Source organism: Mesorhizobium sp. M7A.F.Ca.MR.176.00.0.0 (genome assembly GCF_004023165.1).
Taxonomy (GTDB): Bacteria; Pseudomonadota; Alphaproteobacteria; order Rhizobiales; family Rhizobiaceae; genus Mesorhizobium.
In genome coordinates, this window is the sequence record NZ_RZTC01000048.1 from 1 (window position 1) to 48,216 (window position 48,216).

Consider the following 48,216-nt stretch of genomic DNA (forward strand, 5'->3'; position numbering starts at 1 on the left):
GCGACTTTGGCGGTGAAGCTTTCATATATCGAGGCTTCGACCAGCAGCCGCGACGACGAGGTGCAGCGTTCGCCATTCAGCGAATAGATCATGAATACGGCGGCGTCGGCGGCGCGCTCGAGATCAGCGTCGGCAAAGACGATCACCGGGTTCTTGCCGCCAAGCTCGAAATGCACGCGCTTCAGCGTGTCGGCGCCTTGTTTCACGATCATCGAGCCGGTGCGGCTCTCGCCGACAAAGCCGATCGCCTTGATGTCGGGATGCTCGGTCAACGCCTTGCCGGCATCTTCACCCAGGCCGTTGACCAGGTTCCAGACACCCTTCGGCAGGCCGGCCTCCTCGGCGATCTCGACCAGCAGGCGGGCGGTCAGCGGCGAGAATTCAGCCGGCTTATGAACCACGGTGCAGCCGGCCGCCAGCGCCGGTGCGATCTTCCAGGTCGACAGCATGAACGGCGTGTTCCACGGCGTGATGATGCCGACCGGGCCGATCGGAACGCGCGTCGTGATGTTGACCTGGCCGGACGTCCGCAGCGTCTCGCCGTCTCGGGCTTCGGGTGCACGGTCGGCGAAGAAGCGGAAATTCTCGGCACCCCGCAACGCCGCCTTGGCCATGAACTTCAGCGCCTGGCCGGTATCCATGCATTCGACGAAGGCTATCTCCTCGGCACGCGCCTCGATCGCGTCGGCGATTCTGTGCAGCAGCTTCTTGCGCGCTTCGCCCGGCATGGCGGCCCAGGCCGGAAACGCAGCCTTGGCTGCCCTGGCGGCGCGGTCGATGTCGGCGGCTCCGCCGCGCGCGACGCTTGCCAGCGGCTTCAGGTCGACCGGCGACAGCGTTTCGAACGTCGCGCCGTCGAGCGCCGGTACCGCCTCGCCGCCGATCTGGTTCAACACGCCGTCGCGCTTGAAGCGGGCCAGATAGGCCTCGGCCTTGTTCAGATTGCCTTGCAGGTCGGACATATCGGGTTCCGTCACTTGCCGCGCAGTCGCGGGTGGATTGCGTTTCTCTTCCAACTCAGCTCCGGGTCGATTTCCCGGATTTCGAGCGACAGGGCGAAATGCGGGGTCTCGAACAGGGTGGCAAGGTATTCGCTCACCGCCGCGAAGACGGCCTCGCCGGTCCGCTTCTTCTCATCAGGGCTGCGGCCGGTGCCGATGCGGAACGACATGTCGAGAAAGGCGTTTTCCGGCAGACTGTCGGCCATCGCGTAAGCCTCGGCGCGAAAGGCCCGCACTCGCACGGCGCCGGTCTCGAACAGCCCGGTGTCCAGCACGGTGCGCAACACCAGCGCGCACAATTCGCCCATGTCGACCCTGGCATCGAGATTGGCTGAATACTCGATGGAAAAGTGTGGCACGGCGTTTCCCTGGTCTATTGCTTTTGTTGTAGTTAACGCGTTAATTACATGCAGCGCCGACGAAGTCAAGTCTTGCATCGGCCTTGGCGCAACGATACGGGATGGCAGCAACGGGCCCTGGCAGGCGGATTCGGCTGAGGGAAGGCCTGTTTTCGATCGCAAGCGTGGGAGGCTCTTTTCTTGCTGCCTGAAAACACCCGTCGTTCCCTGCCGATGGCGCTGCTTCATGCCCGCGAAGCGGTGATGGCGCGGTTTCGGCCGATGCTTGCGGCGCATGACGTGACCGAACAGCAATGGCGCGTGCTGCGCGTGCTGAGCGAAGCCGGCCCGGTCGAGGCGACGGAACTCGCCGACCGCGCCTCGGTTTTGCCGCCCAGCCTGACGCGCATCATCAAGGCGCTCGAGGGCCGCAAATTCATCACCCGCAACAAGGCCGAAGGCGACGGCCGACGCGTCGTTCTAACCATTGCGCCCGCCGGTTCCGCCCTGATCGACGCCCTGTCGCCGGAGCGTCGCGTCATTTATGACGACATCGAACAGCGCTTCGGCCACGAAAAGCTCGAGCAGTTGCTCGATCTGCTGGAGACGCTGATCGACGGCGAGAGCTGATCGTTCCGGCTACCGCGGAAGTTTCGACGGTCGCTTGGGTTGACGGCCCGCATACCTTGGGAATGGCCGAAACACCCGATGGGGGTCAGCTAACCTCGCAACCTCGCCCCTTCCGGATCGAAGAAGGGTATCGGCGCCGCCACCGCACGCGTCGGCTTACCACCGATATCAATGCTCAATTCGGTGCCGACAGCCGTGAACGGCAGCCGCAGATGCGCGGTGGCCAGCACCTTGCCGAGGGAATAGCCGTGGTCGCTGTAGGTGACGATGCCGGCGTCCTCGCCATCGGCCAGAATCCTGGCATCGGCCGCGGCCGGCTTGTCGCCGTCGAGGATCAGTCCGACCCATTGCTCGTCGAGGCCCTTGTCGCGAACCTTGAGCAAAGCTTCGCGGCCGATGAAATCGCCCTTGTCGAACTTGATCCAGCGGTCGAGGCCGACATGGAACGGGGTGCGGGTCTCGTCCATGTCGATGCCGTGCGCCGGATAGGCCTTTTCCAGGCCCAGCGTGAACATCGCCAGCACGCCATAGGGTTTCAGGCCAAAGTCACGGCCGGTGCGCATCAGCGCGTCCCAGAGAGAGGCCGCCTCGTCGGCCGGCACGAACAGTTCGAAGCCGAGTTCGCCGGTGACGCCGGTGCGCGAGATCAGTACTCTCGTGCCGTTGATATGGCCCGACGTGAACGACCAGCGCTTCAGTCCATCCAGATCGGCATCCGCGATCAACGCTTTCAGCAGTTCGCGCGAGCGCGGACCCTGGATGGTCGGGAAGGCGATGGCCGCCGTGATGTCGGTGACATAGGCCTTGCGGCCCTGAGCGTGATGCTGCAGCCAGGGCAGCATCTTCAGGCGGTTGACCGAGCCGGTCACCAGCATGAAGTGCTCCGGGCCCAACCGAAACACGGTGAGGTCGTCCATGATGCCGCCATCCTCGCGGCAGACCGTGGAATAGCGGACCTGGCCCGGTTTCATGGCAGCGGCATTATTGACGATGACATGGTTGACCAGCGCCTCGGCCTCCGGCCCCTTGATATCCATCTTGCCCATCGTGCTGAGATCCTGCACGCCGACATTCCTGCGGGTGTTCAGGTGCTCGTCGGCAATGCCGGAATAAGTTTTGGCCGAGATGAAATCGCCCCCGACACGACCCATGGTCGCGCCCAGCCCGACGATGCTGCTGTAGAAAGGGGAACGCCGCTCAGCCAAGGAAATCTCCATCGTTCATGAAAAACGGCAGCGCCAGGCAGCGCTGCCGGAAGGCATTTGTTGTCGTTCTCAGCTGCCGTAGACGTCGAAGGAAAAGTATTTGTCGTTGATTTCCTTGTACTTGCCATTGGCGCGCAGCGCGTCGATGGCCGCATTGAGCTTGTCGGCCAACTCCTTGTTGCCCTTCTGCAGGGCGATGCCGACGCCGGGGCCGTGTATGGCCGGATCGGCCGTCAGCGTGCCGAGCAGCTTGCAGCAGGCGCCGTCTGGCTTCTTCAACCACTCGGTCAGGATGATCGAGCCGTCCATCATCGCGTCGAGGCGGCCATTGGCCATGTCGGTGCGGGCATCGTCGCCCGTCGGATAGGCCTTGACCGTCGAGCCTGCATATTTCTGGTCGGCGAATTTCTGGTGTATGGTCGCGGCCTGCACGCCGAGCGCCTTGCCTTTCAGATCGTCCGGCGAGGTGCCTGATATGGTCGAATCCTTCGGTACGGCGATGGCCGGCGGCGTCTGGTAGTATTTGTGGGTGAACTCGATCTTCTCGGCCCGCTCGGGCGTGATGGTGATGTTGATGATGGCGTCGAACTTGCCGGCCTGCAGCGCCGGTATGGAACCATCGAAATCCTGCACGCTGAACTCGCACTCGGCCTTCATCTCGGCGCACAGCGCCTTCCCCAAGTCGATGTCGAAGCCGCCCAGCGTGCCGTCGGCACTGGCGTAATTGAAGGGCGGATAGGCGCCCTCGGTGCCGATCCTGAGTTTTTTGTCCTGGGCGGAGGCGGCGCCCGTGGCAAGGGTGAGAGCGACGGAAGCGGCAAGCACGGAACGACCGAAAAGACGCATGTTCGAGTTCCCCGTTGAAAGCGGGAAGTCTACGGGCTTTCATGATCCCGGCGGAGACGGAAACGACATGCGCTGCGGCGATCGCGGCGCGGCGAGCGGACCAAGCCCTCACGATTGGTCGTGCGTTAGCCGGCGCGCTGCTTGTTCGTCGCTGTCCGGTCGATGCCGAGTTCGCCTGCCGAGAGGACAACGCCAAATTTTTCGTTGGCTTCCTCGACCGTATAGTAACCCAACGCCACGTCGCGCAGCACCAGATCCGGATCGCGCTGCAGCGGATCGCCGTAGCCGCCACCGCCCGGCGTGCCGACACGCACGCGGTCGCCGGCCTTGAGCGCGATGTCCTGCTCCTTGGACAAATGCGGCGGTACATGTTCCTCGCCGTTGCGGAAGACGGTCACCATGTTGACCGCGCCATCCCTGCCGCCGAGTGCGCCTTGGGGGCCGAAACGGCCGTGATCCATGACGAAAGAAGCACGGGCGTCGCCGCGCAGGATTTCGACCTCATAGGCGAGGCCGAAACCGCCGCGATGCTTGCCGGCGCCGCCTGAACCTTCGCGCAAGGCATAGTGGCGGTAGAGCACCGGGAATGCCTGTTCCATGATCTCGACCGGCGGCGATTTGGAAATGCCGATGGTCGAGCAGCCATTGGTCAGTCCGTCATGGCCTGAATTTCCGCCGTAACCGCCGCCGGAGATCTGGTACATGACGTAATCGCGGCCGCGCGCCGGGTCGTTGCCGCCGAGCGCGAAATTGCCGCTGGAGCCGGCGGGCGCCGCCGTCACCTTGTCCGGCAACGCCTGCACCATCGCCGCGAACACCGCTTCGGCGATGCGCTGCGACACTTCAGCCGCGCAGCCCGAGACCGGGCGTGGATATCTGGCGTCGAGGAAAGTGCCTTCCGGCCGCTTGACTTCAAGCGGTTCGAAGGCACCGGCGCTGATCGGCACATCAGGGAAAATGTGGCGCATGGCGAGATAGACCGACGACAAGGTCGTCGCCAGCACACTGTTCATCGGCCCGGCGCAGGGCTTTGACGAGCCGGTGAAATCGAAGGTCAGCGTATTGCCCTGTTTCTCCACCGCGAGCGCGATGGTCAGCGGCTCGTTGACCACCCCATCGGAATCGACAAACGCCTTGGAATGGTAGGTGCCGTCGGGAATGGCTGAGATGTTGGCGCGCATCTGCTCGGCCGCGCGGCGGCGCAGTTCGGCGATCGCCTCGACAACCGTTTCATCACCGTAACGATCCAGGATCCCATTGAGCCTGTCCTGACCGATCAGCAGTGCCGCAGCCTGGGCGCGGATGTCGCCGATGCGCTGGTCGGCGACACGGATGTTGGAGCAGATGATGGCGTAGATCTCCGGATCGAGCACGCCCTTCTTGAACAGTTTTACGGGCGGCAGTCGCAGGCCTTCCTGCTCCACGGCAGTCGCCGAGGCTGAAAATCCCCCCGGCACCGAGCCGCCAATGTCAGGCCAATGGCCGGTATTGGACAGCCAGCAGAAAATCTTGCCGTCCCGGTAGACCGGCATGGCAAAGCGCACATCCATCAGATGCGTGCCGCCGAGATAGGGATCGTTGACGATGTAGATGTCGCCCGGCTCCGGGGCCAAGCAGCGGCCATCGGCGATCATCTCGATCACCGTCCTGGTCGAATATTGCATGACGCCGACGAACACCGGCAGGCCCTGGCTGCCTTGCGCGATCAGCGAACCATCGACGGCCGAATAGATGCCGTCGGAGCGGTCATTGGCCTCGGCGATGACAGGCGAGAAGGCGGCGCGCGAGAAGGTCAGGTCCATCTCGTCGCAGACCTGCTGCAGTGCCGCCTGCAGGACCGAAAGGGTGATGGCGTCGAGCTTTGCCCTATCAAGATTTGGCATCTCAGGCCTCGCCAATGTCGATGATGATGTTGCCGTCGGCGTCGCTGCGTGCGCGGTCGCCGGGCTCGAGCACGGTGGTGGCGTCCATCTGTTCGAGGATCGCCGGCCCTTCGATTTCAGCGTCGAGCGGCAGTTTTTCGCGCGCGTATACCGGCGTGTCGTGCCAGCGTCCGCTGTACCAGACCGGCCGGATCTCGCGCCGCGCCTCGTCGAGCGTTGTTGCGCGCCCAGCCGGGTCGATCAGGCGCGACAGGTCTATCGACGGGCGGACGCCCGTCACCGAGGTGTTGAGATTGACGAGGTTGGCGCGGATTTCCGGCAGTTCGACCTTGAAGCGGGCAAAATAGGCCTTTTCGAAAAGCTGCTGCAGCGTTGCCCGCGTCACCGATGAGGACGGCAGCGGCACGTTGATGATGTGGGTCTGGCCGACAAACTGCATGTCGGCGGAGTGCGTGACGCGGATCGTCTCCGGCTTCACCGCTTCCTTGCCGATCAGCTCTTCGCCTTCGTTCCGGTGGCGTTCCAATACAGTATGAAGCTGAGTTTCGTCGAGCACCGCCACCGGCTGGTTGATGGTGTTGACGAAGTCATGGCGCAGGTCGGCGACAACGCAGCCAAGTGCGTTGGTGATGCCCGGACGCGCCGGTACCAGCACCCGGGGCAGGCCGAGTTCGCGCGCCAGGGCCGTTGCGTGCAGCGGGCCGGCCCCGCCAAAGGCGAACAGCGCGAAATCACGAGGGTCATGGCCGCGCGACACCGAGACCATGCGGATGGCGCCCGCCATCTTCATGTTGCCGAGCCGCAGCACCGCGCCCGCCGCCTCGACGCCGGACAGGCCGGTCGCCTTGCCTATCTTGTCTTCGAAAATGCCGGTGACGCGCTCTGATGTGACGGGATTTTGGACCGCCAGCAGCTTCTTCGGCGCCAGCCGGCCGAGCACCAGATTGGCGTCGGTGATGGTCGGCTCGAGACCGCCGCGTCCGTAGCAGATCGGGCCGGGATTGGCGCCGGCACTTTCCGGACCGATCTGGATCAGGCCGGCCGCATCGACGCGGGCGATCGAGCCGCCGCCGGCGCCGACCGTGTGCACCGCCACCATCGGCACATGGATCGGCATCGCATATTCGATCTCGATCTCGTTCGAGACTGCCGGCTCGGCATTGCGGATCAGCGCCACGTCGGTCGAGGTGCCGCCCATGTCATAGGTGACGAGGTTTTCGAAGCCGGCGCGTTTTCCCGTGTAGGCGGCGGCGATGACGCCGGAGGCCGGGCCGGACATGACCGTCTTGGCCGATTCACGTGTGACGAAGCGGGCCGAGATCATGCCGCCATTGCCGTTCATGATCAGGAAGTCGCGGGCATAGCCTTTCGCGCCCAATTCCTTGCGCAGCCGCTCGACGTAGCGCTCGAGGATCGGCTGCACGGAGGCGTTGACCGAAGCGGTCACGCCGCGTTCGAATTCGCGCGCTTCCGACAGCAGCGCATGGCCTGCCGTGATGTAGCCGTTCGGCCAGAGTTCGGTGGCGATTTCGACGGCGCGCCGCTCATGTGCCGGGTTGGCGTAGGAATGCAGGAAATGGATGACCAGGGATTCGCAACCGGCCGCTATCAGCGTCTGCACTGCGTCGCGCATCTCGGTCTCGTCGAGCGGCGTGCGCACCGCGCCCGATGCTTCGACGCGCTCCGAGACTTCGAGCCTGAGATTGCGCGGAATGATCGGCACGAAGCTGCCGGTCATGCCATAGGCCTGCGGCCGCGTGCGCCGGCCCAGTTCGATCACGTCGCGAAAACCGCGCGTGGTGATCATGCCGGTTTTCGCCAGCCGGCGTTCGAGCACCGCATTGGTGGTGGTGGTCGTGCCATGCACGATGAGGTCGATGCTATCGATGGCAAATCCGGTGGCGCCGAGTGCCGAAACCACACCGAAAGCCTGGTTGTCCACCGTGGTCGGCGTCTTGGCCAGATACACCCGGCCGCCGTCGCTTCCGTCGATCAGGAGCAGGTCGGTGAAGGTGCCGCCGACATCGATACCGGCGACGACATTTCCCCGGGAATTGCGCGCTTGCGCCGAAATATTCTCTTCCATCGTCGAAACCCGAAATGCGCGGACTACGGATATGCGCCAGTTTGGAAAGCTGTTTTAAGGGAGCATCTTGACGCAAATATCGTTTGTATACTAATAAATTCCGGACACAAGAGCTTGCCGCTTTGCAGTGTGCGAACAGCCCGCCGGGATCTGAATGGTCCGGGCGTGCAGGTGAAAGTTTGGCGCCCGCGTCCACGGTTGGGCCAGAAGGTTGGTTTTGATGAACACCACATCCGCTCTCAACACCGTCGGCGCCCGACCGCTGCAGTTCCCGATTCCGGCCAACGTCTATGCCGAAACCGTCGTCTCGGTGAAGCACTATACCGATCGGCTGTTCTCGTTCCGCATCACCCGTCCGCAGTCGCTGCGCTTCCGCTCCGGCGAGTTCGTCATGATCGGCCTGCCCAATGCCGAGAAGCCGGTGTACCGCGCCTATTCGGTGGCGAGCCCGGCCTGGGACGAGGAGCTGGAATTCTTCTCGATCAAGGTGCCGGACGGTCCGCTGACCTCCGAACTGCAGAAGATCCAGGTCGGCGATACGGTTATCATGCGCCAGAAGTCGACCGGCACGCTGGTGGTCGACGCGCTGACGCCGGCCAAGCGGCTGTTCATGATCTCGACCGGCACCGGCATCGCGCCTTTCGCCAGCCTGCTGCGCGACCCCGACACCTACGACAAGTTCGATCAGCTGATCCTGACCCATACCTGCCGCGACAATGCGGAACTCACCTACGGCCAGGAGCTGGTCGCGGCGTTGGAAAGCGACCCGCTGATCGGCGAACTGACCACTGGACGCGTCACGCTCTACAATTCGACGACCCGCGAGGACTCAGCGCGCATGGGCCGCATCACCGCGCTGATCGGCTCCGGCAAGTTCTACAGCGATCTCGGCATCGACAAGCTCAGCCCGGAAACCGACCGCATCATGATCTGCGGCTCGATGCATATGCTGAAGGACGTCAAGGAACTGGCCGAAAGCCTTGGCTTCGAGGAAGGGTCGCTGAGCCATCCAGCGACTTTTGTCGTCGAGCGCGCCTTCGTCGGCTGAGACGCACCAACATCTCGAAGTCTATGTTTTTGACCGCACGGTCAAAAATTGCTGCTTTCGCCGCCTTTTTCGGTTATGACCGCCCGCAGGACTCGTGAAGTACGGCTTCACGGGCTATCTTCGGCACACGTCGCTGAATGAAAGGGCAGGAGATGAGCAGCACAATCCGCGAAGCCGATGTCGGCTCGTCCAAGGTGACGCCGCTGCCCGCGCGTGCCGCCGCCAACACAGCCGTTCCCCCGGACCATCGCATTGCGCGCAATCCAGGCATGAAGCTCGACCTCGGCTTCATGGAATCGGTGCGCAGCGTCAATCGCTCGGCGCTGGAACGGCGCGTCGCCAGCCTGACCAAGCGGCGCTCGATAAAGGCCGACAACCAGGCGGCCTGGCTGCTGCGCGCCGTCGCCTGCATGGATTTGACGACGCTGAATTCCAACGATACCGAGGAGCGTGTGCGTCGGCTCTGCGCCAAGGCGATCAATCCGTTCCGCCGCGACATCGTCGAGGGCCTCGGCATATCAGGTGAAACCATCCGCCCGGCCGCCGTCTGCGTCTACCATCCCTTCGTTGCCACCGCCGTCGATGCGGTGCGCGGCACCGGCATCCATGTCGCCGCCGTTTCCACCGCCTTCCCGCATGGCCTTACGCCGCTGTCGACCCGCCTGCAGGAGATCGAGGCCTCGGTCCGCGACGGCGCCGACGAGATCGACGTCGTCATCCCGCGCGGCCTGGTGTTCGGGGCCAAGTGGCGGGAGCTTTACAACGAGATCGTCTCGATGCGCGCCGCTTGCGGTGACGCGCATCTGAAGGTCATCCTCGGCACCGGCGACCTCGCCACGCTGCGCAATGTCATGCTGGCCTCGATGGTGGCGATGATGGCAGGCGCCGACTTCATCAAGACCTCGACCGGCAAGGAAAGCGTCAATGCGACGCTGCCCGTCGGCCTCGCCATGGTGCGCGCCATCAGGGCCTATTTCGAGGAAACCGGCTATCTCATCGGCTTCAAGCCGGCCGGCGGCATTTCTACCGCCAAGGCCTCGCTCGACTGGCTGGTGCTGATGAAGGAAGAGCTCGGCCGGCCATGGCTGGAGCCAGACCTGTTCCGCTTCGGTGCGTCGAGCCTCTTGACCGACATCGAGCGCCAGCTCGAGCACCATCTGACCGGACACTATTCGGCCAATCATCGCCACGCGATGGCTTGAGAGATTTACCCCCACCCGATCGGCAAGCCGATCGACCCTCCCACAAGTGGGAGGGGTGAAGGAGGCGCCCAATGAACATTCTCGACCGCTACCACGCCATGGAATACGGCCCGGCGCCGGAAGCCCGCAACGAGGCCGACGCCTGGCTTGCCGCGCGCGATTTCGGCAGGGCGCTGTTCATCGGCGGCGACTGGAAAGCCGCGTCCGGCGGCAAGACATTCGAAACCAGCGAGCCGTCTTCCGGCAAGCTGCTGGCCAAGATATCCGACGCCAACGCCGTCGACATCGACGCGGCGGTTGCGGCGGCCACCAAGGCGCTGCCGAAGTGGTCGGCAGCCTCGGGTTATCAGCGCGCCAAGGTGCTTTATGCCATCGGCCGCGCCATGCAGCGTCACCAGCGCCTGTTCGCGGTGCTGGAGACCATCGACAATGGCAAGCCGATCCGCGAAAGCCGCGACATCGACGTGCCGCTGGCGATCCGCCACTTCATACACCATGCCGGTTGGGCGCAGGCGCTGGACAAGGATTTCCCCGGCCACAGGGGTGTCGGCGTGGTCGGCCAGATCATCCCGTGGAACTTTCCGCTGCTGATGCTGGCCTGGAAGATCGCGCCGGCGCTCGCCGCCGGCTGCACCGTGGTGCTGAAGCCGGCCGAGTTCACGCCGCTGACATCAATCCTGTTTGCCGAGATCTGCGAGCGCGCCGGCGTGCCGAAAGGCGTCGTCAACATCGTCCAGGGCGGCCCTGAGGCCGGCGTCGCCATCGTCAACCATCCCGGCGTCCAGAAGATCGCCTTCACCGGCTCTTCCGAGGTCGGCAAGATCATCCGCAAGGCGACCGCCGGCTCGGGCAAGAAACTGTCTCTCGAGCTCGGCGGCAAGTCGGCCTTCATCGTCTTCGAGGACGCCGATCTCGACAGCGCCGTCGAAGGCCTGGTCGATGGTATCTGGTTCAACCAGGGCCAGGTCTGCTGCGCCGGCTCGCGCCTGCTGGTGCAGGAAGGCATAGCCGACGCCCTGATCGCCAAGGTCAAGACGCGGATGAGCCGGCTGCGCGTCGGCAGCCCGCTCGACAAGAACACCGATATCGGCCCGCTGGTCGACTTGACCCAGCTTGACCGCGTCAAGGGCCTGGTTGCCGAAGGTGCCAGGCAGGGCGCCGTCTGCTGGCAGCCGGATGCGGCGCTGCCGTCTTCCGGCTACTACCATCTGCCGACGCTCGCCACAGGTGTTTCGCCGGCTAACATATTGGCACAAGAAGAGGTGTTCGGCCCTGTTCTGGCGACCATGACCTTCCGCAACACCGAGGAAGCGATCGAGCTAGCCAACAACACGCGCTACGGGCTCGCCGCCTCGGTGTGGAGCGAGAACGTCAACCTTGCTTTGCACGTCGCGCCGCAATTGAAGGCCGGCGTGGTCTGGGTCAACGGCACCAACATGTTCGACGCCGCCTGCGGCTTCGGCGGCTACCGCGAGAGCGGTTTCGGCCGCGAGGGCGGGCGCGAGGGCATGTTCGAATATCTCACGGCAAAGCTGCCGCTCGGCCCGGTCATCAAGCCGGCGACGACCTCCGCACAGCCAGTCGAGCAGCCGGACGGCGACACGATCGACCGCACCGCAAAGCTGTTCATCGGCGGCAAGCAGGTACGGCCGGATGGCAATTATTCGCTCGCCATCGCCACCGCCAAGGGCAAGCTTGCCGGCGAGGTTGGGCTCGGCAGCCGCAAGGATATCCGCGATGCCGTCTCTGCCGCCCGCGGTGCCAAGGCCTGGCCGGAGGCGACCGCCTATAACAGGTCCCAGGTGCTCTATTATCTGGGCGAGAATCTTTCCGGCCGTGCCGGCGAGTTCGCCGCCCGTCTCACCGAATTGACCGGCGCTACGCCCAAGGCCGCGCGGGAAGAGGTGGAACAATCCATCGAACGGCTGTTCCTCTATGCCGGTCTGGCCGACAAGTTCGAGGGCCGCGTGCACCAGCCGCCGGCGCGTGCCGTGACGCTGGCGCTTCATGAACCGGTCGGCGTCGTCGGCATCGTCGCCCCCGATAGCTCGCCGCTGCTCGGCCTGATATCGCTGGTCGCACCGGCTCTGGCCATGGGCAACACCGTGGTCGCGGTGCCGTCGGAGCGCTACCCGCTGCTGGCGACCGATCTCTACCAGGTCATCGAATATTCCGACATTCCCTCAGGCGCCATCAACATCGTCACCGGTCGCAGCGCCGAACTCGCCGGCGTGCTGGCCAAGCATGACGATGTCGACGGGCTCTGGGTGTTCGCCGACGCAGAGACCTGCGCCAAGGCGGAGGCAGAGTCCATCGGCAACCTCAAGCGCGTCTGGAGCGGCAATGGCCGCAGCCTCGACTGGGCATCCGACGAAGCCGCCGGCGACGCCTTCCTGCGCCGCGCCGTCGAGGTCAAGAATGTCTGGGTGCCTTACGGCGATTGATGTCCCGCCGCGCCGTTGAGACGGTTCGGGGTTGACGCACGGACAGATGTTCTTTAACGAGAAAAAACATCTTTATCAGTGAACGGTCAGCGGCGCAGGCTGCACGATCACGCGTGACTGGCACATGACGCCTTGGCCAGCCGCAGGTAGACCCGGACTATCCCAGCGGACGAGGAGAACAGCATGGCGGATCTGGCAGGCAAGGTCGTTGTCGTCACGGCAGCGGCGCAAGGCATCGGCAAGGCGAGCGCACTGGCGTTCGCAAAAGCTGGCGCCATCGTCCACGCCACCGACATCAACGAGGCACTGCTGGCGGAACTCGCCAGGACGCCGGGGATCAAGACCCGCAAGCTGGACGTACTCAACGACGAAGCCGTCAACGCCGCCTTTGCCGAGATCGATGTCGTCGACGTGCTGTTCAATTGCGCCGGTTTCGTCCATGCGGGCTCGATCCTGGAGATGAAGGACGGCGACCTCGATTTCGCGCTGAACCTCAATGTGCGCGCCATGATCCGCACCAGCCGGGCCGTGCTGCCCGGCATGCTGGAACGCGGCGACGGATCGATCATCAACATGGCCTCGCTGGCCAGTTCGACCAAGGGCGTGCCCAACCGCTTCGTCTATGGCCTGACCAAGGCCGCCGTCATCGGCCTGACCAAGGCGATCGCCGCCGACTATGTCGGCAAGGGTATACGCTGCAACGCCATCTGCCCCGGCACGGTCGAGAGCCCGTCGCTGCAGGACCGCATGCACGCGCAAGGCGACTACGATGCCGCCCGCGCAGCCTTCATCGCCCGCCAGCCGATGGGCCGGCTCGGCACGCCGGAGGAGATCGCGGATCTCGCCGTCTATCTGGCCGGCGCCACCTATACGTCAGGGCAGGCCTACAATATCGATGGCGGCTGGTCGATCTGACTGCGGAAATCTTGCCGAGCCGGACGATCTGGCCCTTTCCCGGCGTTTGACAGGGGATCGAAGAGTCTGAAAATCCCGCGCGCCGGCTATCTTGTATGGCGATCGCGCTTGTCCGTAGTCAGGTCGATGGGTACGGTCCGCCCGTTCTTTGAAGGCGCAATCGCCTTGGCGGAAAGTTTGCAAAAGGCCACGAGGCCGCAATCAGGAGAAGGATTTAGATGAAACTGCTGCGCTATGGCGAGGTGGGAAGCGAACGTCCCGGCCTGCTCGATGCGGATGGAACGATCCGTGATCTCTCCGCTCACGTCACCGATATCGGCGGCAAGACGCTCGACCCGGCATCGCTGGCGGCACTGGCCAAGCTCGATCCGAAGTCGCTGCCGGCGGTTTCCGGCAGCCCGCGCCTCGGCGCCTGCGTTGCCGGCACCGGCAAGTTCATCTGCATCGGCCTCAACTATTCCGACCATGCCGCCGAAACCGGCGCCACCGTGCCGCCGGAGCCGATCATTTTCATGAAGGCAAGCTCGGCCATTGTCGGGCCGGATGACGACGTGCTGATCCCCCGCGGCTCGGAGAAGACCGACTGGGAAGTCGAACTGGCCGTAATCATCGGCAAAACCGCCAAATATGTCAGCGAGGCCGATGCGCTCGACTATGTCGCCGGCTACAGCGTTGCCCACGACGTCTCCGAGCGCGCCTTCCAGGCCGAGCGGCAGGGCCAGTGGACCAAGGGCAAGAGCTGCGACACGTTCGGCCCGACCGGCCCATGGCTGGTAACCAAGGACGAAGTGGCCGATCCGCAGAACCTCAAAATGTGGCTGACCGTCAACGGCAAGACGATGCAGAACGGCTCGACCAAGACCATGGTCTATGGCGTCAAGTATCTGGTTTCCTATCTCAGCCAGTTCATGTCGCTGCACCCCGGCGACATCATCTCCACCGGCACGCCGCCCGGCGTCGGGCTGGGCATGAAGCCGCCGGTGTTTTTGAAGGCCGGCGATGTGGTGGAACTGGGCATCGAGGGCCTGGGCCAGCAGAAGCAGACGTTCAAGGCGGACGTTTAGGCAGGAGCTCTTACCTTCTGCTCTTGTGGGCTCCTGAAGGAGCGAAGACGGCTTGGCGCCCTTCCTCTACCCCGTCGATCGGGGGAGAGGTGTCGAGCGAAGCGGCGACGGAGTGGGGGTCGACTGCTCGGCGAGAGACTAGGCGCTCACTGGGTCGTGCCTAATTTTCGGCGACTGTGCTCGGGGGAAGCGGCTTCCCCCACTCCGTCGCCGCTTCGCGGCGCCACCTCTCCCCCCTCCGGAGGGAGAGGAAAGGAGCGCCGGTGTGTCTACTTCAGCACCTTGCCATCCGCCCCAAACCTGTACGTCTTCGCCGGATCCGGCGTCGCATAGAGCGTGGCTCCCGGTTCTGCATCGTACACCCCAAAAATCCTGACCGTAATCAGCCCGGCCTTCTCGCAATCGAGATACAGATTAGTGTCGGCGCCGAGGTGCTCGGCATGCACCACCGTTCCCTTCCAGGCGCCGGATTTCGGATCGACGGTCAAATGTTCCGGCCGCACGCCGATGGTCTTGGCGGTTTCGCCGAGCCTGGCGCCGTCGACGAAATTCATCTTTGGTGAGCCGATGAAGCCGGCGACGAACTCATTTGCCGGCGAATTGTAGAGCTCCATCGGGCCACCGATCTGCTCGATTTTCCCTGCGTTGAGCACCACGATCTTGTCGGCCAGCGTCATCGCCTCGACCTGGTCGTGGGTGACGTAGATCATCGTCGCCTTCAGCCGGCGATGCAGCTGCGCGATCTCCAGCCGCGTGTTGACGCGCAGTGCTGCATCGAGGTTCGAAAGCGGCTCGTCGAAGAGAAAGAGCTTGGGTTCGCGCACCACGGCGCGGCCGATGGCGACACGCTGGCGCTGGCCGCCGGAGAGTTCGGCCGGCCGCCTTTCGAGATAGGGCTCCAGCGACAGCATCGACGAGGCGATGCCGATGCGGCGGTCGATCTCCGGGGCGGGCGTGCCGGCCTGCTTGAGGCCGAGGCCCATATTGTTCTTCACCGTCAGATGCGGATAGAGCGCATAGGTCTGGAACACCATGGCGATGCCGCGCTTGGCCGGCGGCGTGGCCGAGACGTCCGCGCCATCGATGACGACGCGGCCCGAGGTCGAGTCCTCCAGCCCGGCAATGACCCTGAGCAAGGTCGACTTGCCGCAGCCGGACGGCCCGACGAAGACAACGAACTCGCCGTCGTTCACTTCGAGGTTGATGCCCTTCAGCACCTCGACCGGCCCAAAGGCCTTCTTCACGTTCTCGATGTTCAGCGAGCCCACGGCTTCGTCCCTGTTCTAGAGTTTGACGGCGGTGCCACTGCGCACGCTCTCGTCGGCTGCAAGGCAGACGGCGAGCGATTTGACCGCGTCGTCCATATGTTTGGTGAGATCGAGATCCTCGCGGATCGCCTTCAGCACGAAGGCCTGTTCGAGGTCGCAGAGATCCTGATGGCCGGGTTCGCCCTCCATCGACAGCATCTCGTCGGCGTTGAGAAACTTGCCGTCCGCGCCGGTCGCCGCACTGTGCAGGCGGATGGTCGAGGTCTTGGTGTGGGTGTCGATGTCATCGGACTTCACACCTTCCTTCATGACGATCGACACGCAGCCATTGGGCGAGATGACGTCCTTCACGAAGAACGCCGTTTCCGAAATCATCGGACCCCAGCCGGCTTCGTACCAGCCGACCGAGCCGTCGTCGAACAGCACCTGCAAATGGCCGTAATTGTACATCGACTGCGCCACCTCGTCGGACAGCCGCACGCCCATGCCACGCACCTCGATCGGCTTCGCATCGGTGATCTGCAGCATGACGTCGAGATAGTGCACGCCGCAGTCGACGATCGGCGACGTCGTCTGCATCAACTGCTTGTGCGTCTCCCAGGTGTGGCCCGAGGATTGCTGGTTGAGGTTCATGCGGAACACGTAGGGCCCGCCGAGCTTGCGGGCTTCGGCGATCAGCCTGATCCAGGAGGGGTGATGGCGCAGGATGTAGCCGATCACCAGTTTCCTGCCGTTAGCCTTCGCCGCCGCGACGACGCGCCTGGCGTCGGCCATCGTCGTTGCCAACGGCTTCTCGACGAAGACGTGGCAGCCGGCCTCGAACGCCCTCACCGCATAGTCGGCATGGCTGTCGGAATAGGTGGCGATGCAGGCGACATCGGGCTTTTCCTCGCGCAATGCCTCATCGAAGGAGCGCCTGATGCCGTAACCCGACAGCCCGTCCGGCAGCGGCACGTCGGAGCGATTGATCAGCGCCGCGATCTGGAAACCTGGATTGGTATGATAAGCCAGCGCATGGCTGCGACCCATATTGCCGAGCCCGGCGACGACGACGCGAAGAGGTGTTTCAGAACTCACTTGACGGCTCCGGACGTGATGCCGCGGATCAGCTGCCGCGAGAAGATGACGTAGAGGATCAGCACCGGCATGATCGCCAGCGACAGGGCTGCCAGGATGGCGTTCCAGTTGGTGACGAATTGGCCGAGGAACAGCTGCGCGCCGAGCGTCACGGTCTTGGTTTCCTCCGACGGCGCCAGGATCAGCGGGAACCACAGGTCGTTCCAGATCGGGATCATGGTGAAGACGGCGACGGTCGCCATCGAGGGCCTGACCAGCGGCAGCACCAGGCGGAAGAAGATGGTGTATTCGGACAGGCCGTCGATGCGGCCGGCATTCTTCAGATCGTCGGACACCTGCTTCATGAATTCCGACAGGATGAACACGGCAAGCGGCAGGCCCTGCGCGGTGTAGACCAGGATCAGCGCCGTCAGCGTGTTGACCAGCCCGCTCGCCACCATCAATTGCAGGATGGCGACGGTGCCCAGCCGGATCGGGATCATGATGCCGAGCGCCAGATAGAGCCCCATCAGCGAGTTGCCGCGGAAGCGGTATTCCGACAGGGCGAACGCCGCCATGGCGCCGAACAGGAGCACGAAGAACAGCGAGGCGACGGTGACGACGAGGCTGTTCTGGAAATAGTGGATGAAGTCGCCCTGGCCGATGACGGTCGTGTAGCCGATCAAGTCGAAGGTCTTTGGCGTCGGCGGCGTCAGCGGCGCGCCGAAGATGCCGGCGCGGGACTTGAACGAATTCATGATGACGAGGATCACCGGAAACAGCGCGATTGCCGTGTAGGTCAAAAGGATCGCGTGGGCGCCGATGGTGCGGGGCACGGAACGGGTGGCGGTGCTCATCTCTCGGCCCCTCAGAACTGATAGCGACGCAGGCGCGTCTGGACGAGGAAGAGGTAGACGCAGACGCCGCCGAGGATGATCAGGAACATCATCGTGGCGATCGCCGCGCCCATATTGGGGTCGCCGGTCTGCAGCTGGAAGCCGAAGAAGGCGCGGTAGAGGAAGGTGCCGAGAATGTCGGTCGAATAGTTTGGCCCGGCGAGCGCGCCTTGCGCGGTGTAGATCAGGTCGAAAGCGTTAAAATTGCCGACGAAGGTGAGGATCGAGATGATGCCGATCGACGGCAGGATCAGCGGCAGCTTGATCTTCCAGAACTGTGAAAGGCCGGTAATCCCGTCGCATTCGGCGGCCTCGATCACCTCTTCGGGGATCGACAGCAGGGCGGCATAGATCAGCATCATCGGGATGCCGACGAACTGCCACACCGAGATCAGGCTGAGTGCGGTCAGTGCATATTGCTCCTTGCCGAGCCACGGCGTGAACAGGCTTTTCAGGCCGACGATATCCATCAGATGCGGCGCCACGCCCCACAGCGGCGACAGGATCAGCTTCCAGGCGAAGCCGACGATAACGAAGGACAGGATGGTCGGAACGAAGATCGCCGTGCGGTAGAAGGCCGCGAATCTCAGTTTCGGGCTGGACAGCAGCGCCGCCAGCATGACGCCGATCGGGTTCTGCACGATCATGTGGATGATGAAGAACCAGACATTGTTTCTCAGCGCGTTCCAGAAACCCACCGACCAGTTGGGATCGCCGAACAGGGTGCGGAAGTTTTGCAGCCCGACGAAGACCTGGTGCTGCTCGATGTTGCGGAACAGCGACAGCTGCAGCGTGCCGGCGAGCGGCAGGATCATAATCGCCGTGTAGACAAGCACGGCCGGCGCCAGGAAGATGCCGATGTGCCAGCGGAACGATCTTTTCGGTCTGATATCTGCGGCCATGAGTTCGGTCCCCGCCGTCTCTCGGTTCCAAAGGGTATCGATCTAGATGATGCCTCGATGCACGGCCCGAACATTCCTGCCCGATGCGGCAAGAACAAAGGCCTGCGACTGATCAGCTAGCCTTCCCCGATGAGAGGGTAAGGCCGGGAGGCGGTGCCGACAATCGCTATCTGAATAAGCGCACTCTGAACGAGGTAGTCCGGAACCGGCCAGGCCTGCGCCCGGCCGGTTCCGTTGCCTGAGCTCTTACTTCGCCGGCTTGTACCAGCTGTCGAGACCGGTCTGCAGCTTCTTGGCCGCGGCTTCCGGCGTATCGGTGCCGTTGATGACGTTGGCCGATTCAACCCAGGTCTCGTTCTCGAGGTTCGGCGTGCCGCGCGACAGGATCTGGTAGGTCGAGCGGATCGTCGACTTGCACTTGCCGCGCCAGGAGACGAATTCCTGCGCCAGCGGGTCTTCCATCTTCACCGGCGCGGAGTTCAGGCTGAAGAAGCCCGGCAGCGCGTTGGCGTAGATGGTGGCGAAATCCGGCGAGGCGACCCAGGACAGGAAGGTCTTGGCCGCATCGGCGTTCTTCGAAGCCGCATTCAGGCCCATGCCGATATCGGTATGGTCCGATATGTAGCAGGTGTCGCCGGCCTTCTCGACCGGCGGCGGGAAGGCGCCCATCTTGAACTGCGCCTGGGTGTTGAACAGGCCGATTTCCCACGAGCCGGCCGGATAGATGGCGGCGCGGCCGAGCGTGAACAGGTTCTGGCTGTCCGGATAGGTCTGCGCCTCGAAGCCGTCGCCGAGATAAGGCTTCCACTTGGCCAGTTCCTCATACGGCGCGACCCAGTCCTTGTCGGTTAGCTTCTGCTCGCCCTTGATCAGTGCTGCGCGGCCGTCCTCGCCCTTCCAGTAGTTCGGGCCGATGTTCTGGTAGCCCATGGTCGCGGCTTCCCAGAGATCCTTGGTGCCCATCGCCATCGGGATGTAGGTGCCGTCGGCCTTGATCTTGTCGAGCGCAGCGAAGAACTCGTCGCGGGTCTCCGGCACCTTGATGCCGAGCTTGTCGAAGGCATCCTTGTTGTAGATGAAGCCGTGGATGACCGATGCCATCGGCACGCAGAAGCTCGCCTTGCCGTCGTCGGTCTGCCAGGCGGACTTGGCCACCGGCGAGAAGTTCTCCATACCGGGCAGCGCCGAGAGATCAGCAAGGTTGCCCTTCTTGAACAGCTCGAGCGACTTGTCGAACGGGCGGCAGGTGATCAGGTCGCCCGCCGAGCCGGCGGCGAGCTTGGCGCCGAGCGCTGCGTCATATTCGGTCGGAGCCGATGGCGCGAACACCACCTTGATGCCTGGGTTCTTGGCTTCGAAAGCCGGGATCAGCTTGTCCTTCCAGATGGCAAGGTCGTCGCCGCGCCAGCTTTCGATGTTGAGCGTTACGTCTTCGGCATAGGCAACCCCGGCCGAGCCGAGAATGCTGGTGCCCAAAAGCAGTGCCGTCAGTAGTTTCGTTGTCATGCTCAGTCTCCCTGTTGACCTTTTTCAGGTTCGGTTTTGATGAGAACAGAGGCTTTTGAGCCCTTGCACCCCTCGCAAGCCTGTTTCACCCCGATGAAAATCGGGATGAACCAGGCTCTATTTCTCTGTTCGAGCATGATCTTTTCCGAAAAGCGGCTTCCACTTTTCGGGATCATGCCCCAGCGCGGAAAGGGCCGGCCGCAGCTTCTGGCCGGCCTCTTCCAGTATCTTCTGCGCCGCGTCAGTGCTGTCGGCGCCGGCGGCGAGCAGAATGGCGGTCTTGACCGCGCCGCCGCTCTTCTCGAGCAGGCGGGCCGCTTCGTCCGTGCCGCGCCCGCTGACGGCGGCGACGATGCGCGCCGCGCGGTCGCGCAGCTTGATGTTGTCGGCCATGAGATTGACCATGTAACCGTCATGCACATGGCCGAGATGGATGGCGGTCAGCGTCGACAGCATGTTGAGCGCGATCTTCTGGGCGGTGCCGGCGCCCATGCGCGTGGAGCCGGCGATCAGTTCCGGCGGCGTTTCGAGCAGGATGGCGGTTTGTGCCTGGCGCAGCAGCGCAGAGTCCCTGTTGTTGGCGATGCCGATGGTGGCAGCGCCGCGGCGGGCAGCCTCCTCGATGGCCCGCACGGCATAGGGCGTCGTGCCGCTGGCGGAAATGGCGATCAGGCAGTCGCCCTTGCCGAGGCCGGCCTCGGCGACCGCTGCCGCAGCCTCCTCGGTATCGTCCTCCGGCCCGCCGGCGAGTGTGCGGAAAGCGTCGTCGCCGCCGGCGATCAGGATAGCGATGCGGTCGCGGTGAATGCCGAAGGTGCCCGGCAGCTCCAGCGCATCGGCCAGCGCCATCAGGCCTGAGCTGCCGGCAGCGGCGTAGGCGAGCTTGCCGCCGCTGTTCAGCCTGCCGGCAATGATCTCGGCGGCCCTGGCGATGGATGGAATGGCGTGGCGCACGACCTTGGCGGCTTCGATCTGCGCATCGGCCAGATAGGAAAGGACGGTGTCCGGGGCCTGGATGTCCAGCCCCTCGGCATTTTTGTGAAGCGCTTCGGTGCGCGTTTCGGCCATCCCGGTTCCTCCAATACCATAACAATACCAAAAAAATACCACTTGTCCACACGCATTAACGAATTCGCTGGTAGGAAGGCGTCGAGTCGACGAAATATTCAGATTTTTCAATAAAATACGGCTTAATCTTTTTGAAACGGAAATTAACCCTTGGCTATTGGTATTTTATTGGTATTATCCGCCCGGAGGAGAAATCACGTGAATTTCGTGCTCGGAATCGATGGCGGCGGCACCAGCTGCAGGGCCGCCCTGGCAACGGCGGACGGCACGGTGATCGGCCGCGCCAAAAGCGGCGCCGCCAACATCCGCACCGACCTGACCGGCGCCCGCTCGAACATCGTCGAGGCCGCGCGGCAGGCGTTTCTCGCCGCCGGGCAGAATCCGGAACTGATCCCGCGGACGCCGGCCATTCTCGGGCTGGCCGGCGCCAATGTCGGCACCTACCGGCAGCAGCTCGAAGCGATCCTGCCGTTCAGCATCAGCCGCGTCGAGACCGACGCCGAGATCGCGCTGGAGGGCGCTGTCGGCTCGGGTGACGGCGCCATGGCGATCCTCGGCACCGGCACCGCCTATATGGCGCGCAGACAAGGCAAATCGCGGGCCATCGGCGGCTGGGGTTTCCAGGTCGGCGACCAGGGCAGCGGCGCCCGTATCGGCCGCGACCTGCTCGAACAGACACTGCTTGCCTATGACGGCGTTCGCGCCGGTTCGCCGCTGACGCACAGCATGCTGGCCGTCTTCCGCAACAACCCGGAAGACGTCGTCGAATTCACCACCAATGCCAAGCCGGGCGATTTCGGCGGCTTCGCACCCAAGGTGTTCGAGCATGCCGAGAAGGGCGACAGCGTCGCCAACTGGATCCTCGACAGGGTGGTCGCCGATGTCGAAGCCTCGCTCGGCGCGCTCGACCTTGCTGACGACGCGCCGCTGTGCCTGCTCGGCGGGCTGGCGCCGCTCTACGCGCCGCGCCTGTCTGCCCGCTACCAGGCACTGCTGAAGCCGCCGCTCGACGACGCGCTGGGCGGCGCGGTGCAGATGGCGGTCCGCCTTTTCGCCGGACACGCGGAGGCAACTCGATGAGCGAGGCCGCCGACCAGATCTTCGCCACGCTAAAACATCAGGCGCAAAGCGGCGCGCCGCTTTATCTGCAGCTTCGCAAGAGCATCGAGGACGCGGTCAATCGCGGCCTGATCGGGCCGGGCGACGCGCTGCCTTCCGAGCGCGACATCGCCACCAAGGCCGATATTTCGCGGGTCACCGTGCGCAAGGCGGTGCAGGATCTGGTCAAGGGCGGCATCCTGGTGCAGCGCCACGGCTCCGGCACTTTCGTGGCGCCGCGTATGGAGCGTGTCGAACAGTCGCTGTCGCGGCTGACCTCGTTCACCGAAGACATGGCGCGGCGCGGCATGGCTGTGCGTTCGGCATGGCTCGACCGCGGCCTTTACGCACCTTCGCCCGACGAGATGATGGTGCTCGGCCTGTCCTCGAGCGAACTGGTGGCGCGCGTGGCGCGCCTGCGCATCGCCAACGACACGCCGCTGGCGATCGAGCGCGCCTCGCTGTCGGCCAGCGTGTTGCCCGACCCGGCCGATATAGGCTCCTCGCTCTATGCGGCGCTGGAATTGACTGGCAACCGGCCGGTGCGCGCCGTGCAGCGCATTTCCGCCGCCAATCTCGGCGACAGCGACGCGCGCCTGCTCGAAGTGCCGCCAGGCATTGCAGGCCTGCACATCGAACGCATCTCCTATCTGGCGAGCGGCAAGGTGATCGAATTCACCCGCTCCATCTACCGGGGCGACGCCTATGATTTCGTCGCCGAACTGCGGCTGACCGGGCCGAGCGAAGAGGGCCGACCATGAGCACGACAGAGCCGACCATGTCGGCAGAAATGACCCATATGCGGCGCGAGATCGAGGAGGTCCCGCAAGCGGTCGCCCGCCTGCTCGACGGCTCCGGCGCGGTGCTGACCGAGGCCGGGCGCGGCATCAGGGAACGCGACCCGCAGTTCGTCGTCACCGTGGCGCGCGGCTCGTCCGACCATGCCGCCACCTTCATGAAATACGCCGTCGAGCTGACCGCGGGCCTGGCCGTGGCGTCTGTCGGACCGTCGATCGCCTCGATTTATGGCCGCAAGCTCAGGCTCGCCGGCTCGGCCTGCCTGGCGATCTCGCAGTCGGGCAAGAGCCCCGATATCGTCGCCATGGCCGAAACCGCGCGGGCGGGGGGCGCGCTGACCGTCGCCATCACCAACACCGCTGATTCGCCGCTGGCGCGTGCTTCGGACTATGCGATCGATATCCTGGCCGGCCCCGAGCGCAGCGTGGCGGCCACCAAGACCTTCATCAATTCGGCGGTCGCCGGCCTCGCTCTGATGGCGCACGCCACCGGCGACGATGCGCTGTTGGCCGCACTTGCCCGCCTGCCGGAACATTTCAGCAAGGCGATCGCCTGCGACTGGATGAGCGTGCTCTCTGAGACGATCGAGAAGCAGAAGTCGCTGTTCATCCTCGGCCGCGGACCGTCGGCAGCGATGGCCAATGAAGCGGCGCTGAAATTCAAGGAGACCTGCGGCATGCATGCGGAAGCCTATAGCGCGGCCGAAGTCATGCACGGCCCGCTGGCGCTGATCGGCCCCGATTTTCCGGTGCTGGCGCTGGCTGCGCGCGACGCCTCCGAACCGTCCATTGCCGAGGCCGCCGACAGCCTGGCGGCCAAGGGCGCGCCGGTGTTCGTCACCTCCGCGCTTGCCAAACGCGCCGTGCGCCTGCCGCATGTTGCCACCGGCCATCCGCTGACCGATCCGCTGACGCTGATCGTCTCCTTCTACATGTTCGTCGAGGCCTTTGCCCGCCATCGCGGTCTCGATCCGGACACGCCGCGCAATCTTCGCAAGGTGACGGAGACAGTATGAGCGATCGCTTTGCCCTGACTGGCGCCCGGATTTTCGACGGCGACGACTGGCATGAAGGCCACGCACTTGTCGTGCGCGACGGTCTCGTCGAGGCCATTCTGCCCACTGGTGCCATCCCCTCGGATATCCGCGTCGTCGACACCGGTGGCGGCCTTCTGGCGCCGGGGTTCGTCGACCTGCAGGTCAACGGCGGCGGCGGCGTCATGCTCAACGACCACCCCGATGTCGCTTCAATCGAGACCATCTGCCGCGCGCACGCGCCCTTCGGCACGACGGCGCTGCTGCCGACGCTGATCACCGACACGCCTGCAATCACGGCCGCCGCTGTCGCCGCCGGCGAGGCAGCGGCGCGCCAGAAGGTGCCTGGGTTTCTCGGACTGCATCTCGAAGGCCCGCATCTGTCGGTCGCCCGCAAGGGCGCGCATGATCCGGTGCTGATCCGGCCGATGACGGATGCCGATCAGGCGATGCTGATCGCCGCGCGGCAAAAACTACCGGTGCTGCTCACCACCATTGCCCCTGAATCCGTCGAGCCGGCGCGCGTCGCGGTGCTCGCCAAAGCGGGCATCATCGTCAGCCTTGGCCACTCCGATACCGGCTATGCCGCCGCCAGCGCCTTTGCCGAGGCCGGCGCCTCGATGATCACCCATCTGTTCAACGCGATGAGCCAGATCGGCAACCGAGAGCCTGGCCTGGCGGGCGCGGCCATCGACATCGGCACCTTGTCGGCCGGTCTCATCGCCGACGGCATCCATGTCGACCCGGCCACCATCAAGATCGCGCTGCGCGCCAAGCAGGGGCCGGCCAGGATCGTGCTGGTCACCGACGCCATGGCGACAATCGGCACCGAGATGACGTCGTTCACGCTCAACGGCCGCACCATCTATCGAAGGGACGGCAGCCTGAGGCTCGCCGACGGAACGCTGGCGGGCGCCGATCTCGACATGATCTCGGCCGTTCGTTTCATCCACCGCGTCGTCGGGGTCGAGCTTTCCGAAGCTTTGCGCATGGCCTCACTCTATCCGGCGCAAGCAATCGGTCAGTCGCACCGGCTTGGCCGATTCGCCAACGGCACGGCTGCGGATATTGTCGCTCTGTCGGACGATCTCGACACGAAGGGCGTCTGGATCGGCGGCGAAAAGGTTTTTGCGGCCGGCTCCGACACTGTGCGTTGATATCAGGTCAAGTCGGCTGACGTCATGAAACCTTTTGATTTTGAGGTCGTTGTCGGAGCGTATGTCCGAGGCGAAACCCAAATTGAAACAGGCCGACGGCATCAAACCGCGCGGTGCCTTGAAGCCGCCACAGAAAGCGCCGCGTGACCAAAGGCCACGCCACGAGGAGCTGCGCGAAAAAAAGCTGTCGAGTGCCGAAGCTGCCCCGGAGGTCGACGGCCAGCCGGGGCCACCACCGGATGCTGTCGAGCCCGATCCGCAACTGACGCCCGAAGGGGCCGAGCAGGAGCGCAAGAAATATCTGCTGCGGCGTTTCTGGATCAGCGCGCGCGGTTACTGGAGCCGGCGCGGCGACCGGCTTGCCTGGCCATTGACGATCGGGGTGCTGCTGCTGATCTGCATCAATATCGGCTTCCAGTATGGCATCAATGTCTGGAACCGTTCGATGTTCGATGCCCTCGAGCAGCGCAACGCCCGCAGCGTCTATTTCCTCAGCGCCGTCTTCGTGCCGCTGGTAATCTGCAGCGGCAGCCTTGTCGTCGCGCAGGTCTACCTGCGCATGACGATCCAGCGCCGCTGGCGTTCCTGGCTGACCACTGCGGTCATCGCGCGCTGGCTGGCAGGCGGCCGCTACTACCAACTGAATCTCGTCGGCGGCGACCACCAGAACCCCGAGGCCCGCATGACCGAGGATCTGCGCATTGCCACCGAGTCGCCGGTCGATTTCATCGCCGGCGTCCTCAACGCGTTCCTGTCTGCCTCGACCTTCATCGTCGTGCTGTGGACCATCGGCGGCGCGCTCACTTTGCCGATCGGCGGCGAGAGCATCACCATTCCCGGCTTCCTGGTCATCACCGCGATGATCTATGCCGCCATCACCTCGACCGCGATGGTGGTCATCGGCCGCAATTTCGTCCAGCTCTCCGAGCGGAAGAACCAGGCGGAGGCCGAACTGCGCTACACGCTGACGCGCGTGCGCGAAAACGGCGAGAGCATCGCCTTGCTGGGCGGCGAGGAAGAGGAGCGCAGCGGCATCGACAGGAATTTCGGCCATGTGCTGAGGCAATGGGCGCTGCTGACGGGCCAGCACATGCGCACGGCGGCGGTGTCGCAGGGATCGAGCCTGTTTGCGCCGGTCGTGCCGATCCTGCTGTGCGCGCCAAAATTCCTCGAAGGCTCAATGACGCTTGGCGAGGTGATGCAGGCAGCGTCCGCCTTTGGCATCGTGCAAGGCGCGTTCGGATGGCTGGTCGACAACTACCCGCGTCTTGCCGACTGGAACGCCTCCGCGCGGCGCGTAGCTTCGCTGATGATGTCGCTCGACGGGCTCGAGCGTGCGGAGCAGAGCGATGCGCTTGGACGCATCCAGCACGGCGAAACCGACGACGGTGCCATGCTCAGCCTCGACGATCTCTCCGTGACGCTCGACGACGGCACCGCCGTGGTCAAGGAGACCGAGGTTGCGATCGAACCCGGTGAGCGGGTGCTGGTGGCCGGCGAATCCGGCTCGGGCAAGTCGACGCTGGTGCGGGCCGTCGCGGGCCTGTGGCCGTGGGGCGGCGGCAGCGTCAATTTCCACGCCGACAGGCGACTGTTCATGCTGCCGCAACGCCCCTACATCCCCTCGGGCACGCTTCGCCGCGCGGTCGCCTATCCGGCGGCGGACAAGTGGACGATCAAACAGATCAAGGCCGCCCTCGACAAGGTCGGCCTCGCCTACCTTGCCGAAAGGATCAAGGAAGAAGCGCCATGGGACCAGACGCTGTCGGGCGGCGAAAAGCAGCGTCTCGCCTTCGCGCGCCTGCTGCTGCACCGCCCCGATATCGTCGTGCTGGATGAAGCAACCTCGGCGCTCGACGAGAAGAGCCAGGACACCATGATGGCGACGGTGATCCGCGAATTGCCTGATGTCACCATCATCAGCGTGGCGCACCGGGCCGAGCTGGAAGCCTTCCACAGCCGCAAGATCACCCTGGAACGGCGCGAGGGCGGCGCCAAGCTTGTCAGCGACATCAACCTCGCCCCACGCAAGCGCAACCTGCTGAAGCGTGCCTTGTGGGGTTCCGGCAGCCGGGCCGAAAGGCCGCGCAAGGAGTAAGGCGCCCTGCCCCAGGCACCGCCCAACTATGGTGCGTATATGTCCTTGTAGGTATCGCGCAGCACGTTTTTCTGTACTTTGCCCATGGTGTTTCGCGGCAGTTCATCGACGAAGATCACCCGCTTCGGGTGCTTGTATTTCGCCACCCGCCCGGCGATGGCGCCGAGAATTTCGGCACCGGTGATCCGTGATGACGGCGCACGCACGACGACAGCGGTGACACCTTCGCCGAAATCCGGATGGGCAACGCCGATGACGGCGCTTTCGCTAACCCCGTCGAGCGCGTCGATCTCGCTTTCGAGTTCCTTCGGATAGATGTTGTAGCCGCCCGATATGATAAGGTCCTTGCCGCGGCCGACGATGTGGACGTAGCCGTCGGCGTCGATCATACCGAGATCGCCCGTGATGAAAAAACCGTCGGCTCGGAATTCCGCCTTGGTCTTCTCCGGCATGCGCCAATAGCCGCCGAAGACGTTTGGGCCCTTCACCTCGATCATGCCGAACTCGCCCTGCGCAAGCGCTGCGCCGCTGTCTGGATCGGCGATGCGAAGCGTGACGCCGGGCAAAGGGAAACCGACGGTACCGGCGCGCCGCTCGCCCTCATAGGGGTTCGAGGTGTTCATGTTGGTCTCGGTCATGCCGTAGCGTTCGAGGATCGCGTGGCCGGTGCGCTCGCGCCAGGACTTGTGCGTCTCGGCCAGCAGCGGCGCCGACCCGGAAATGAACACACGGATGTTTTTTGCCGCCTCATGGTCCAGCCCATCCTGCTGCAGCAGGCGCACGTAGAAGGTCGGAACGCCCATCAGGGCCGTGGCACGCGGCAGCAGCGAGACGATGCGGGCCGGATCGAACTTCTGCTCGAACAGCATCGAGGCGCCGGCCATCAGGACGACATTGGTGGCGACGAACAGGCCGTGCGTGTGGAAGATCGGCAATGCGTGGATCAGCACGTCGTCTCCAGTGAAACGCCAGTGCTCGACCAGCACGCGCGCGTTCGAAGCAAGATTCTCGTGGCTGAGCATGGCGCCTTTCGAACGGCCCGTGGTTCCCGACGTGTAGAGGATCGCCGCGAGGTCATCCGGCCCACGCGCTACGTCATGAAAATCCATCGGCAGCCGCGAGGCCTGATCGGGCAGCGATCCCTGGCCGTCCCGGCCGAGCGTGACGGTGACGGCGCCCGACTTTTCCGCCAGCGCGCCGATGTCGGCCGCTCTTGCCGGATCGCAGACGACCAGGCGTGGTTCTGCGTCGCCGAAGAAATACTCCAGCTCGGCCAGCGTGTAGGCGGCGTTGAGCGGCAGGAAGACGGCGCCGGCTCGCAGGCAGGCGAGATAGAGCATGACCGCTTCCGGGCTCTTCTCGACCTGCACGGCAACGCGGTCACCGGGTTCGACATCGAGTTGCAGGAGCGCATGCGCAAGCTGCGCCGAGCGGGCCAGCATATCGCCATAGGTGAGCGAGCGGCCATCATCGGTTTCCATCAGCAAGCGCGCTGGCGCCGGCATCCGGGACCGGAACGCATCGAACAGATGATTGCTCATGAAGACTTCCCTGGGTGCGGCGGCGCCGAGCATGCGCCTGTCGCGGCATGCCTCGGCGGCGAGAGTTCGCGGTTCTTGGCCACGCCGTCAAGCCCGCCGACAGCGGTTCACGCCAGCCGCGCTCGGCGCGGATTGCGAGCAAGAAACGAGCGCAAGAGCCCGCCAGGACACGACTGCTATCGCCGAGCGCGTTTGCGGGCGAGTTCCTTCGTTTCGTCGTCCTGCTCGAAGCGCTTCATGCACATGGCGGCAGTCAACTGGTAGTGATTGAGCAGTGCCTCGACGGCACCGTCGGCATTGCCGTCCAGGGCACATTCGGCGATCAGGCGATGCTCGCCGAAATCGTCGCGCTTGACGCCTTCGCCATCAATGGCCATTTGCCGGTAGCGATACGCGTGATCGGAGAGCTGGTCGCAAAATCCCACCAGCCATTGCGACCGGCAGGCCGAAATCAGCACCCTGTGGAAGATGCGATGCAGCCTCTCCCAGTCGGGATTGAGCGAAAAGAGATCCTGCGGAGACAGACGTGACGCGCGTCCCAGGCGATGCAGCGCCAGCACGAGCTGTTCTTCCCATTCGGCGGTGCGGTGGGCGATGGATTCGCGAAGCGCCCGCTCCTCGAGCCAGCAGCGGGTGCGCGTCAGCTCATCGAGCTCCGACGCACTGACCGGCATGATGAAGAAGCCTCGCTGATCGTGCCGGCCGAGAAGTCCTTCCGAGGCGAGGCGATTGAGAGCTTCGCGGACAGGCGAGGCGCCGGCTCCATATTTGGAGACCACCCATTCGACCCGCAGCTTGCTCTCAGCCTCAAGAACACCCCCGAGAAGATCGTCCCGCAATTGCTGATAGACCGTACTGGCAAGCGTACTCTTCGGTCCCGCAGCGTCATCGTTCAGATTGGCAGCTCCGTATGTCATAGCGACTCCTTGTCCCCAAGACTTGTCCTGGGCGATTCGAGTCCGAAAGCATTCGCCTTCTCGTACTTGTACCATACAGTGCGAGCATTCGCCTGCTCAAGCAGAAGATCGCGTTATTGTACTTTAGCACGAAGGAATATGCGGCATCTAGAGCTCAATGCTGTAATTCCGCGCATTTTCACAACCTGCGGAAACTTAACATGTTTTGTATGCACGCAGGAGAATCTGTTCTTTCTGTTCTTTTGTATTCGCGCGGGATCAACTGTCTGCTGTGAGGACCCTTGAGGCCGAATCAGGCAGCTGCTCCAGATCCGATACCGTTGCGCATCAGACCATCACAAGCCTCGGCCAGTACCAGAACCTTAGCCGGCATGCCGGGCAGAACGCGGGAACAGCGCTGGTTAGCCGGCTGCGCGGTCGGCTGCCGTCCTGATCGCCTGGATGTTCTGACGGTAAGCCTCGACGCTGCCGCCTTTGAAGATGGCGGCGCCCGCCACCAGCACGTCGGCGCCGGCAGCGGTGACCAGCGGCGCGGTTTCGGCCGAAACACCGCCGTCGATCTCGATGCGGATCGGCCGGCCGCCGATCAGGGCCTTGACCCGCTTCACCTTGTCGACGATGGCCGGGATGAAGGCCTGGCCGCCGAAGCCCGGATTGACGGTCATGATCAGGATCAGGTCGAGCCGGTCGAGCACATATTCGACCACGCTTTCCGGCGTCGCCGGATTGAGCGACACACCGGCCTTCTTGCCGAGGTTCCTGATGGTCTGCAGCGAGCGGTCAAGATGCGGGCCGGCTTCGGCATGGACGGTCAAACCGTCGCAGCCGGCCTCGGCGAAAGCGGCCAGATAGGGGTCGGCCGGGGCAATCATCAGATGGCAGTCGAAGAAGGCCTCGGTGCGGTTGCGGATCGCCTTGATCACCGGCGGGCCAAAGGTGATGTTGGGCACGAAATGCCCGTCCATCACATCGAGATGGATCCAGTCGGCGCCGGCCGCCGCCACCGCTTCGACCTCATCGCCGAGTTTGGAAAAATCCGACGCCAGCACCGACGGTGCAATCAGGGTCTTTCTGCTCATGGATGCGGCCTTTCCGAGTGCCCTTCTCGTTCGGCCACTCTATCGACTGCCTAATGGGCTCCAGCCGACTTGTCGAGGGCACCGGCGCGTCGGCTGCACGCCGGAGGTGGCGTTGCGGCGTCCGCGATCCTGTTGCAGCCAATTTCCGCTTGCCTAGGAGCCATAAGAAAACCCGCCGGATTGCTCCGGCGGGTTTCTGGTCTGGCGTCGAGCAGATCGTTATTGCTGCTGGAGTTTCAGGATTCTGTCTGGAACCGGATCCTGCTGCTGTTCGACCTGCGGCCTGCGCCGTGGCAGTACCTGCTGCAGCAGCAGGCCGGGGTTGAGCTCCAGCGACGGTTGCCCGCGGAGCGGCCGGCAGTTCGGATAGCGTCCGATCGTACCTTCCGGGCAGCGCCGCCTGATGATCGGCTGGCACTGGCCGTTGATCATCTGCGAGCCCGGTGCGCATTCCACCTCTTGCCTGGGCTTGCGGCATGCGCCGTTGATCACCTGCGTCCCACGCGGACAGACACACTCGCCACGCTTGTTGTGGACCTGGCCGCGTATGTCGCATTGCTCCTGCGTCGGCTGCTTGCGCCGGCAGGCATTGCCCCGCACCTCGGTACCCCTCGGGCAGACACAATTGCCGTTGGCGTCGTGGACCTGACCACGGATGGTGCACTGGTCAGGCTTTGGCCGGATCGGACGACAGGCGCCATTGCGCACCTCGGTCCCTCTCGGGCAGACGCAGTCTCCATCCGCGTCGTGAACCTGACCACGGATCGTGCACTGCTCGGGCTTTGGCCGCATCGGACGGCAGGCGCCATTGCGCACCTCGGTCCCTCTCGGGCAGACACAATCGCCATCGGCATCGTGGACCTGGCCACGGATGGTGCACTGCTCGGGTCTGTCGGTCCTGACACATCTGCCGTTCTCAAGCCCGGTTCCGCGTGGGCAGACGCAACGTCCGTCCTCGGTGCGGATCTGGCCTTCGAGCAGCACACAGCGCTTCGGCTGTTCCGGCTTCGGCACGATACCGCCGCCCGGCGAGCACTGGCCGTTGCGGTAGGTGGTGCCTTCCGGGCAGACGCAGCGGCCGGCATCGTTCATGACGAAGCCTTGCGAGCATTCCTTATTCGTCTCCTGGCTGATGGTGAAGGGATGGCAGGCATAGGCCTTGCCGCGATCGCCCTGCACATTGGTCTGATCGCCGCCAAGCACGTCGCCACCGCCCTGCACCCGTGTGTCGGGAGAGAGCACGCCGACGCAGTTCTGGCCGCTGACATTGCCCTGCAGATTGGCCCGGCGACCGTCCTCGGGAATGACCACGGTGACATGGTGCACCCGGCTTTCGCCGGTGCCGAGCGACAAATTGGCAATGCAGGATAGTGGCAAGGTTGCCGGTTCCGGCGAACAGCCGAAGGGCGGATCGATCGACGTGATCTCAACGCCTTCCAGCCTGCCGAGACCCTCCACGCCGATCGCATCGCCAATGCGGACCGGCCCGGAGAAGGGGGTCGTTCCGTCATTGGTGATGGTGATCTCGAACGAACAGGGTTGGCCGAGTTTGCATTCACGGTCGCCGGTCTTTTCGACACGGATGGTCGAAGAACCGCCGCCCTTCGCGCAGGCCTGGCCAAAGGGATAGACGACGTCGTCGCCCGGTGCCGGCCCATAGGAGCCGCGCGCGCAGTTTTCGAACGCGCCATTGGCCGAAACCGTCACGTCGAAGTGGCGGCTGATTCCAGGTGTCATGACGGCACCGGGAATCTGGCACGACAGCGCGTTGGCCGGAACCGGTCCGCACGCCCATTCCGCACCGTCGGGGGTGACGGTCTGGATCTGGACGGGCGCGCCGCCGGCCACCAGCGTGGCGGCATCGTTGACCCGCACCGGACCGGTGGGGGCAGCAGTGCCAAGGCTGATGACGGTGATGCGGCAAGAGATGAGCGCGGCACCGGCGAGCGAGCCGTTGCAGACCTTGGTGATGCGCAGGGTCGGCTTGCCGGCATTGGGATGACGGAAGCGTTCCTTGGCGCAGGCCTTGTTGTTGGTGAGGTCGTTTTCGCCGGGGATGGGCTTCACCGTCGCGCAATTCTCGACAATGTCCGACTGATAGCCGGCCGGCATGACAGCCTTGACCACAATCGGCGTCGAGCCGCCCGGAGGCAGCGAGATGCCCGCATGGTCGCAACGGAACAGCCCGGGACCGGTCGGTACGCAGGTCCATGGCGGGCTTGGGCCGAAGGTCGAGGAGGCCGGCGCGCCCGCCGGGTAGCTGTCGATCACCGTCAGCGGCCCGTTATAAGTCGATGTGCCGTTGTTGATGATGTCGATCACGAAGTGGCAGATGCCGTCGGCCGTGCAGACCGGGACGCGGGCACGCTTCTTCAGGATCAGGTCGACCTTCTTCTCGACCGGCGGCCGGCAGTCGCGGTCACGGTCGCCACGCCGGCAGACCGGGATCGAGGCACAGCCGCGATCGTTCGACTGGCTGCCGAAAAGCGGCTTGCCGCTAGCGCCATAATTGTAGGTGGCGCAGTTACGCAAGACGCTGCCTTGCCAGCCTCCGGCCGGCTTGAAGCCGAGCTTGAGGTCGACGGAGGCCCCCGGATTGAGCGTGGTCACCGGATGGGTGCAAATCATCGGGGTAATGCCGGGTACACAGACCCAGGGCGGATTGGGCCCTGAATCGAGCGTCGAGCCGGCCGGCAGCGTCACCTCGTCGAGCACGATCTTGCCGTGGTAGGCACCGGTGCCGACATTGGTGACCCTGATGGTGAAATCGCAGCCGCCGCCCATCGTGCAACGCGTCACGTCGGCGCGTTTCTCGACCTTGAGGTCCGGCTCCTTGTCCTTGGGCGGGCATCTCTGGTCACGCGGGATGACGATGTCGATCGTCTGCGTGCAGCAAAGGCCCCAGCCTTCCGTCGGGCCGGCATAGGTTTCGATGCCGGTGACGATGAGGTGGATGATGTCGCCGGGCGATGCGCCGACGATCTTCCAGTTGAGCACACCGCCGCCCGCCGGCACCAACTGGGTGTCGGGGATGATGGTGATGCCTGATGTGGTCGTCGACACCTGCACCCATTTGCCGCCCATCTCCGGGCCGACCGGCATGTGGTAGATGAAGGCGCCGCCGCCGGGCACGCAGTCCACCGTGCCGCGCTCCACCTTGAAGCATTCCCGGTCGGGAGGCGGTGGCCGCTTATCACAATTGGTGAGGTCGATCTTGATCGAGGTCTTGGCCCCGGTCTTGTAGTCGCCATCGTCGGGCTTGCCCGGATCCTGCGACGGGATAATGGTCCCGGGGCCGGCTCCGTTGCTGACCTTGATCACACCCTGGTTGTCGATCACGGTCGGCGAAGGAAACGCCGCATGGTCGATCTTGGCCGTGATCTGGAAGTTGATGACGCGTTCATTGGCGGCACCGGCGCCGTCGAGATCGGCGGCGGAGAGCCGGAAATCGGACACCGTTGCCGTATCGTTCGGACCGGCCGAGGTGCTGATCGAAACGCCGGGCAATGGTCCGCCCGAAGCGTCCGTGCCGTCGCCCGACACATTCGCGCTGACGATCGAAAGGCCGTGTGGAAGCTGGTCCTTGAACTCGATCTTGAGCGTTTTCAGCAAGGCTGTCAGGTCAGCGAAGGCTTGCGCATCGCCGCGCAGGCCAAAGCTCAGGGAGTAGACGACATAGTCGCAGCTCCGCTGGGTGCCTTTCTTGGTGAAGAAGGGCACCGCCCGCTCCGGCCTCGGATTGACGATCTTCGAATTGTCGAGATCGAGCCTCAGTTCCGGGGTGATCGGGGCGGCGTCTTCCGCGTGGCTTGCCACAGGGGTGAACATGGCGACCGCGATACCGGCCGCCATCAGCCAGCGCGCGCCGCGCCTGGCATATGACAGGGGTTTCATGATCGTCTCCATGACTGTGGATTGCGAGTTCGTCGTGAGCGGGGAGAGTGCGAAATTTTTCATCTTCCCCTCCTCAACGTTCGCAGCTGACGGCTGGGGTTCGGAGCGGCAAGATCATCTTGCAGCAAGGGTAGTAGCCACCCCTGTCCTTGTCGGACTTCCTGTAGAAGCAAAGTCCAACATCCACTCTGTCGCCCGGATAGTGGCCGGTGATGTCGACCGTGTAAGGCTTGCCGGGCGCGTGCGACTGGGATGCTGTCACCCCGACGCCTGGCGTCCTGGACTTTGTCTCATTGGAAGGTTGGGCCTTGATCGAATCGCCGCCGAAGCCGGCATGGTCATGGAGATAGAGATCTGCCTGGAGGCCGCGAGGCGTACAGTAATACCTGATATCCTCGACATCGATGCACGGAGGCAGGCTACCGGGTGGTGGGAAATCCGGCGGGTAGAAGGGGGGCAGGTAGCCGCCCGGGATTTCCTCGTAATAGCCGGCGCGGCCCTCGCAAGGATGCCAGACGGCAACGTCACCGACATGGCCCTCGACCTCCGGATCTTCAAAATAACCGTCGAAGTCGACGAACCAGGAGCCGAAGGGCGGCACGTTGGCCGGCTTGACCAGCTCTTTCGGCGTGATCTGGACGCCATGCACGGCCAGCGGCCCGCCGGCGGCGAGCCGTTCGGCGAGTGAAGGATTGTCGCGCAGCTTGTCGCCAGTGTTGACCAGCGTCTGCGTGCAGACCGATGTGTCGAGATTGCCGTCGGAATCATAACCATATTGCAGGTCGAGACCGCCGGCGGCCTGCCGGTTGCCCTGCGGGAAACCGACCGCATATTCCTGCGGCACTTCGACCCAGACCGATTCCGTCTCCGGATCGTCCGGGTTCTCTCGGAAGTAGCGGATGACCTCGCCTTTGCCGGAATCGGCGAATTGGCTGTAATCGTAGCGGTTCTCGACTGGGCCGCGCTGGGCCAGGTACATGAAGCCGCTATTGTCGAAGCCGATGTCGGTGACGGCGTAGTCCTTGTCGGCCTTGACCGTCAGTTCCCAGCGCGGGTCGCCGACAAAACTGCCGTCGCGGGCGATGCCCACCGACCAGATTTCCGACTTTTCGCCGACCGAGTAGTAGAGCCGGCCGCCATGGTAGGAGACGCCCCAGACGCGGCGCTCGTCCTGCGTGTAGCCCCAGCTGTCGGGGTCTTCGCTGTCGAAGGTCGCTCCCTTTATGTCCATCACCGAACCGTCGTCGGCGACTGGAGCAAGCCCATGCGCGGGACGGCCGGCAACGCCGTGATCGAAGCTGTCGATCAGCCTGCCTTCGGCATCGATGCGATGGATCAGGCCGGTATCGAGATCGGACGCGAAGAACTCGCGATGAGTGGCGTCGAAAGTGAGATTGCCAATGCCGGGACCGCTGTTGGTGTCGATGTCGGCGAATTTGGATACCTGGCCGGTGATGCCGTCGATCTTCCAGACGGTGCCCGGCCCGCCGCCGTTTTCGGTGCCGAACTGGCCATCCATGAAGATGGCGCCGGCAGCGCCGCGGCGCTGCCGCTCGGGGCGGCCGTCATCGTCGGCGTCCGGGGTGACGATACGGATGCCGTGCAGCGAGGTGGCGCCGGCATAGAGATTGGGAATGCCCGTCGGAACGCCGTCGCGCACGCCGTCATCGTAGGTGACGCCGAACACCTGGCCGACCTGCTCCGCCGTCACCTCGAAGGGCGGTGGCGTGTTGACGAGCTGGCCGGTGGCTGGTCCGCCCAGTTGCGAGACGTCGAAGACGCGCAAGGTGGCGCGCGTGGTGTCGATGAAGGTTTCGTCGACCGGATCGACGCCGGGCGGCAGTCCCTCTTTTTCGGAATCAGGGGGGTCGAAATTGGGAATGATGGTGCCGGAAAATCCGGTCACCGCCATCGAACCGGGATAAATGATCCGGGTTTCCTGCGCCTGTGCGGCGCCCAGCCACAGGCCGAGTGCCAGCAACCCGCCTGGATGCACAGCGCGGCGCAAGCCGCCAGCAAGAGACGACACAAACGAGCCGCGGATGCGAGACATGACACTACCCCCCGTAGTCGACGGGAGAACGTCGGGTCTGGCCGCGCAAATCAGGGCAAGGCGCGGCGGTCCGGCTCGTTCTTCCCTGATCGAATTGTCTGCTTTCCTCAAGATGACGATACGCCTGCTCTTACGCAGGGTCAACGGAATCAACAGAAAGCCCAGCGCATCGACCTCGTCCCGAAGGCGGTGGTCGCGCCGAGCTCCTGTTGTTCCCGGAGACCTGGGAGTCTCTGGGTTATTGGTCATGGGGGCTTCCTTTCCGGGCCGCACCATGCGGCACCTGGAGATCAGTCGCGGGCGGAGGTGGAAAGGTTCATGGAAGCCTTGCGCAGAATGCTTGCGCGCGATGCCGCCTGTTCTTATATACGCGCCAAGCCGTTCGGCGCCGGAATGCCGGTTGCCGGAACGGGATTTCTTGTGAACAGGGGCTTTCGTCGGAACGCCTGTACGGGTCCTGATAGCCTGCTTAGCGGAGAGACTAGAAAAATGGCAAAAGTAATCGGTATCGACCTCGGCACCACCAACTCGTGTATCGCCATCATGGATGGCAAGGAGCCCAAGGTGATCGAGAATGCGGAAGGCGCGCGCACGACGCCTTCCATCGTCGCCATTTCGGGCGACGACGAACGTCTGGTCGGCCAGCCGGCCAAGCGCCAGGCGGTCACCAATCCTGAAAACACCATCTTCGCGGTCAAGCGCCTGATCGGCCGCCGCTATGACGATCCGGTGACGGAGAAGGACAAGAAGCTTGTCCCCTACAAGATCGTCAAGGGCGACAATGGCGATGCCTGGGTCGAAGCCGGCGGCAGGAAGCAGTCGCCCTCGCAGATCTCGGCCATGATCCTGCAGAAGATGAAGGAGACGGCGGAAGCCTATCTCGGCGAGAAGGTCGAGAAGGCGGTCATCACCGTTCCAGCCTATTTCAACGACGCCCAGCGCCAGGCGACCAAGGACGCCGGCAAGATCGCCGGCCTTGAAGTGCTGCGCATCATCAACGAGCCGACCGCGGCAGCGCTTGCCTATGGCCTCGACAAGAAGGAAGGCAAGACCATTGCCGTCTATGACCTTGGCGGCGGCACGTTCGACATTTCGGTGCTCGAAATCGGCGACGGCGTGTTCGAGGTCAAGTCGACCAATGGCGACACTTTCCTCGGCGGCGAGGATTTCGACATGCGCCTGGTCGAATACCTGGCGGCCGAGTTCAAGAAGGAACAGGGCATCGACCTGAAGAACGACAAGCTTGCCCTGCAGCGCCTCAAGGAGGCGGCTGAAAAGGCCAAGATCGAGCTGTCGTCGACCACCCAGACCGAAATCAACCTGCCCTTTATCACCGCCGACGCGACCGGGCCGAAGCACCTGACGCTGAAGCTGACGCGCGCCAAGTTCGAGCAGCTGGTCGACGACCTGGTCCAGCGCACGATTGCCCCTTGCAAGGCTGCATTGAAGGATGCCGGCCTGAAGGCCGGCGAGATCGACGAAGTCGTCCTGGTCGGCGGCATGACCCGCATGCCCAAGATCCAGGAGATCGTGAAGCAGTTCTTCGGCAAGGAGCCGCACAAGGGCGTCAATCCGGATGAAGTCGTTGCTCTCGGCGCCGCCATCCAGGCCGGCGTGCTGCAGGGCGACGTCAAGGACGTGCTGTTGCTCGACGTGACGCCGCTGTCGCTCGGCATCGAGACGCTGGGTGGCGTGTTCACCCGCCTGATCGAGCGCAACACGACGATCCCGACCAAGAAGAGCCAGGTGTTCTCGACGGCCGAGGACTCACAGTCGGCCGTGACCATCCGGGTCTTCCAGGGTGAGCGCGAAATGGCCGCCGACAACAAGGCGCTTGGCCAGTTCGACCTGGTCGGCATTCCGCCGGCGCCGCGCGGCGTGCCGCAGATCGAGGTCACCTTCGACATCGACGCCAACGGCATCGTCAACGTTTCGGCCAAGGACAAGGGCACCGGCAAGGAGCACCAGATCCGCATCCAGGCATCGGGCGGTCTTTCGGACGCCGACATCGAGAAGATGGTCAAGGACGCCGAGGCCAATGCCGAGACCGACAAGAAGCGGCGGGCGCTGGTCGAGGCCCGCAACCAGGCCGAAGCGCTGCTGCATTCCTCGGAGAAGTCACTGAAGGAATATGGCGACAAGGTTTCGGAAGGCGAGCGCACGGCGATCTCCGACGCGATCGCGGCGCTTAAGACCGCGACCGAAGGCGACGACCCGGCCGACATCGAAGCCAAGAGCCAGGCGCTTGCCGAGGCTTCGATGAAGCTTGGCCAGGCCATGTACGAGGCTTCGCAGAAGGAAGCGGCGGAAGCCGACGCCAAGGCGGACGCCGCCAAGGACAGTGACGTTGTCGACGCCGATTTCGAGGAAATCGACGAGGACGACGACAAGAAGAAGTCGGCCTGAACCGTTTGACGGCAAGATAAGCGAAAAGCCCGGCGAAGGCCGGGCTTTTTTGCAACCCCTTGCAGAAAAACAGCGGGCCTTGCTGAAAAAATGCAGGCAAAGCCGCGTCGACACTGGCATCCCCCTTCCATCGCACCTAAATCGAAACGTCAGTGCCGGCAAGAGACGCAACAATGCTTCAAGACGTTGAGCATCCGGACAGCGGGAAAAAATGAAAGCTGATTTCTACGAGACGCTGGGCGTCCAAAAAGGCGCCGACGAGAAGGAGCTCAAGAGCGCTTTCCGCAAGCTTGCCATGCAGTTCCATCCCGATCGCAACCCCGGCGATCATTCCTGCGAGCACAAGTTCAAGGAAATCAACGAAGCCTACGAGACGCTGAAAGACCCGCAGAAGCGCGCGGCCTACGACCGCTTTGGCCACGCCGCCTTCGAACAGGGCGGCATGAATGGCGGCGCGCAAGGTTTTGGCGCCGGCGGTTTCGCCGATATCTTCGAGGACATTTTCGGCGACATGATGGGCGGGCGCCAGCGCCGTTCGTCGGGCGGCCGCGAACGCGGCGCCGACCTGCGCTACAACATGGAAATCACCCTGGAAGAGGCTTTTGCCGGCAAGACCGCGCAGATCCGGGTGCCGGCGTCGATCTCCTGCTCTGAATGTTCGGGCAGCGGCGCCAAGCCCGGCACCCAGCCCGTCACCTGCTCGATGTGCAACGGCCACGGTAAGGTGCGCGCCACGCAAGGTTTCTTCTCGATCGAACGGACCTGCCCGCAATGCCAGGGCCGCGGCCAGACGATCAAGGATCCGTGCCCGAAATGCGCCGGCCAGGGCCGCGTCACCGAGGAGCGTTCGCTGTCGGTCAACATCCCGGCCGGCATCGAGGACGGCACCCGCATCCGCCTTGCCAATGAGGGCGAAGCCGGCCTGCGCGGCGGGCCATCGGGCGACCTCTATATTTTCCTGGCGGTCAAACCGCACGAGTTCTTCCAACGCGACGGCGCCGACCTGTATTGCAAGGTGCCGATCTCGATGACGACGGCAGCCCTTGGCGGCTCCTTCGAGGTGACGACGCTGGACGGCACGCAGACAAAGGTCAAGGTGACCGAGGGCACGCAGAACGGGCGCCAGTTCCGTCTCAAGGGCAAGGGCATGCCTGTGCTGCGTCAGCCCAATGTCGGCGACCTCTACATCCAGACCGCGGTCGAGACGCCGCAGAACCTGACCCGCCGCCAGCGTGAGCTGCTGGAGGAGTTCGAACAGCTCTCCTCGCAGGACAATTCGCCCCAATCGAGCGGCTTTTTTGCCCGCATGAAGGATTTTTTCGAGTCCTTCGGCGAACGTTGATGCACTTTGGCCAGCCTAAGCCGATTTGCAACGCGTAAATCCTTGAATCGCGTCACCCCTTGAGACGCGACGAAAATTATCTTATCCACGACATGCGTCCGGCCGCGCCTTGCCTAGCACCGCTCAGGTGCTAAGTAACTTTGCGGGGAGCGCTGAGGAGAGCTTGCATGACACGTGGCCCTGGACTGCGGAAGGCGCTTGTCGAAAAGTTCGACGACGAACTCAAATTCTTCAAGGGCTGGATCGACAAGCCGAAGGCGGTTGGTTCGATCGTGCCCACCAGTTCGGTCACCGCGCGCAAAATGGCCTCGATCGTCAATCCTAAATCCGGCCTGCCGGTGCTTGAGGTCGGCCCCGGTACCGGCGTCATCACCCGCGCCATCCTCGCTCAGGGCGTGCGGCCCGAAAACCTCTACGCGGTCGAGTATTCCGCGGATTTCGTCCGTCATCTGCGGCGGCTCTATCCCGGCGTCAACGTCATCGAGGGCGATGCCTTCAATCTCAACGCCACGCTTGGCGACAAGAGCGGGATGATCTTCGATTCCGTCGTTTCCGGCGTGCCGCTGCTCAACTTCCCAGTCGCCCAGCGCATTGCCTATATCGAGAGCCTGCTCGACCGCATCCCGGCCGGACGGCCGATCGTGCAGCTGACCTACGGCCCGATGTCGCCGATTCCGGCCGGCCGTGGCAATTATACGGTCAAGCATTTCGATTTCATCCTTCGCAACATCCCGCCGACCCAGCTGTGGATCTACCGCCGCGAAGCGCATTAATTTGTCGGCGCGGGGTTGTTCGCGGATCGCCAGTGCTCACCGCATACCTTGGCAATGGCGGGAACGTCCCTCGCTTCGTCATCCACGGGCGGAGCAAGGAGCGTAGCGACGCAGCGCAGACCCGAGGATCCATGCCGCGACTTCCGAGCGCCGCTACGGCGCAGAATTCTGTTCCGCTGCACTCCTGGATAGCTGTCACGGAATGGATTCCAGGGTCTCCACGACGGAGCTTCGCTCCTGCTTCGCCCAGGGATGACGAAGTTGGCGTTGATTTGCTCGGTCCTTGGCTGTACCTGTCCGGGAACAAGGGTGGCCAATGGCAGTGATCCCGAAAATCCTCGTCTTCGCCGGCTCGGTGCGCAGCGGCGCCTATAGCGGCAGGACGGCCGACGTGGCGCAGAAGGAACTTGCCATGCAAGGCGCCGAGGTGACCCGCATCTCGCTCGCCGACTATCCCTTGCCGATCCTGGACGAGGATCTGGAAAAGGAAAAGGGTGTTCCCGAAAACGCCCAGAAACTCGGCCGTCTGGTGATCGCCCATGACGGGCTGCTGATCGCCACGCCCGAATATAACGGCTCCATTCCGCCGCTGCTCAAGAACACGATCGACTGGGTGAGCCGGGTGCGCAGGGATGGCGGGCGGCCGGTGAGGCCACTTGCCGGCAAGGTCGTTGGCCTCTGTTCGTCCTCCAGCGGGCACTTTGCCGGCATCCGCTGCATCAACCATCTGCGCGCCGTGTTGGTACGTTGCCGGATGAAGGTGGTGACGCCGGAATGCTCGGTGCCCGAGGGTGGCAGCGCCTTCGACGAGGACGGCAATTTCCGTGACGAAAGACTGTACACATCGATGGAGCATCTATGCCGCACGCTGATCGAAACCTCGCGCATGCTGTCCACCCGGATAGAGACATGATTGCCAGCACCTTGCGGGCCCAATCCATGCAGGAAAGGCTGATCGTCGGCCTCGACGTGCCGACAGTGAGAGAAGCCGAGCAGGCGGTGCGCGAACTCGACGGCGTCGTCTCCTTCTACAAGATCGGCTACCAGCTTGCCTTCGCCGGCGGGCTCGATTTCGCCAGGGAACTGGCCAGCGGCGGCACCAAGGTCTTCCTCGACATGAAGCTGCTCGACATCGACCACACGGTGGCCAAGGGCGTCGAGAACATCGTCAAGATGGGTATGACCATGCTGACCATCCACGCCTACCCGAAGGCTATGCAGGCCGCCGTAGAGGCGGCCAGAGGCAGCGACCTTTGCCTGCTTGCCGTCAGCGTGCTGACCTCGATGGACGAGCAGGACATGATCGATGTCGGTTACGAGTACGACCCGCATACGCTGGTGCTCAGGCGCTCGGAACAGGCGCTGCATGCCGGCATGGGCGGCATCGTCTGCTCGGCCGCGGAGGCCGAGGCGGTGCGCCGCATCGTCGGACCCGACATGGCGGTGGTGACGCCCGGCATCCGGCCGGCGGGCAGCGATCATGGCGACCAGAAGCGCGTGGTGACGCCGGGCCAAGCGATCCGCAACGGCGCCAGCCACCTCGTCGTCGGCCGTCCGATCGTGGCGGCGGCCAACAAACGGGAAGCGGCCGAAGCCATCCTCGACGAGATGCGCTCGGCCTGAGATTTCCAAGAACAAGTTCGGAGACCAAGAAGATGCCCAAGGGATACTGGATCGCCCGTGTCGATGTGCGCGACGCGGAAGGCTACAAGGACTATGTCGCCGCCGCCAAGCCTGCCTTTGAGCGCTTCGGTGCGAAATTCCTGGCGCGCGGCGGTGAGCATGAAAAGGCCGAAGGACCCGGCCGCGCACGCAATGTCATCATCGAGTTCGAATCGCTCGCTGCGGCGCATGATTGCTACCACTCGCCGGAATACCAGCGCGCCGTCGCCATCCGCCAGAAGGTCGCCGACGGCGAGATCGTCCTGGTCGAGGGCGCCTGAGGTCCTTGCAAGCATAGTTCCGAAGAAGTCATTCCGGTTTTCGCCGGAGATCATTGCTCAAAATCGGATAAAGCCTGGCGGCGTTTGAAGCCCCGCAGGCTCATTTACATATCTTTGCTCCGCGATTTCACGGTGATCTGCCTGGCGCAGTTGCCGGGTGCGGAGCCGTGCCGACGAGCGGTCATTCAACGCGGGTCGGATTGCCGGTTGACATGCAGGTATTTACCTGCATATTGTGACTTACAACAGAGTGAGGCAGATGGACGCCGACAAGGTTTTCAAAGCGCTGGGCGACCCGACACGCAGAAGGCTGCTTGACCTTCTGTGCGAGCAGAACGGGCAGACGCTCGGTCAGCTTTGCGACCATCTGGACATGGCCAGGCAATCCGCCACCCAGCACCTCGACCTGCTGGAGGCGGCCAATCTGGTGAGCACGGTCAAGCGCGGCCGCGAAAAGCTGCATTTCATCAATCCCGTGCCGCTGCACGAAGTCTACCAGCGCTGGGTACGGAAATTCGAACGGCAGCGGCTCAGCCTGCTGCACGACCTGAAGCAAGAACTCGAAGGAGAAGACCAATGACCAGGGAAACGACCAGCTTTGTCTACGTGACCTATATCCGCTCGACGCCGCAGAAGGTGTTCGAGGCCATAATCAAGCCCGATGTCGCAAAGCGCTACTGTGGCCACGAGAACGTCTCGGAATGGATGCCGGGCTCGAAATGGGAGCATATCCGCGCCAATGACGAACGGACCGTCGAACTCGTCGGCAATGTCGTCGAGATTTCGCCGCCGACCCGCCTCGTCATCACCTGGGCGAACGCTTCGCAGGCCGACGATCCGTCGAAAGCCAGCCGGGTGACGTTCGCCATCGAGGAATACGACACCATGGTGCGGCTGACCGTCAGCCATGACGAGCTCGAAGCCGGCAGCGGCATGGCGAAGGGCGTCAGCCAGGGCTGGCCGGCGGTGCTGTCGAGCCTGAAATCCTTCCTCGAAACCGGCAGCGGCATCGACATTTTCGCCAAGCCGAAATTGGCTTGATGTTGCGACCTCAAGCAGAATCAGGCCCGTGGAGAATGACAATGACCAAGCGCTATACCGGCGGCTGCGCATGCGGCGCGATCCGTTACGAAACCAATGACGAGCCGATCTTCCAGAACCACTGCCAGTGCAGCGATTGCCAGAAGCGCTCAGGCACCGGCCACGGATCCTACCTGACCTTCGGCCAACGTGCCGATATGGCCATCACCGGGGAGGTGAGCACCTGGCGCGTGGCGGGCGCCAGCGGCAACGAAAAAATCCACACCTTCTGTCCAACCTGCGGAACGCCGGTCTTTCTGATACCCGTCGCCATGCCCGAGCTGATAGTGGTCCATGCGGCCAGCCTCGACGATCCGGAACAGTTCAGCCCGCAGATGGTGACCTACACGAGCCACGGCCATGCCTGGGACAAGATGGATCCGTCCTTGCAGGCGGTCGAGCGAATGCCCTGGGGCTAAACTCGCTGGAAGTATTGGACCTCCAGAGGTACGCTGTAGGCGCTTACAGAGGGGGCGCCTACATGGCCGGAAGTAATCGATATTCACCGATCGGCAAGGGCCTTTTCATCGCACAGATGCTTGTTGGCGGTACCGGCGTGGCAGCCGGCCTTGGACGGGGAAAGCCATTTCACTGCAGCATGGCCGGGGGATCTTTCTCGTAGATCGGGCCCAAGACCCGTTCCTTTATTGGTCTGCACTGATCATAATCCTGCTCGTCCTTGTCGCGTGGCCGCTATGGTATCTCTGTAGGGGCCCACCAAAGCGCTAGAAGCTGCGGGAGAAGCGTCAAGGCACGCGCCTGCGCCTGCAACGCTGCCAGGCAAAGGCACGACGAGCGCTAGTTGCTGCGGCGCGGGCCGATCAGCCGGCTCGCCGCTGTCTCGGCCATGGCGTCGGCCAGCTCGAGGCCCCATTGCTGGCGGCAATAGGCGCGAAAATCGAAGCAGGGCAAGCCGGGGCAGACCTCGAACTCGATGAGGTGAACGGTATCGTCGGCCTCGACCCTGAGATCGACGGAAAACACGTCGCGCAGGCCGAGCCCGCTCATCAGCCGCCCGGCGATCGCACGTATCGTGGCGTCGGCGGCCGGCTGGCTGTCGGCAACCGCGACGAGTTCCGGTTCAGCGTAGTGTCCCGCCGCTTTCGCTGCCTCGCCAGTGTCGCCGTAGAGCGCCAGGCTGTCGGCCATGGTCTGGAAATCGGCGCCTGAATCGACAAAGGCCACGCCAAGCGCTTCGACCCCGGCGCCTGACACAAGGCCGAGGAAACTGGCGCGCACGTTGCGGCCGGCGACATAGGGCTGGACGACGACATCGTCGCGATAGGCCGAAAAGACGCGCCTGCTGAGCTCCAGCGCATGGTCGAGGTCGGCCACACGCGAGTCCGGCCAGATACCGATCTTGGCGCCGAGCCGGTTGGGCTTGACGAACCAGCCGGCGGGCGAGGCCGGCGGCTCGACCAGCCATTGGCCGTCGCGCGCAAGCCCAGCCTGCGGCACCGGCAGGCCGAGTGCGCCGAGCACGGCGCCGGACCGGAACTTGTCCTGGCAGAGCGCGAACAGCGCATCATCTGCGCCGATTGTCTTGAAACCGCCCAGTCGCGCCAGAGCGGGCGCCGCGCCGCCGCGAAAATAGGCAATGCCGTCGGTCAGCGTCCAGACCAGCGTTGTGCTGGGATGCTCACCGGCCAAGACGCTTGCGGCATCGTCCAGCGCCACCGGCGTGAACGACAGGCCGCGTGCCTGGCAGGCGCGGCCAAGCGCCTCGAATTCAGGAGCGAGATCGGTCGACTGCGCCAGATAGGACGCGATTTCGGCGGCACGCTGCGGTGCATGACCGTCGGCGACCAGACGGTCGAAACAAGCCTTCTCCGGCTCATGGACGAGGATCAGTCTTGGCTTGCGGCTCGACATGAGATGAACGATTCCGGCAGTAGGATTGCCTACCATCGCATGGTCGAGGCGTCAGGCTCTCGCGAAACCGACACGGCGCGGGCGGTTGCGTAACAACGCACCGTCCGACCGCAGAATCCAGTTCGCTCAGGCGATCAGCACGCGCGGCTCGAAGCGGCCGTTGACGGGAATATCGAGCAGAAAGGTCATGCCGCCCTGCAGATCCAGCAGACGCTGCTTCTCATCCTTGCCCGACCAGGCGGAGGTGACCGCCAGCCGATCGGCCTTGGCGCCGGCAAAGGCCGGGCAGGATGGCTGCGTCACCGGCATGGCGACCGTGCGGACGAGCTTGCCGTCGGGTCCATAGGCTTCGATGACGCTGCCGCCCCAGACGGCGTTCCACAGGATGCCGTCGCGGTCGAGTACGGACCCGTCGATATAGCCCTTGGCCGAGCGGTGATCGACGAACAGCTTTGGCTCACCTGCAGGCAGACCGGTCGCCGGGTCGCAGGCGACGCGCATCAGCAGCCCGGTCGAGGTGTCGGTGTAGTAGGCGATCGCGCCATCCTCGGTAAAACAGATCGAATTGGAGACGGTGATGTCCGAAAACAGGCGGCGCAGTTCGCCCTTGAAAAACCAGTAGATAGAACCCGCGCCTTTTTCCTCACCCTTGCCCATGGTGCCCATCCACAAGGCGCCGCAGGGATGGACCCGGGAATCGTTGGAGCGCGTGACCGGATTGTCGGCCTCGACGGGCGTGTGCAGCGTCAGTTTGCCGGTCGCGACATCGCGGACATAAAGGCCGGTCTCGGCGGCGACCAGCTGGCGCTTGTCGTCGACGACGGCGATGGCGCTCGCCATTTGACCAAGCTCATGGACGGTAGTCGCGCCGCCTGACAGCCGCTTTTCCAGAAGCTGGCTGTTGACGATGTCGAACCAGTAGAGCGTATCGGTGGCGGGATCGTAGCTCGGCCCCTCGCCGAGCTGGCAGACGTGATCGGAAAAAACCGAAACAATGGCTTCGCTCATCCTGCTTCTCCGAACACCGCATCCCAGGCCGCGACGGCAGCTTGCGCACGCGCGGCCACCTCGTCGACGCTCATGCCAGGTTTGAACAGGCTGGAGCCCAGACCAAAGGCGGTCACGCCGGCAGCCTTGTAGCCGGCAAAATCTTTTTCGGAGACGCCGCCGACGGCGCCGACCAATGTCTGCGCCGGCAACACGGCGCGCATCGCGGAAATGCCGCCGGCACCCAGCACGCTCGCCGGGAAGAATTTCAGCGCCGAGGCGCCGAGCTTGATCGCCAGGAAAGCTTCGGTCGGCGTGAACACGCCGGGCATCGTCACCATGCCGTAGTGCATGGCGCGCGCCATCACCTCGGCATCGATGTTGGGACTGACCAGCAGCCGCCCTCCGGCCTGGTGCAAGCCATCGACATCGGCCGGCGTCAGCACCGTGCCGGCACCGACCAGCGCCGTTTTCGGCAGCACTTGGACGATGCGGGCGATCGACGAGAACGGTTGCGGTGAGTTCAGCGGCACTTCGATCGCCTCGATGCCGGTGTCGAACAGTGCCTGGCCCATGGCCATCGCTTCGGTGGGCTTGAGCCCGCGAAGGATGGCAACCAGGCCGCGCTTGAGTTTTGGAAACGGTGCGGTCTGGCTCATCGAGCTGCTCCAATTCTGGCGATCATGTCGTTCTCACGCGCCGCCTCGACGAGACCTGCACGCACCGCCTCGTCAGCGTCGACGGCCCGAACCTCGAGGCCGGCAAGGCCGAGTGCCTCGCTGTACAG

40 protein-coding genes and 1 pseudogene are annotated in these 48,216 nt (G+C 63.9%); 20 read left to right on the plus strand and 21 right to left on the minus strand.

Annotation, left to right across the window (positions count from 1 at the left end; genetic code table 11):
- Window positions 1–962: aldehyde dehydrogenase family protein (locus EOB59_RS17455; protein WP_128288881.1), on the minus strand; the 962-nt coding region annotated here is incomplete at its 3' end.
- 11 nt (window positions 963–973) lie between these two features.
- A complete protein-coding gene (locus EOB59_RS17460) occupies window positions 974–1,360 on the minus strand; it encodes a 5-carboxymethyl-2-hydroxymuconate Delta-isomerase (RefSeq protein ID WP_127808416.1) in 387 nt (128 codons plus the stop codon).
- 213 nt (window positions 1,361–1,573) lie between these two features.
- Between EOB59_RS17460 and hpaR the strand changes: the two genes are divergently transcribed.
- Complete coding sequence (gene hpaR, locus EOB59_RS17465; RefSeq protein WP_127276380.1) at window positions 1,574–1,969, plus strand: homoprotocatechuate degradation operon regulator HpaR; 396 nt, start codon at window positions 1,574–1,576, stop codon at window positions 1,967–1,969.
- A gap of 89 nt (window positions 1,970–2,058) precedes the next feature.
- Here hpaR and EOB59_RS17470 read toward each other — a convergent pair whose 3' ends face one another.
- From EOB59_RS17470 to EOB59_RS17485, 4 genes are all read right to left on the minus strand, one after another.
- Window positions 2,059–3,174 carry an aminomethyltransferase family protein gene (locus tag EOB59_RS17470; protein WP_245481820.1) on the minus strand — a complete coding sequence of 372 codons (1,116 nt, stop codon included), beginning with the start codon at window positions 3,172–3,174 and terminating at the stop codon, window positions 2,059–2,061.
- Between the two features lie 69 nt (window positions 3,175–3,243).
- Window positions 3,244–4,020 carry an ABC transporter substrate-binding protein gene (locus EOB59_RS17475; RefSeq protein WP_127808418.1) on the minus strand — a complete coding sequence of 259 codons (777 nt, stop codon included), beginning with the start codon at window positions 4,018–4,020 and terminating at the stop codon, window positions 3,244–3,246.
- A 125-nt stretch (window positions 4,021–4,145) separates the two neighbouring features.
- Window positions 4,146–5,903, minus strand: coding sequence for a hydantoinase B/oxoprolinase family protein (locus EOB59_RS17480; protein WP_127320872.1), 1,758 nt, complete (start codon window positions 5,901–5,903; stop codon window positions 4,146–4,148).
- Between the two features lies 1 nt (window position 5,904).
- Window positions 5,905–7,989, minus strand: coding sequence for a hydantoinase/oxoprolinase family protein (locus tag EOB59_RS17485; RefSeq protein WP_128288882.1), 2,085 nt, complete (start codon window positions 7,987–7,989; stop codon window positions 5,905–5,907).
- 220 nt (window positions 7,990–8,209) lie between these two features.
- Here EOB59_RS17485 and EOB59_RS17490 point away from each other — a divergent pair, with 220 nt between their 5' ends.
- From EOB59_RS17490 to EOB59_RS17510, 5 genes are all read left to right on the plus strand, one after another.
- Complete coding sequence (locus EOB59_RS17490; protein WP_127380900.1) at window positions 8,210–9,037, plus strand: ferredoxin--NADP reductase; 828 nt, start codon at window positions 8,210–8,212, stop codon at window positions 9,035–9,037.
- Between the two features lie 152 nt (window positions 9,038–9,189).
- Window positions 9,190–10,239 (plus strand): deoxyribose-phosphate aldolase, encoded by a 1,050-nt coding sequence (gene deoC, locus EOB59_RS17495; RefSeq protein WP_127380899.1) that lies wholly within the window; start codon window positions 9,190–9,192, stop codon window positions 10,237–10,239.
- Window positions 10,240–10,310: 71 nt separating this feature from the next.
- Window positions 10,311–12,683, plus strand: a complete 2,373-nt coding sequence (locus EOB59_RS17500) for an aldehyde dehydrogenase family protein (protein WP_128288883.1) — start codon at window positions 10,311–10,313, stop codon at window positions 12,681–12,683.
- 183 nt (window positions 12,684–12,866) lie between these two features.
- On the plus strand, window positions 12,867–13,598 hold the full coding sequence (locus EOB59_RS17505) for an SDR family oxidoreductase (RefSeq protein WP_127808421.1): 732 nt from the start codon (window positions 12,867–12,869) through the stop codon (window positions 13,596–13,598).
- A 218-nt stretch (window positions 13,599–13,816) separates the two neighbouring features.
- On the plus strand, window positions 13,817–14,662 hold the full coding sequence (locus tag EOB59_RS17510) for a fumarylacetoacetate hydrolase family protein (protein ID WP_127328023.1): 846 nt from the start codon (window positions 13,817–13,819) through the stop codon (window positions 14,660–14,662).
- Between the two features lie 269 nt (window positions 14,663–14,931).
- Here the strand turns inward: EOB59_RS17510 and EOB59_RS17520 are convergent, their stop codons facing one another.
- From EOB59_RS17520 to EOB59_RS17545, 6 genes are all read right to left on the minus strand, one after another.
- Complete coding sequence (locus tag EOB59_RS17520) at window positions 14,932–15,930, minus strand: ABC transporter ATP-binding protein (RefSeq protein ID WP_127808422.1); 999 nt, start codon at window positions 15,928–15,930, stop codon at window positions 14,932–14,934.
- Window positions 15,931–15,945: 15 nt separating this feature from the next.
- Window positions 15,946–17,007 (minus strand): Gfo/Idh/MocA family oxidoreductase, encoded by a 1,062-nt coding sequence (locus EOB59_RS17525; RefSeq protein WP_128288884.1) that lies wholly within the window; start codon window positions 17,005–17,007, stop codon window positions 15,946–15,948.
- A complete protein-coding gene (locus EOB59_RS17530) occupies window positions 17,004–17,843 on the minus strand; it encodes a carbohydrate ABC transporter permease (protein WP_127380895.1) in 840 nt (279 codons plus the stop codon). Before EOB59_RS17530 ends, EOB59_RS17525 begins: the two co-directional genes overlap by 4 nt.
- A gap of 11 nt (window positions 17,844–17,854) precedes the next feature.
- Window positions 17,855–18,784, minus strand: coding sequence for a sugar ABC transporter permease (locus EOB59_RS17535; RefSeq protein WP_127397587.1), 930 nt, complete (start codon window positions 18,782–18,784; stop codon window positions 17,855–17,857).
- A gap of 246 nt (window positions 18,785–19,030) precedes the next feature.
- Window positions 19,031–20,290, minus strand: coding sequence for an ABC transporter substrate-binding protein (locus tag EOB59_RS17540; RefSeq protein ID WP_127321312.1), 1,260 nt, complete (start codon window positions 20,288–20,290; stop codon window positions 19,031–19,033).
- Window positions 20,291–20,407: 117 nt separating this feature from the next.
- The gene (locus EOB59_RS17545; protein WP_127397589.1) at window positions 20,408–21,358 is read right to left on the minus strand and encodes an N-acetylmuramic acid 6-phosphate etherase; all 951 of its coding nucleotides are present in this window, start codon (window positions 21,356–21,358) and stop codon (window positions 20,408–20,410) included.
- 198 nt (window positions 21,359–21,556) lie between these two features.
- Between EOB59_RS17545 and EOB59_RS17550 the strand changes: the two genes are divergently transcribed.
- From EOB59_RS17550 to EOB59_RS17570, 5 genes are all read left to right on the plus strand, one after another.
- A complete protein-coding gene (locus EOB59_RS17550) occupies window positions 21,557–22,438 on the plus strand; it encodes an N-acetylglucosamine kinase (RefSeq protein WP_127808424.1) in 882 nt (293 codons plus the stop codon).
- Entirely contained in the window at window positions 22,435–23,217 is a 783-nt protein-coding gene (locus tag EOB59_RS17555; protein WP_027040192.1) for a GntR family transcriptional regulator, read from the plus strand. Before EOB59_RS17550 ends, EOB59_RS17555 begins: the two co-directional genes overlap by 4 nt.
- Before the next feature lie 17 nt (window positions 23,218–23,234).
- Window positions 23,235–24,269: an SIS domain-containing protein gene (locus tag EOB59_RS17560; protein WP_164873926.1), complete on the plus strand. Its 1,035-nt coding sequence runs from the start codon at window positions 23,235–23,237 to the stop codon at window positions 24,267–24,269.
- Window positions 24,266–25,444: an N-acetylglucosamine-6-phosphate deacetylase gene (nagA, locus tag EOB59_RS17565; RefSeq protein WP_127396759.1), complete on the plus strand. Its 1,179-nt coding sequence runs from the start codon at window positions 24,266–24,268 to the stop codon at window positions 25,442–25,444. Before EOB59_RS17560 ends, nagA begins: the two co-directional genes overlap by 4 nt.
- 61 nt (window positions 25,445–25,505) lie before the next feature.
- Window positions 25,506–27,542: an ABC transporter ATP-binding protein/permease gene (locus EOB59_RS17570; RefSeq protein ID WP_128288885.1), complete on the plus strand. Its 2,037-nt coding sequence runs from the start codon at window positions 25,506–25,508 to the stop codon at window positions 27,540–27,542.
- A gap of 26 nt (window positions 27,543–27,568) precedes the next feature.
- Here EOB59_RS17570 and EOB59_RS17575 read toward each other — a convergent pair whose 3' ends face one another.
- From EOB59_RS17575 to EOB59_RS17595, 5 genes are all read right to left on the minus strand, one after another.
- A complete protein-coding gene (locus tag EOB59_RS17575; protein ID WP_128288886.1) occupies window positions 27,569–29,083 on the minus strand; it encodes a malonyl-CoA synthase in 1,515 nt (504 codons plus the stop codon).
- Between the two features lie 176 nt (window positions 29,084–29,259).
- Window positions 29,260–30,000 carry a GntR family transcriptional regulator gene (locus tag EOB59_RS17580; RefSeq protein WP_128288887.1) on the minus strand — a complete coding sequence of 247 codons (741 nt, stop codon included), beginning with the start codon at window positions 29,998–30,000 and terminating at the stop codon, window positions 29,260–29,262.
- A gap of 401 nt (window positions 30,001–30,401) precedes the next feature.
- On the minus strand, window positions 30,402–31,079 hold the full coding sequence (gene rpe / locus EOB59_RS17585) for a ribulose-phosphate 3-epimerase (protein WP_127397126.1): 678 nt from the start codon (window positions 31,077–31,079) through the stop codon (window positions 30,402–30,404).
- 219 nt (window positions 31,080–31,298) lie between these two features.
- Window positions 31,299–35,036, minus strand: a complete 3,738-nt coding sequence (locus EOB59_RS17590; protein WP_128288888.1) for a hypothetical protein — start codon at window positions 35,034–35,036, stop codon at window positions 31,299–31,301.
- Window positions 35,037–35,046: 10 nt separating this feature from the next.
- Window positions 35,047–37,302 carry a hypothetical protein gene (locus EOB59_RS17595; protein WP_164895677.1) on the minus strand — a complete coding sequence of 752 codons (2,256 nt, stop codon included), beginning with the start codon at window positions 37,300–37,302 and terminating at the stop codon, window positions 35,047–35,049.
- Between the two features lie 213 nt (window positions 37,303–37,515).
- Between EOB59_RS17595 and dnaK the strand changes: the two genes are divergently transcribed.
- The 9 genes from dnaK (at window position 37,516) to EOB59_RS17640 (ending at window position 44,989) form a co-directional block, all read left to right on the plus strand.
- Entirely contained in the window at window positions 37,516–39,432 is a 1,917-nt protein-coding gene (gene dnaK, locus EOB59_RS17600; RefSeq protein ID WP_023810872.1) for a molecular chaperone DnaK, read from the plus strand.
- 211 nt (window positions 39,433–39,643) lie between these two features.
- Window positions 39,644–40,774 (plus strand): molecular chaperone DnaJ, encoded by a 1,131-nt coding sequence (gene dnaJ, locus EOB59_RS17605; RefSeq protein WP_013528587.1) that lies wholly within the window; start codon window positions 39,644–39,646, stop codon window positions 40,772–40,774.
- 167 nt (window positions 40,775–40,941) lie between these two features.
- Window positions 40,942–41,547 (plus strand): phospholipid N-methyltransferase PmtA, encoded by a 606-nt coding sequence (gene pmtA, locus EOB59_RS17610; protein WP_023810874.1) that lies wholly within the window; start codon window positions 40,942–40,944, stop codon window positions 41,545–41,547.
- A gap of 316 nt (window positions 41,548–41,863) precedes the next feature.
- The gene (locus EOB59_RS17615; RefSeq protein WP_128288890.1) at window positions 41,864–42,460 is read left to right on the plus strand and encodes an NADPH-dependent FMN reductase; all 597 of its coding nucleotides are present in this window, start codon (window positions 41,864–41,866) and stop codon (window positions 42,458–42,460) included.
- On the plus strand, window positions 42,457–43,170 hold the full coding sequence (pyrF, locus tag EOB59_RS17620; protein ID WP_164895678.1) for an orotidine-5'-phosphate decarboxylase: 714 nt from the start codon (window positions 42,457–42,459) through the stop codon (window positions 43,168–43,170). The genes EOB59_RS17615 and pyrF overlap by 4 nt, the downstream gene beginning before the upstream one ends.
- 32 nt (window positions 43,171–43,202) lie before the next feature.
- Window positions 43,203–43,490 (plus strand): DUF1330 domain-containing protein, encoded by a 288-nt coding sequence (locus EOB59_RS17625; protein ID WP_023762651.1) that lies wholly within the window; start codon window positions 43,203–43,205, stop codon window positions 43,488–43,490.
- Between the two features lie 259 nt (window positions 43,491–43,749).
- Entirely contained in the window at window positions 43,750–44,070 is a 321-nt protein-coding gene (locus EOB59_RS17630; protein ID WP_128288891.1) for a metalloregulator ArsR/SmtB family transcription factor, read from the plus strand.
- Window positions 44,067–44,531 (plus strand): SRPBCC family protein, encoded by a 465-nt coding sequence (locus tag EOB59_RS17635; RefSeq protein ID WP_128288892.1) that lies wholly within the window; start codon window positions 44,067–44,069, stop codon window positions 44,529–44,531. Before EOB59_RS17630 ends, EOB59_RS17635 begins: the two co-directional genes overlap by 4 nt.
- A 41-nt stretch (window positions 44,532–44,572) precedes the next feature.
- On the plus strand, window positions 44,573–44,989 hold the full coding sequence (locus tag EOB59_RS17640) for a GFA family protein (RefSeq protein WP_127808431.1): 417 nt from the start codon (window positions 44,573–44,575) through the stop codon (window positions 44,987–44,989).
- A gap of 379 nt (window positions 44,990–45,368) precedes the next feature.
- On the opposite strand, the gene EOB59_RS17645 is transcribed toward EOB59_RS17640, so the two are convergent.
- From EOB59_RS17645 to EOB59_RS36420, 4 genes and pseudogenes are all read right to left on the minus strand, one after another.
- Window positions 45,369–46,442 (minus strand): D-alanine:D-lactate ligase-like protein, encoded by a 1,074-nt coding sequence (locus EOB59_RS17645; RefSeq protein ID WP_128288893.1) that lies wholly within the window; start codon window positions 46,440–46,442, stop codon window positions 45,369–45,371.
- Window positions 46,443–46,568: 126 nt separating this feature from the next.
- Window positions 46,569–47,450, minus strand: a complete 882-nt coding sequence (locus tag EOB59_RS17650; RefSeq protein WP_128288894.1) for an SMP-30/gluconolactonase/LRE family protein — start codon at window positions 47,448–47,450, stop codon at window positions 46,569–46,571.
- Window positions 47,447–48,088 (minus strand): 2-dehydro-3-deoxy-6-phosphogalactonate aldolase, encoded by a 642-nt coding sequence (locus EOB59_RS17655; RefSeq protein WP_127808434.1) that lies wholly within the window; start codon window positions 48,086–48,088, stop codon window positions 47,447–47,449. Before EOB59_RS17655 ends, EOB59_RS17650 begins: the two co-directional genes overlap by 4 nt.
- Window positions 48,085–48,216 (minus strand): annotated as a pseudogene (locus EOB59_RS36420) (2-dehydro-3-deoxygalactonokinase); the annotation flags it as partial. The gene EOB59_RS17655 and the pseudogene EOB59_RS36420, both read right to left, overlap by 4 nt.

Excerpts from the sequence above, each read along its gene's own strand:
- hpaR (WP_127276380.1), top strand. The coding sequence starts at position 1,574 with ATGGCGCTGCTTCATGCCCGCGAAGCGGTGATGGCGCGGTTTCGGCCG.
- EOB59_RS17475 (WP_127808418.1), bottom strand. The coding sequence starts at position 4,020 with ATGCGTCTTTTCGGTCGTTCCGTGCTTGCCGCTTCCGTCGCTCTCACC.
- EOB59_RS17480 (WP_127320872.1), bottom strand. The coding sequence starts at position 5,903 with ATGCCAAATCTTGATAGGGCAAAGCTCGACGCCATCACCCTTTCGGTC.
- EOB59_RS17485 (WP_128288882.1), bottom strand. The coding sequence starts at position 7,989 with ATGGAAGAGAATATTTCGGCGCAAGCGCGCAATTCCCGGGGAAATGTC.
- EOB59_RS17490 (WP_127380900.1), top strand. The coding sequence starts at position 8,210 with ATGAACACCACATCCGCTCTCAACACCGTCGGCGCCCGACCGCTGCAG.
- deoC (WP_127380899.1), top strand. The coding sequence starts at position 9,190 with ATGAGCAGCACAATCCGCGAAGCCGATGTCGGCTCGTCCAAGGTGACG.
- EOB59_RS17500 (WP_128288883.1), top strand. The coding sequence starts at position 10,311 with ATGAACATTCTCGACCGCTACCACGCCATGGAATACGGCCCGGCGCCG.
- EOB59_RS17505 (WP_127808421.1), top strand. The coding sequence starts at position 12,867 with ATGGCGGATCTGGCAGGCAAGGTCGTTGTCGTCACGGCAGCGGCGCAA.
- EOB59_RS17510 (WP_127328023.1), top strand. The coding sequence starts at position 13,817 with ATGAAACTGCTGCGCTATGGCGAGGTGGGAAGCGAACGTCCCGGCCTG.
- EOB59_RS17530 (WP_127380895.1), bottom strand. The coding sequence starts at position 17,843 with ATGAGCACCGCCACCCGTTCCGTGCCCCGCACCATCGGCGCCCACGCG.
- EOB59_RS17535 (WP_127397587.1), bottom strand. The coding sequence starts at position 18,784 with ATGGCCGCAGATATCAGACCGAAAAGATCGTTCCGCTGGCACATCGGC.
- EOB59_RS17540 (WP_127321312.1), bottom strand. The coding sequence starts at position 20,290 with ATGACAACGAAACTACTGACGGCACTGCTTTTGGGCACCAGCATTCTC.
- EOB59_RS17545 (WP_127397589.1), bottom strand. The coding sequence starts at position 21,358 with ATGGCCGAAACGCGCACCGAAGCGCTTCACAAAAATGCCGAGGGGCTG.
- EOB59_RS17555 (WP_027040192.1), top strand. The coding sequence starts at position 22,435 with ATGAGCGAGGCCGCCGACCAGATCTTCGCCACGCTAAAACATCAGGCG.
- EOB59_RS17560 (WP_164873926.1), top strand. The coding sequence starts at position 23,235 with ATGTCGGCAGAAATGACCCATATGCGGCGCGAGATCGAGGAGGTCCCG.
- nagA (WP_127396759.1), top strand. The coding sequence starts at position 24,266 with ATGAGCGATCGCTTTGCCCTGACTGGCGCCCGGATTTTCGACGGCGAC.
- EOB59_RS17570 (WP_128288885.1), top strand. The coding sequence starts at position 25,506 with ATGTCCGAGGCGAAACCCAAATTGAAACAGGCCGACGGCATCAAACCG.
- EOB59_RS17575 (WP_128288886.1), bottom strand. The coding sequence starts at position 29,083 with ATGAGCAATCATCTGTTCGATGCGTTCCGGTCCCGGATGCCGGCGCCA.
- EOB59_RS17580 (WP_128288887.1), bottom strand. The coding sequence starts at position 30,000 with ATGACATACGGAGCTGCCAATCTGAACGATGACGCTGCGGGACCGAAG.
- rpe (WP_127397126.1), bottom strand. The coding sequence starts at position 31,079 with ATGAGCAGAAAGACCCTGATTGCACCGTCGGTGCTGGCGTCGGATTTT.
- EOB59_RS17590 (WP_128288888.1), bottom strand. The coding sequence starts at position 35,036 with ATGAAAAATTTCGCACTCTCCCCGCTCACGACGAACTCGCAATCCACA.
- EOB59_RS17595 (WP_164895677.1), bottom strand. The coding sequence starts at position 37,302 with ATGGTGCGGCCCGGAAAGGAAGCCCCCATGACCAATAACCCAGAGACT.
- dnaK (WP_023810872.1), top strand. The coding sequence starts at position 37,516 with ATGGCAAAAGTAATCGGTATCGACCTCGGCACCACCAACTCGTGTATC.
- dnaJ (WP_013528587.1), top strand. The coding sequence starts at position 39,644 with ATGAAAGCTGATTTCTACGAGACGCTGGGCGTCCAAAAAGGCGCCGAC.
- pmtA (WP_023810874.1), top strand. The coding sequence starts at position 40,942 with ATGACACGTGGCCCTGGACTGCGGAAGGCGCTTGTCGAAAAGTTCGAC.
- EOB59_RS17615 (WP_128288890.1), top strand. The coding sequence starts at position 41,864 with ATGGCAGTGATCCCGAAAATCCTCGTCTTCGCCGGCTCGGTGCGCAGC.
- pyrF (WP_164895678.1), top strand. The coding sequence starts at position 42,457 with ATGATTGCCAGCACCTTGCGGGCCCAATCCATGCAGGAAAGGCTGATC.
- EOB59_RS17625 (WP_023762651.1), top strand. The coding sequence starts at position 43,203 with ATGCCCAAGGGATACTGGATCGCCCGTGTCGATGTGCGCGACGCGGAA.
- EOB59_RS17630 (WP_128288891.1), top strand. The coding sequence starts at position 43,750 with ATGGACGCCGACAAGGTTTTCAAAGCGCTGGGCGACCCGACACGCAGA.
- EOB59_RS17635 (WP_128288892.1), top strand. The coding sequence starts at position 44,067 with ATGACCAGGGAAACGACCAGCTTTGTCTACGTGACCTATATCCGCTCG.
- EOB59_RS17640 (WP_127808431.1), top strand. The coding sequence starts at position 44,573 with ATGACCAAGCGCTATACCGGCGGCTGCGCATGCGGCGCGATCCGTTAC.
- EOB59_RS17645 (WP_128288893.1), bottom strand. The coding sequence starts at position 46,442 with ATGTCGAGCCGCAAGCCAAGACTGATCCTCGTCCATGAGCCGGAGAAG.
- EOB59_RS17650 (WP_128288894.1), bottom strand. The coding sequence starts at position 47,450 with ATGAGCGAAGCCATTGTTTCGGTTTTTTCCGATCACGTCTGCCAGCTC.
- EOB59_RS17655 (WP_127808434.1), bottom strand. The coding sequence starts at position 48,088 with ATGAGCCAGACCGCACCGTTTCCAAAACTCAAGCGCGGCCTGGTTGCC.